This window comes from Pseudoalteromonas sp. MMG006 (assembly GCF_018101025.1).
Classification (GTDB): Bacteria; Pseudomonadota; Gammaproteobacteria; order Enterobacterales; family Alteromonadaceae; genus Pseudoalteromonas.
Genome location: NZ_JAGJEJ010000006.1, coordinates 1 through 57,671 on the forward strand (window position 1 = coordinate 1; position 57,671 = coordinate 57,671).

General features: G+C 39.1%; 42 protein-coding genes (1 of these 42 running past the window's edge). 12 read left to right on the forward strand and 30 right to left on the reverse strand.

Going from position 1 to position 57,671, the window contains the following annotated elements; genetic code table 11:
- Positions 1-5 precede the first annotated feature (5 nt).
- Positions 6-614 carry a hypothetical protein gene (locus J8L73_RS07945; RefSeq protein WP_211016003.1) on the reverse strand — a complete coding sequence of 203 codons (609 nt, stop codon included), beginning with the start codon at positions 612-614 and terminating at the stop codon, positions 6-8.
- A 250-nt stretch (positions 615-864) separates the two neighbouring features.
- Here J8L73_RS07945 and J8L73_RS07950 point away from each other — a divergent pair, with 250 nt between their 5' ends.
- Positions 865-1,827, forward strand: a complete 963-nt coding sequence (locus J8L73_RS07950; RefSeq protein ID WP_211016004.1) for an integron integrase — start codon at positions 865-867, stop codon at positions 1,825-1,827.
- A 184-nt stretch (positions 1,828-2,011) separates the two neighbouring features.
- Here J8L73_RS07950 and J8L73_RS07955 read toward each other — a convergent pair whose 3' ends face one another.
- From J8L73_RS07955 to J8L73_RS07975, 5 genes are all read right to left on the reverse strand, one after another.
- Positions 2,012-4,267 (reverse strand): acyl-CoA dehydrogenase, encoded by a 2,256-nt coding sequence (locus J8L73_RS07955; RefSeq protein ID WP_211016006.1) that lies wholly within the window; start codon positions 4,265-4,267, stop codon positions 2,012-2,014.
- Positions 4,268-4,549: 282 nt separating this feature from the next.
- On the reverse strand, positions 4,550-5,578 hold the full coding sequence (locus J8L73_RS07960; protein WP_210999670.1) for a zinc-binding dehydrogenase: 1,029 nt from the start codon (positions 5,576-5,578) through the stop codon (positions 4,550-4,552).
- A 10-nt stretch (positions 5,579-5,588) separates the two neighbouring features.
- On the reverse strand, positions 5,589-7,001 hold the full coding sequence (locus tag J8L73_RS07965; RefSeq protein WP_211016013.1) for a TolC family protein: 1,413 nt from the start codon (positions 6,999-7,001) through the stop codon (positions 5,589-5,591).
- The gene (locus tag J8L73_RS07970; protein WP_210999672.1) at positions 6,994-10,146 is read right to left on the reverse strand and encodes a multidrug efflux RND transporter permease subunit; all 3,153 of its coding nucleotides are present in this window, start codon (positions 10,144-10,146) and stop codon (positions 6,994-6,996) included. Before J8L73_RS07970 ends, J8L73_RS07965 begins: the two co-directional genes overlap by 8 nt.
- 9 nt (positions 10,147-10,155) lie before the next feature.
- On the reverse strand, positions 10,156-11,325 hold the full coding sequence (locus J8L73_RS07975; RefSeq protein ID WP_210999673.1) for an efflux RND transporter periplasmic adaptor subunit: 1,170 nt from the start codon (positions 11,323-11,325) through the stop codon (positions 10,156-10,158).
- A 119-nt stretch (positions 11,326-11,444) separates the two neighbouring features.
- Between J8L73_RS07975 and J8L73_RS07980 the strand changes: the two genes are divergently transcribed.
- The gene (locus tag J8L73_RS07980) at positions 11,445-12,383 is read left to right on the forward strand and encodes a LysR family transcriptional regulator (RefSeq protein ID WP_211016015.1); all 939 of its coding nucleotides are present in this window, start codon (positions 11,445-11,447) and stop codon (positions 12,381-12,383) included.
- Positions 12,384-12,391: 8 nt separating this feature from the next.
- On the opposite strand, the gene J8L73_RS07985 is transcribed toward J8L73_RS07980, so the two are convergent.
- The 7 genes from J8L73_RS07985 to J8L73_RS08015 form a co-directional block, all read right to left on the reverse strand.
- Positions 12,392-13,429, reverse strand: coding sequence for a GGDEF domain-containing protein (locus tag J8L73_RS07985; RefSeq protein WP_211016016.1), 1,038 nt, complete (start codon positions 13,427-13,429; stop codon positions 12,392-12,394).
- A gap of 156 nt (positions 13,430-13,585) precedes the next feature.
- On the reverse strand, positions 13,586-14,557 hold the full coding sequence (gene moaA, locus J8L73_RS07990; RefSeq protein ID WP_211016018.1) for a GTP 3',8-cyclase MoaA: 972 nt from the start codon (positions 14,555-14,557) through the stop codon (positions 13,586-13,588).
- A gap of 163 nt (positions 14,558-14,720) precedes the next feature.
- Positions 14,721-17,012, reverse strand: a complete 2,292-nt coding sequence (locus J8L73_RS07995; protein ID WP_211016020.1) for a molybdopterin cofactor-binding domain-containing protein — start codon at positions 17,010-17,012, stop codon at positions 14,721-14,723.
- 12 nt (positions 17,013-17,024) lie between these two features.
- Complete coding sequence (locus J8L73_RS08000; RefSeq protein ID WP_210999677.1) at positions 17,025-17,513, reverse strand: (2Fe-2S)-binding protein; 489 nt, start codon at positions 17,511-17,513, stop codon at positions 17,025-17,027.
- A 78-nt stretch (positions 17,514-17,591) separates the two neighbouring features.
- Positions 17,592-18,188, reverse strand: coding sequence for a nucleotidyltransferase family protein (locus tag J8L73_RS08005; protein ID WP_211016022.1), 597 nt, complete (start codon positions 18,186-18,188; stop codon positions 17,592-17,594).
- Positions 18,182-19,210, reverse strand: a complete 1,029-nt coding sequence (locus tag J8L73_RS08010) for an XdhC/CoxI family protein (protein WP_211016024.1) — start codon at positions 19,208-19,210, stop codon at positions 18,182-18,184. Before J8L73_RS08010 ends, J8L73_RS08005 begins: the two co-directional genes overlap by 7 nt.
- A gap of 74 nt (positions 19,211-19,284) precedes the next feature.
- The gene (locus J8L73_RS08015; RefSeq protein ID WP_211016026.1) at positions 19,285-20,148 is read right to left on the reverse strand and encodes a DUF6279 family lipoprotein; all 864 of its coding nucleotides are present in this window, start codon (positions 20,146-20,148) and stop codon (positions 19,285-19,287) included.
- Positions 20,149-21,027: 879 nt separating this feature from the next.
- Between J8L73_RS08015 and J8L73_RS08020 the strand changes: the two genes are divergently transcribed.
- A complete protein-coding gene (locus tag J8L73_RS08020; RefSeq protein WP_058549813.1) occupies positions 21,028-21,753 on the forward strand; it encodes a tetratricopeptide repeat protein in 726 nt (241 codons plus the stop codon).
- Between the two features lie 79 nt (positions 21,754-21,832).
- On the opposite strand, the gene J8L73_RS08025 is transcribed toward J8L73_RS08020, so the two are convergent.
- From J8L73_RS08025 to dnaK, 12 genes are all read right to left on the reverse strand, one after another.
- On the reverse strand, positions 21,833-23,251 hold the full coding sequence (locus J8L73_RS08025) for a coniferyl aldehyde dehydrogenase (RefSeq protein WP_211016028.1): 1,419 nt from the start codon (positions 23,249-23,251) through the stop codon (positions 21,833-21,835).
- 145 nt (positions 23,252-23,396) lie between these two features.
- Complete coding sequence (locus tag J8L73_RS08030; protein ID WP_211016030.1) at positions 23,397-24,872, reverse strand: SLC13 family permease; 1,476 nt, start codon at positions 24,870-24,872, stop codon at positions 23,397-23,399.
- A 9-nt stretch (positions 24,873-24,881) separates the two neighbouring features.
- The gene (locus J8L73_RS08035) at positions 24,882-25,790 is read right to left on the reverse strand and encodes a porin (protein WP_247659606.1); all 909 of its coding nucleotides are present in this window, start codon (positions 25,788-25,790) and stop codon (positions 24,882-24,884) included.
- Between the two features lie 224 nt (positions 25,791-26,014).
- Positions 26,015-27,379, reverse strand: a complete 1,365-nt coding sequence (locus J8L73_RS08040; RefSeq protein ID WP_211016053.1) for a sigma-54 dependent transcriptional regulator — start codon at positions 27,377-27,379, stop codon at positions 26,015-26,017.
- Positions 27,372-29,102, reverse strand: a complete 1,731-nt coding sequence (locus J8L73_RS08045) for an ATP-binding protein (protein WP_211016056.1) — start codon at positions 29,100-29,102, stop codon at positions 27,372-27,374. Before J8L73_RS08045 ends, J8L73_RS08040 begins: the two co-directional genes overlap by 8 nt.
- 189 nt (positions 29,103-29,291) lie before the next feature.
- Entirely contained in the window at positions 29,292-29,555 is a 264-nt protein-coding gene (locus J8L73_RS08050) for a hypothetical protein (protein ID WP_210999687.1), read from the reverse strand.
- A 159-nt stretch (positions 29,556-29,714) separates the two neighbouring features.
- Positions 29,715-29,966 (reverse strand): hypothetical protein, encoded by a 252-nt coding sequence (locus tag J8L73_RS08055; RefSeq protein ID WP_211016058.1) that lies wholly within the window; start codon positions 29,964-29,966, stop codon positions 29,715-29,717.
- A 54-nt stretch (positions 29,967-30,020) separates the two neighbouring features.
- Complete coding sequence (locus J8L73_RS08060) at positions 30,021-30,389, reverse strand: response regulator (RefSeq protein WP_211016342.1); 369 nt, start codon at positions 30,387-30,389, stop codon at positions 30,021-30,023.
- Positions 30,390-30,636: 247 nt separating this feature from the next.
- The gene (locus J8L73_RS08065; protein WP_211016059.1) at positions 30,637-31,041 is read right to left on the reverse strand and encodes a DUF1761 domain-containing protein; all 405 of its coding nucleotides are present in this window, start codon (positions 31,039-31,041) and stop codon (positions 30,637-30,639) included.
- Positions 31,042-31,157: 116 nt separating this feature from the next.
- The gene (gene ybaK / locus J8L73_RS08070) at positions 31,158-31,619 is read right to left on the reverse strand and encodes a Cys-tRNA(Pro) deacylase (RefSeq protein WP_211016061.1); all 462 of its coding nucleotides are present in this window, start codon (positions 31,617-31,619) and stop codon (positions 31,158-31,160) included.
- A 100-nt stretch (positions 31,620-31,719) separates the two neighbouring features.
- Positions 31,720-32,859 (reverse strand): molecular chaperone DnaJ, encoded by a 1,140-nt coding sequence (dnaJ, locus tag J8L73_RS08075; RefSeq protein WP_211016063.1) that lies wholly within the window; start codon positions 32,857-32,859, stop codon positions 31,720-31,722.
- Positions 32,860-33,047: 188 nt separating this feature from the next.
- Positions 33,048-34,967 carry a molecular chaperone DnaK gene (gene dnaK, locus J8L73_RS08080; RefSeq protein WP_210999692.1) on the reverse strand — a complete coding sequence of 640 codons (1,920 nt, stop codon included), beginning with the start codon at positions 34,965-34,967 and terminating at the stop codon, positions 33,048-33,050.
- Between the two features lie 241 nt (positions 34,968-35,208).
- Here dnaK and J8L73_RS08085 point away from each other — a divergent pair, with 241 nt between their 5' ends.
- From J8L73_RS08085 to J8L73_RS08105, 5 genes are all read left to right on the forward strand, one after another.
- The gene (locus J8L73_RS08085; RefSeq protein WP_211016065.1) at positions 35,209-36,021 is read left to right on the forward strand and encodes a thioesterase family protein; all 813 of its coding nucleotides are present in this window, start codon (positions 35,209-35,211) and stop codon (positions 36,019-36,021) included.
- A 117-nt stretch (positions 36,022-36,138) separates the two neighbouring features.
- Positions 36,139-37,368, forward strand: a complete 1,230-nt coding sequence (locus J8L73_RS08090; RefSeq protein WP_211016067.1) for a PqiA/YebS family transporter subunit — start codon at positions 36,139-36,141, stop codon at positions 37,366-37,368.
- Positions 37,365-39,023, forward strand: a complete 1,659-nt coding sequence (gene pqiB / locus J8L73_RS08095; protein WP_210999695.1) for an intermembrane transport protein PqiB — start codon at positions 37,365-37,367, stop codon at positions 39,021-39,023. The genes J8L73_RS08090 and pqiB overlap by 4 nt, the downstream gene beginning before the upstream one ends.
- The gene (locus tag J8L73_RS08100) at positions 39,020-39,628 is read left to right on the forward strand and encodes a PqiC family protein (protein WP_210999696.1); all 609 of its coding nucleotides are present in this window, start codon (positions 39,020-39,022) and stop codon (positions 39,626-39,628) included. The genes pqiB and J8L73_RS08100 overlap by 4 nt, the downstream gene beginning before the upstream one ends.
- A gap of 422 nt (positions 39,629-40,050) precedes the next feature.
- Positions 40,051-44,496 carry a di-heme oxidoredictase family protein gene (locus tag J8L73_RS08105; RefSeq protein ID WP_211016069.1) on the forward strand — a complete coding sequence of 1,482 codons (4,446 nt, stop codon included), beginning with the start codon at positions 40,051-40,053 and terminating at the stop codon, positions 44,494-44,496.
- 1,017 nt (positions 44,497-45,513) lie between these two features.
- On the opposite strand, the gene J8L73_RS08110 is transcribed toward J8L73_RS08105, so the two are convergent.
- Positions 45,514-47,700, reverse strand: coding sequence for a discoidin domain-containing protein (locus tag J8L73_RS08110; RefSeq protein WP_211016071.1), 2,187 nt, complete (start codon positions 47,698-47,700; stop codon positions 45,514-45,516).
- A gap of 540 nt (positions 47,701-48,240) precedes the next feature.
- Positions 48,241-51,123, reverse strand: coding sequence for an insulinase family protein (locus J8L73_RS08115; protein WP_211016073.1), 2,883 nt, complete (start codon positions 51,121-51,123; stop codon positions 48,241-48,243).
- A gap of 168 nt (positions 51,124-51,291) precedes the next feature.
- On the opposite strand from J8L73_RS08115, the gene J8L73_RS08120 reads away from it, so the two are divergent.
- Positions 51,292-51,711, forward strand: coding sequence for an MAPEG family protein (locus tag J8L73_RS08120; RefSeq protein WP_210999700.1), 420 nt, complete (start codon positions 51,292-51,294; stop codon positions 51,709-51,711).
- Positions 51,712-51,820: 109 nt separating this feature from the next.
- Here J8L73_RS08120 and J8L73_RS08125 read toward each other — a convergent pair whose 3' ends face one another.
- Positions 51,821-52,564 (reverse strand): peptidylprolyl isomerase, encoded by a 744-nt coding sequence (locus J8L73_RS08125; protein ID WP_211016074.1) that lies wholly within the window; start codon positions 52,562-52,564, stop codon positions 51,821-51,823.
- 465 nt (positions 52,565-53,029) lie between these two features.
- On the opposite strand from J8L73_RS08125, the gene ushA reads away from it, so the two are divergent.
- A complete protein-coding gene (gene ushA / locus J8L73_RS08130; RefSeq protein WP_211016076.1) occupies positions 53,030-54,661 on the forward strand; it encodes a bifunctional UDP-sugar hydrolase/5'-nucleotidase UshA in 1,632 nt (543 codons plus the stop codon).
- 22 nt (positions 54,662-54,683) lie between these two features.
- Here the strand turns inward: ushA and J8L73_RS08135 are convergent, their stop codons facing one another.
- Entirely contained in the window at positions 54,684-55,628 is a 945-nt protein-coding gene (locus J8L73_RS08135) for a hypothetical protein (RefSeq protein ID WP_211016079.1), read from the reverse strand.
- Entirely contained in the window at positions 55,621-56,517 is an 897-nt protein-coding gene (locus J8L73_RS08140) for a hypothetical protein (RefSeq protein WP_211016081.1), read from the reverse strand. Before J8L73_RS08140 ends, J8L73_RS08135 begins: the two co-directional genes overlap by 8 nt.
- A 220-nt stretch (positions 56,518-56,737) precedes the next feature.
- On the opposite strand from J8L73_RS08140, the gene J8L73_RS08145 reads away from it, so the two are divergent.
- On the forward strand, positions 56,738-57,592 hold the full coding sequence (locus J8L73_RS08145; protein ID WP_211016083.1) for a S1/P1 nuclease: 855 nt from the start codon (positions 56,738-56,740) through the stop codon (positions 57,590-57,592).
- Between the two features lie 45 nt (positions 57,593-57,637).
- Positions 57,638-57,671: the beginning of a TonB-dependent receptor gene (locus J8L73_RS08150; protein ID WP_211016084.1), read on the forward strand. Its footprint extends 3,197 nt past the window's final position; the window shows 34 of its 3,231 coding nt (coding positions 1-34); the start codon lies at positions 57,638-57,640; its stop codon lies off the right edge, out of view.

Below are 57,671 nucleotides of genomic sequence, written 5' to 3' on the forward strand. Positions count from 1 at the left end.
GGCTACTATCTTCCGACTACTATTGAACTAGAGATACCCATACCTCTCATAATATCTACACTTCCGAAATACTTAGGCGATTGTACTAACCATACACGTTCAAGAAATTCGTAACTTAACTTAAATAGCTCACAGTTCTCTATGGATCGAAGCGCCATAAAATCTTTTTCGTGAGTTGGGGCGATTAAATATTTATCACCAAAATTTTCTAACCCGATAAGTTCCCGCTCTTCTGTAAAGTCGATATTTTTTGAATGGGCAACAGCATTTCTAAAAGTAACCATATTACTTATGGTATCCCGATGAGTTGTTAAAATTTCATGTTCCTCAACGTCCATTTTGGATAACAGCCAATCAAACTTACCTAACAATGTTGCACTGGTAAATTTTTTATATAACGACTTATGTTCGCCGAAAACTTCTTTGCCATATGTATTCAGTTTGGATTCCAGAGCAAAGCAATAAAATGTCATAGCTGGAACTAACTTTTTAAATATATAACCATCAGCGGTTACTTTAGCTTCATTAAATAATGTAATAGCGATAGATTCAAGATATCTATCATTAACTATCGAACCTTCAATTTGTGATTTTATTGTTTCTTCAATACTCATAAGTGAGATGGATCCAATTGGTAGCCTAACAATTTTGTCTACGACATTTGTCGTTTTATAAACCGACAAATGTCCATATATTACAATGCATTTATCTTAACCATCAAATAAACACCTGTAAACAATTAGTTAACTGAAAATTATTTTTAATCAGTGCGAAAATGTACCGAAATGGTGGAGATCAGTAATATTGGACAAAACAACAAGCACTGTCTATATATACAGTTAACTTTAGCCAGAGATTCATATCATGAAATCACCTTTTTTAACTATGATAGCCGAACAAATGTATCTAAAGCGTTATGCTAAAAGTACCGTCAAAGCGTATTTATACTGGATAGCTTCGTTTATTCGCTTTAACTCTATGAGGCACCCTACAACGATGGGAGACAATGAGGTCGAACTTTTTTTAAACCACCTTGTCAACCAACAAAATGTTGCTCCTAACACTCAAGCGCAAGCCTTAAATGCGTTGAGCTTTTTATTTAAAGAAGTGATTAAAAAGCCACTCTCATTATCATTAGGTTTTATTAAGAGCAAACGAGCAACTAAACTACCGGTAGTTTTAACGCAGCAAGAAATAAATAATTTTTTTAAAGTGTGCTCTGCAAAGCATTATTTACCCTGTGGATTACTTTATGGTAGCGGTATGCGCTTAATGGAGGTACTGCGTTTACGGATACACGATATTGACTTTGACTATAACTGCATTCGAATTTGGGAAGGCAAAGGAGGCAAAAATCGTGTTGTAACGCTTGCAGTAGAGCTCACACCGCAATTACGTTCTCAAATACAATTAGTTGATAGTTACCTGCAATTAGATTTGAAAAACCCCTTGTATAGCGGCGCTTACATGCCTCATTTATTACGTAAAAAATATCCAAACCACAATAGACAGCTGGGCTGGCAATATTTATTTTCATCACATAAATTAAGTCTTGATCCTGAGAGTAAGCAATTAAGGCGCCATCATATTGATGAAAAGCAATTACAACGCGCTGTTAAAAAAGCCGCTTTTGATGCAAATATTAATAAACACGTTACGCCACATACTTTGCGCCATTCATTTGCTACGCACTTACTGCAAAGCGGCGCTGATATTAGTACAGTACAAACACAGCTAGGTCACAGTGATGTGCGTACTACGCAAATATATACCCATGTATTGCAGCAAGGTGCTAACGGGGTTGTTAGCCCTTTTTCAAGATTATAAACGTCCCTCTTTAATGCTCTACACATACATACTCGCTTAAAAATCAATACAGCCACCTGTTTCTACTTTAAAAAACATATAAAAAAGCCCCGCTTGTTTTTACACAAGCGGGGCTCCACACTAATTTTTTACTCAAAAATAAAAGCGCCGATACCGCGGGCGCTTTGCATTATTGAATTTAATGTTATTGGTTAACTACACTTTTAAGTGGGTTAACTGGTTGTGCGTTGTCATCTAGTAGGTTCATGTCAAAGTCGAACTCATCTACACGAATCGCTTTTTCACGTTTAATGTTGTAATCAATTAACTGGGCATGCTCAGCTTGAGTAATTACGTTTGCAGCTAGTGCGTTATCAAGCGTGATGTTAAAGCGCGCACCTAGCTTAATTGTTCTAGCACGTAATGCTTTTTTAACTTTAGCCAGCTCACCAAGTGATGCCATTTTAGCTTTGTAAGCTTGCTCATTAATATGATGGCCATCGCCTTCTACTGGTTTAACTAAATGCGTAATTTGCGCTTTAAATGCAGTATCAAGCTGGGCTTGCTTAGCTAATTCGCGAATTAAGTCATCGCTAATTTTTGGCATTTTAGTTGAGTAGTTCATAGTTACAAAACGTATAAACTTACGAGTACCACTTGCAGGGAAATTATCTAAAAACTTATGCAGTGCTTCTTCAGCGCTTTGTAGAGCAAAACGCGTTGCGTAATGGAAGTACGGCGCTGCTTGCTCGCGTTCACTGCTTGCTACTTTTTGCTCGTAGTATTTGATTGATGCCATTGCCGCATATAAAAAGCTCATAACATCGCCTAAACGTGCAGAAAGCATTTCTGCTTGTTTTAACTTACCGCCAAGTACAAGTAACGAGAAGTCTGCATAAACCGCTAATTTAGCTGATAACTTGTGCACTGCTTTTTCGTATTCACGTACTTCTGGTAAATCAGAGTTAGCGCTTGCAGTAAATGGTAAAACACCTAAACGGAACGCACGTAAACTGTTTGCTGTGCTGTAACCAATTGTTTTACGTAAAATGCCGTTAAATTCTTTATCTGCGCCTTTGTCTTCACTATAGATAGATTCAACCATAGATTGTAAATATGGGTGACAACGCATAACACCTTGACCAAAGATCATTAGGTTACGAGTAAGAATGTTCGCGCCTTCTACCGTTATTGCAATTGGCTGTGCAACATAACCGCTCGCAAGTGTATTTTGCGGACCATTTTGGATTGCTTTACCTGCTTGAATATCCATAGCTGAATCTAGCACGTCGCGGCCAAGCTCTGTCATGTGGTATTTAGCAATTGCAGTTACTACCGATGGTTTTAAGCCCATGCCTAAACCTTCAGTTGTAAGTACACGCATTGCTTCTTGTAGGTATGTTTTACCTGCAATGTCGGCTAGCTTTTCTTGAATACCTTCAAACTGGCCAATGGCTAAACCAAACTGTTCACGCACTGCTGCGTATTCAGATGCTGATTTAAATGCTACTTGCGAAGTACTCACACCTAGCGCAGGTAGAGAAATACCACGGCCAGCGCCTAAACAGCTAACCAGCATTTGCCAGCCACGGCCGATGTTTTTCTGCCCGCCAATAATAAAGTCCATTGGTACAAATACTTTGTTACCACGTGTAGTACCGTTGTAAAAACGAATACCCATAGGGTCATGGCGGTTACCCAGCTCTACACCTGGGTGCTCTTTTGGAATAAGCGCACAAGTAATGCCTAGGTTTTCTTTACCACCAAGTAGGCCATCTGGATCAACAACCTTAAAAGCTAAGCCAAGTACCGTAGCGATTGGTGCAAGTGTGATGTAACGCTTGTCCCACGTGATTTCAAGGCCAAGAACTTCTTCACCGTTGTATAAGCCTTTAGTAACAGTACCCACATCAGGAATACCACCCGCATCAGAACCCGCTTCTGGGCTTGTAAGCGCGAAACATGGAATGTCTGTACCATTTGCTAGGCGTGGTAAGTAATGTGCTTGTTGTTCTTGCGTACCAAAGTGAAGTAATAACTCACCTGGGCCTAACGAGTTAGGAACCATTACGGTCACCGCAACTGCTGAGCTTTTAGTTGCAATAGTTGCCACGATTGTAGAGTTTGCATAAGGGCTAAACTCTAAACCACCAAACGACTTAGGAATGATAAGCGAGAAAAAACGCTCTTTTTTCAAAAACTCTAAAATGTCATCTGGTAAGTGAATACCATTTTGGATAACTGAATCGTCAATCATACCAAGTAGCTCTTTTACTGGGCCGTCAAGGAATGCTTGCTCATCTGCGCTTAGTGTAGCTGCAGGTACATCGCGTAATGCGCTGAAATCCGGTTTACCTTGGTAGATAGACCCTTCTAGCCACACATCGCCTGCGTCTAACGCTTCTTGTTCAGTGATTGAAATACTTGGTAATACTTTTTTTAGTTTTGTACGTAAACTCATGATTGAACTCATCCGACCAGATAATAATACCTACATTACGTCATAAAAAATCGTTTAGATCAATTACTCTATTCAATTAATTAACAGTTTTTTCAATTTATTTTCTTTACGAAGACGTAAACTGTTGAAACAAAAAGGCTTACACCTGTACTCTGAAATATATAAATTTTGTATGGATAAAGGATAAAACGATGAAATGTTCGCCATTATGCTTGTATTTTTTAAAGGCATAAAAAAACGCAGCCAAATACGGCTGCGTTTGCAATTAACTTTTTAGGTTGTTTATCGAGCAACTTTAACAATTTGCTTGCCAGTAAAGCCGCCTGCAAGTTGTTTGTTAAGCGCTTGCGATACCGACTCAGCACTAAAATCTACAGGCGTTATGTCTGGGTGTTTAATGTCGCCATTAACCGCCCCTTCAAGTAATAAATTGCCCATAAAGCTTAAGCGTTGCTGCGCACACAAACTGTTAGCAAGCCATGCGCCGCCAATTGACACTACGCTTATATTTGGTGCTCGATGGTACATTAAGTCTTGCTCAAAATTTGGCAGCGGATTTAAACAAGCAATTCGTCCACAAAAACGCATAAGCTCAATGTTACGAAGCGTTGTGTTTCCACCTATCGTATCAATAACAGCATCAAAGCCTTGCGGGCCAAGCTCGCGGCGTATTTTTTCACACAACTTTTTGTCGTTGTAATCAAAAACAGCGTCAGCACCTAGTTGTTTAACCAATTTATGATTACGCTTTGATGCAGTTACAAATACATCTGCCCCGCGCTGCTTTGCGTATTGAATCGCAAATTGACCAACGGCACCTGAGCCACCTTCGATCAAAACCGTATCACCCTCAGTAATATCAATTTTATCTAAACTAATAAGTGCAGCCATCCCCGCACACGGTAATGTAGCTGCAATAGCCGGGTTCAGTTCATCAGGTACAACCGACACTGCAAAGTTAGGTACTTTAGTGTATTCGCTTAAAGCCCCTTGCTCACCAATGTTGGCATGCCACATGACGCGCTGGCCAACATTTGGAAAAACCCCTTTATTAGCTTTAACCACAACACCTACGGCATCTAGGCCTAAAATATGTGGATACTGCCATTTACAAAAGCCTGTTTTAGCAAAGTGGCCATCAACTGGATTTAATCCAACATACTCTACTTTTACTAGCAGCTCGTTGTCTGCACATATTGGTACAGGCACTTCAACATCAGCTAAGTTAATTGCTTGATTTGGCTCTGGCAGTACAATAGCGCGCATAATTTGCGGTATATCGTAGTTATGTAAATTATCAGTTTTTGGCATCAATATAACTCTACTTAGTAGTATCGTTTAACGCATAACTCCATTGGCCATTAAATGACTGGTATGCATTTACCTTAGCAAGCAGTGAAGTTATCGTTTTTTCAACAGCATTCTCTTGCGCCATTAAAACATCCTGACGCGCATCTAACAACTCAAGATAAGGAATTTGGCCCTCTTCATACATTGCTTGTGCTTGTAAAAATGCTTTATTAGCAAAGTCATAGCGCTCATTTGCAAAACGCTTTTGCTGTGCTTGATTGACTAACATTTGCAGTGAAAGTTCACTTTCACTTAATGCCTTTAGTACTATTTGTTGATAATCGCTGTAAGCAGCTTCACTTAAAAACTGCTGCGCATCGCGCTGTGCTAATAAAGCGGGGTAACTTAATAATGACCATTGTAACTGTGGCGCTACTTGCCATTGTTGGTCGGTATTTTTTAAGCCTGTGCTGTCTATACTCACAACCCCAGCAAATGCTGATAAGCTAATATCAGGTAATAGTGCTTTACTCGCTGCAACACTTAAACTGTTTGCTTGGCTAAAATCAAACAATGCGCGGCTAATGTCTGGGCGTAAGGCAATGGCATTGTTAGCGTTTTTTAGTGCTACACTAAAATCTCGCTCAAGCACGCTTTGCTCGTTTTCAATAGCAATGTCTTTCGCTAGCTTACCACTGAGTACTGCAAGGGCAGATAAATCGCTGTATTTTGCATACTCAATGGCTGGCATAAGTGCTTGTTGCTGCCTAAGCTGCGCCATAGTACGGTTTAAATCGAGCTCGTTAGCGACACCTTCATCAACTCGTGCCTGTAAAACGTCAATGCTTTGCTCAAGGGCTTCTATTTGAAGCGCTACAATGTGTTGTTTTTCAACATTGCCCTGATAGCTTACAAAACCTTTAACCACCGACGAAACAACTTCAATTTGCAATAAACGTACTTGCTCTGCTTGGCTCATGGCCGATGCATTTGCTGCATCAACCAACGCCGTTATACGACCAAATAAATCTAGTTGCCAATCAAGTGCAACGTTTGCACTTGATTGGCGATCATACACGCTTGGTGCATCGCTTCGAGCTGCGCCAACATTTACGCCACCTTGAGGTAAATATTGGGCTTTTTGCTCGCCTAATCGCGCTAATGCACTTTTAAGTGTTAACTGGCTTGTTTGCAAATTATAGTTATTTGCAAGCGCACCAGTAACAAGTTCATTTAACTGATCAGAATTAAGTTTTCTCCACCAGTTTGTTTCATCAGCAACGCTTACGTTACTAGCAATATTAGCTTGAGCGACAAAGTCGTTAACCGCTTTTTGCTCGCTTATTGTGTCTATTTTACTTGCACACCCTGCTAAAAACGAAGCCACTAAAACCGCACTGACTGTTAGGCTAGTTTTAAACCTTTTTTGCATTAACTTAGTCATGAGTATTCTCCTGCGCGCTCTCTTTTTTCCTCGTTACTAGCATGTAGAACACCGGCGTAAATAACAAACCAAATACGGTTACACCTATCATCCCTGAGAATACCGCGTTACCCATAGCGTGGCGCATCTCAGAACCCGCACCTGTAGCAAGCACCAACGGTACAACACCCGCTGTAAATGCAATAGACGTCATTAATATTGGGCGCAGACGCATACGGCATGCCTCAAGTATTGCCTCTAAGTGCGATAATCCTGAGTCGTGTCTGTCTTTTGCAAATTCAACCATTAATATCGCGTTCTTAGATGCTAGGGCCACCAGCACTATTAGCGCTATTTGGGTAAATATGTTGTTGTCAGAGCCAACAAACCACACACCTAATAAAGCAGAGAAAATAGTCATCGGTACAATTAATATAATTGCCAGTGGTAAACGTAAGCTCTCGTACTGTGCTGCAAGTACCATAAATACAAGTAGTACAACTAACGGGAATACGTAAACCATGGTGTTACCAGCAAGTACTTGCTGGTACGTTACCTCTGTCCACTCGTACTCAATACCCGATGGCAGTGTATCGGCGAGTACTTTTTCAATAGCAATTTGTGCTTGATCAGAGCTGTAACCAGGAGCTGGGCTACCATTAAGCTCGGCACTTGGGTAACCGTTATAGTGCATTACTCGGTCAGGGCCAATGGTTGGTGTAACCGTTAATACAGAACCTAACGGCACCATATGACCTGCTCGATTACGTACTTTTAAATTAAGTATTTGCTCTGGATCTTTACGGTAGTCAGCATCAGCCTGTGCATTTACTTGGTACGTACGGCCAAACATATTAAAGTCGTTTACATACACAGAGCCTAAGTAAATTTGCAGTGCATTAAATACTTCATCAAGTGGAATACCTTGAATAAGCGCTTGCTCACGATCAATATCAATATCCATTTGTGGAACTTGAATTCTAAAGCTTGAGTAAAGCCCCATTAATGCAGGATCTTGCTGCGCTTTACCAATAACAGCTTGTAAGCTATTAAATAATGCTTCAAACCCTTTATTTGCTCTGTCTTCAATTTGCAGTTTAAAACCACCCGTTGTGCCTAAACCTTGAATTGGCGGTGGCGGAAAAACCGCTACAAAAGCTTCATCAATGGCAGCAAAACGCTGGTTTAGCTGTGCAGCAATTGCCATTGCAGATTTACTTGGGTCGGTACGTTCATCAAAGCTTTCAAGTGGCGTAAATACAATGCCGCTGTTAGGGCTATTTGTAAAACCGTTAACCGATAAGCCTGGGAACGCAACAGTATGTGCAACGCCTGGTACTTCTAATGCAATTTGTTGCATTTGCGCTAATACATCTTCAGTACGGTCAAGGCTTGCCGCATCTGGTAACTGTGCTATTGCAACTAAATATTGCTTGTCTTGCTGTGGAATAAAGCCACCTGGTACGGTATCAAATAACTTAATTGTGCCGCCAACCAGTGCAATATATGCAACCATTACAATTACAGTCATTCGAATTAGTTTTTGTACCAGCTTTTCGTACCCTTTAGCACCACGGTTAAATACGCGGTTAAACGGGTCAAACAACCAACGGCCAAACAATTTATTAAGTAAACGCGTGAACGCATCTGGTTTTGCATCGTGCGATTTTAATAACAATGCAGCAAGCGCAGGCGACAACGTGAGTGAGTTAAACGCAGAAATAATGGTCGAAATTGTGATTGTAAGCGCAAATTGCTTATAAAACTGACCAGACAACCCGGTAATAAACGCCGTTGGAATAAATACGGCACTTAGTACTAATGCAATAGCAATAATAGGGCCTGTAACTTCGCTCATTGCAACACGTGTTGCTTCAAGCGGTGATAAGCCATTTTCAATATTACGCTCTACGTTTTCAACAACTACAATCGCATCATCTACAACAATACCTATGGCCAGTACTAAGCCAAACAACGACAAGGTATTAATTGATACGCCTAACCACTGCATTACTGCAAAGGTACCAATCAGTGAAATAGGCACTGCAATTAGCGGGATGATCGATGCACGCCACGTTTGTAAAAATACAATAACAACAATAACTACCAGTACAATTGCTTCAAGCAAAGTGGCAATTACCGCGTCAATTGAACCACGTACAAATACAGTTGGATCGTACACAATGTCGTATTCAACACCGCTTGGGAAATCTTTTGATAAACGCGCCATTGTTTCGCGTACTTGATCAGAAAGCTCAATAGCGTTTGAACCCGGGCGTTGAAATATTGGCATTGCAAGTGCTGGTTGATTATCAAGCTCAGCACGAAGTGAGTAAGTGTCTTGACCTAAATCAACACGTGCTACATCAGATAAACGTGTTAATTGGCCTTCGTCACCTACTTTAATTATTACGTTTTCAAATTCTTCAATACTGTTTAAACGTCCTTTAACGTTTAACAATATTTGAAATTGACTGTCGTTTGAAATTGGCTGTGCACCTAAGCTACCGGCTGCAACCTGCTGGTTTTGCGAGCGAAGCGCTGTTATTACATCTGTTGCTGTTAATTCGCGTGCAGCAAGTGCATCTGGGTTTAGCCATACTCGCATTGAGTACTTGCCCGCACCAAACATACGAATATCACCTACACCCGGTAAACGTGCAATTTCATCTTTAATGTTTAAATCAGCATAGTTTGATAAATACGCGGTGTCGTGCGTTTTTTCAGGTGAATATAAATGCACCACCATGGTTAAATCGGGTGATGATTTTTCAGCAACTACGCCTAAACGTTGTACTTCTTCTGGCAAACGTGGCAACGCACTGTTTACGCGGTTTTGTACTTGAACCTGAGCACGGTCTAAATCGGTACCTAACGCAAAGGTGACCGTTAGTGTCATGCGGCCATCACTCGTACCTTGCGAAAACATATACAACATGTTTTCAGTACCGTTAATTTCTTGCTCAAGTGGTGTTGCCACCGTTTGCGCTATAACAGTAGGGTTTGCACCCGGGTAACTGGCAGTAACTACCACTGTAGGCGGAACCACTTCTGGATATTCACTTACTGGTAGTTGGAATAGTGAAATACCACCCGCAATTAAAATAACCAACGACAGCATTGCCGCAAATATTGGGCGCTGTATAAAGAAATGCGAAAATTTCATCAATAAACCTTATTGCTTAGCCACAAGTTGTGCGTTGTCGTTTGACAATGTAAATGCAACACCGCTTGTATCAATTGTTACTGTTTGTGGAGAGATTGGCATGCCTGGGCCTACGCGCGCAGGGCCATTTACTGCAATTACATCACCTTCACTGAGGCCTGAAGTAACCGCACGTAAAGCACCGTATCGCTCACCTACAGTAATGAGTTTGTATTCAAGTACGTTGTTTTCGCCAACCGTTAACACAAAACGATTTTTTAAATCGGTACCAATAGCGCGCTCAGGAATAATTACTTTTTCACTTATTTCATTAGCCGCTAATTTAATGCGTGCAAATGAACCCGCTCGTAGCTGATTGCTATCTTCATTAAATACCGCACGAACACGTAATGTACCTGTTGATGAGTTAATTTGATTATCAATAAAGTTAATGTAGCCTTTGTATGCAAAATCACTTTGACCTACTTTTTGCATTACAACCGGTTGACGACTCGCAGCTGTTACCTCATTAAACGAGCTATTCCATGTACGTTCGTCAACGTCAAAATAAGCATACATAGCTTGGTTTGACACAATTGACGTTAAAACACTTTGGCCGGCAAGTACGTTATTACCTTTAGTAATATTGGCGCGCGAAATAATGCCATTAATAGGAGAAACAACAGACGTAAACTCTAAATCTAGCTCTGCTGATGTAAGCTGTGCTTTTAATGCCAAAAGCTGAGCTTCGCGTTGGCGTAAAGTTGAGGTACGTGCTTGTGCTTGCTCTGTAGAGATTGCCTTACGGTCTAATAAGCGTACTGCACGTTTGTCTTCACTTTTAGCTTGTTCAAGCGCCGCTTCTGCACTTGTAATTTGCGCCTTTAAGCTTGCTACAACTGCTTTAAATGGACGAGCATCTAATTGAAATAATACATCGCCTTGCTTAACCACATCGCCTTCATTAAATTCAATACTGTCAATAATGCCCGATACTCTTGGCATTAGCGCAACTTCTTGTGGAGACTCTAAACGTGTTGTGTATGTGTGCCAGCTTTGTACTGGTTTAACAAGCACCTGTGCTACATCAATTGGTTGAAGTTGCTGTGCGGGGGCTGACTGAGCTGTGCTCTCATCAGCACAACCTGCAAGTGTTAATGTTGCCGCAGTAAGTGCAGCAGCAATTAGATGTTTGTTCATGAAGACGCTCCATTGTTGATTAGCCTTGCATAATACGGATTAAACGCGTGTACAAACACCGTAGATTTTTAAATTCATTAATGCCAAAATGGCATCAATAACTTATTCAAGGTGTCACAATGGATACAACAAGCCGGCTTTTAATGTTGCTCGAAGTAGTTGAACAAGGCTCTTTTGCTAAAGCGGCAGAAATTCGCAACATAGATCGCTCTGTTATATCTAAACAAATTAGCCGCTTAGAAGATGAGTTAGGGGTTAGGCTATTAAACCGCACCACCCGTTCATTTTCGCTCACAGCGGCAGGCGCCGAAATGATTAAAAAAGCCAGTGAATTAAGAGAGCTGCTTGGCGAAACCTTGCGCATGGCCGAAAATTATCATTTAGAGCCACGTGGGGTGTTAAAAATTACCTCATCCACGCTTATTGGCAGACGTTATTTGCAACCTGTACTTAACGATTTTCAAAAGCGCTTTCCGCAAGTAGAAGTTGAGTTACGTTTAGACGACAAGTTAGTAGACATAGTATCAGAAGGGTTTGACTTAGCATTTAGAGTGGGCGAGCCCAAAGACTCCTCCCTTATTGCTCGTAAGATTGCACGTAACCGCTTACTTATTTTAGCTGCCCCTGAGTTTATAGAAACATACGGTATGCCAAAGACCATGGAAGATTTAGCTCAATTACCCGCTGCAAGTTATGCCAGTAACTCAATTAGGGTAGAAGGGATTGATTACTTTAATAGCAAGGGTGAGCAGTGCGAGCAAAAAATAAAAAGTGTGTTTAGAGCAAACGATGCGGAATCATTATTAATGAAAACGCTCTCTGGCACCACTTACTTTGTAGCGCCTGCATTTATTATTGGTGACGAAATAACGCAAGGAAAGCTAGTGCCCATACTCACTGATGTAAAACTAATGGAATTTAGTGCTATGTATGCGGTTTATCCACATCGTGATTTACCGGTAAGAACCCGTTTATTTTTTGATGCGGTTAGAGAACACTTAGGAAAAGACAAACCAATTTGGGAAAATGGTATTCCAAACTTTGAACAAATGTACTAAAAATAAAGCTAAGCGGTTAACTCATCCAGCGCGGGCTCTTTTTTAAACTTGCAATACACTTTATTGCGCCCGTAGCGCTTAGCTTTATAAAGTTGTTTATCTGCTTGATTAACAAGCTCTTCGAGCGAATTACTACTTCTAAACTTGGCAATACCAATACTGGTGGTAATGTTAATATTTAAACCATCAATATCAAATTGTTTGCTTTCAATATCTGCTCTTATTTTTTCAGCTGCGTTAAGAGCAGCCTCTTTATCTGAGAAAGAGCTAAATAAAGCAAATTCTTCCCCTCCTACTCTAAACACATAACCTCGGCCGAGTGCCACCCTAAGTAAAGTAGCGACTTCTACTAAAACCTGATCGCCTACTGCATGGCCATACTTATCGTTTACTTCCTTAAAAAAATCTAAGTCGAGTAAAAACACATAGAGTTGCGATTTATCTTGAAGTTCAACTTCAAAATAATGGTTCATAGAAAGTCGGTTGCCCGCGCCTGTTAGCGGGTCTAGTAATGCTAAATTTCTTAGGCGCCTAGAAAATTGTGCCCTGCTCCCTTCAAATACATGGGAGATAGCCCAAATACTTAAATAAACACACATTAAATTTAAAGATAAATTGAAAGTGGTAAACGGGCTAAGACTCGATTTAGTCCCTAAAATATAAGATTGTATAACGAGCAAGCTAGCAGATAAGAAAACCCCGTATTGCTTGCCTAACAATAAGTAAAACAAAATAGGTAATGCAAACGACCATACAAATACCCCATTATGTGGTGTAGCAAGCGCAGTCGCTAAAATAACAATGAGCGTTATAAGTGCGCACATTACTATAGACTGCCAAAACCTTAATGGGCGACGTAAGAGTGATATATAGGTGAAAAGACAATAAATTGAAAAGAAGACTTCGATATAACCCAATAGCGCAAAATTGTTTACTGTTAAGTTAAAGACCGCAAATGCAAACGACAAAAAACCAAAGCAAAGACACATCCAACTAAGAACGTTCCTTCTTAATGATTTAGTACTATTAAGAGCTGCGATATCCATTCAATTAACTTAATAACAAACAAAAAATAATTGTAACCTGAAAAAACAAATTAACAAGCTTTGATGAAATAAACCCTATTGATACAAGAAGTTACTCACATTATCGGGACAAACTTGCTTTTTTAGGTACGCTGAATGTAGCTTTTAGCTAAAATACTAGCCACCTAACATAGACAAGTTTGTGGTTATACCTGTGTTGCCTTGGTGTAGCAGGTGGGTGGGCTTTTTAGTTTTAATATACCGTGAAAGTAAATCCATTAGCGCGGCGTTTGCGTTATCGCTCATATACTCTCTTAATGAAATACCTTCTTCAGAGAACAAACATAGATGCAAATTGCCTTTAGCGGTTACCCTTAATCTGTTACACGTACTACAAAAATCGTTACTGTATGGCATGATCAACCCAATTTTACCTTGGTAATCGGGGTGAGCAAATTCTTGAGCTGGCCCTGCAGAAGCGCTTCGCGCAATTTGCTGCCAACCGCTTTGCAATAGCTTCACTTTTAAAGACTGACCCGAGACATGATTAGCATCAAAAAATGTTTTATTATCGCTTGTTTGCATAAGCTCGATAAAGCGAATGGTTACCGGACGATGTTTAATCCAATTTAAAAATGTTTCAAATTCTTGGCCATTGTATTGCTTCATAAGCACACTATTTATTTTTACTGACTCAATACCGGTTTCAAGTGCGGTATCTATACCCTTCATAACAGATGCAAATTTATCGTGGCCAGTAATTGTATTAAACATACGCGAATCTAGCGTATCAATACTGACATTAATTGCATTTAAGCCCGCATCAACCCAGTTATGAATATTTTTATGAAGTGAAAAACCATTTGTTGTGGCTGCTATTTTTTTTATACCGCTGGTATCTTTTGCAGCACGAATAACATCTATGAAGTCTTTACGAAGTGTGGGTTCCCCCCCGGTGATACGCACTTTCTCAATACCGTGATGTGCAAAAGCGTTAAGCGTATTACTAATTTCATTAACGCTTAAAAATCCGCGGTCATTACCGCCTTGGTAACCATCGGGTAAACAATAAACACATTTAAAATTACACACGTCTGTAATAGATAAACGTAAATAACTAAATTCTCGCCCTGTAGGGTCGATTAGCATAAACAAACCTTAACTTATACCAACAGGTAAAACAGTTGCCGTACCTATTGATACATAATAATTGCATAACAATATGATGTATTACCAATCCGTAGTAAATCTTAACAATACGGATTGGTATAATAACTAAAGGGCAACAAACTAGCCCCTTAGTTATATTTACTTAGGCTTTCAAACCTTTCATAACTTCGCTAGGCTTCATAGGTAAATCACGTAAACGCACGCCTACAGCGTTAAATATTGCATTCCCTATTGCAGGCGCAACACCTATCACCCCAGGCTCACCTAAACCAACTGGAAACTCATCACTTTGTAAAAACTCGATGTCCATATCTGGCACATCTTGCATTCTAAGTGGTAAATAAGTATTGAAGTTAGTTGCCGATACTTGCCCATCTTTATACGTATTTGACTCATGTAATGCAAGGCTACTGCCCCACAATAACGAACCTTCCACTTGTGCTAATGCACCATCTGGATGAACAATTAGTCCCGCATCCACCACAACGTACAGTTTTTTAAGGGTTATTTTGCCGCTTTCACGATTAACATGAACATGCGCTGCGGTTGCAAGCCATGCTGGCATTGTACGTTCCTGACCAGAACTGACAGAAAAACCGATACCTTCATCTTGACCAAGCTTAACAGCGGCGACTTTGGCTGATACTTTTTGAAGCACATTTCGTAAGCGTAGCGCGCCGCCTACACTTTCGGGCGCTTTACCTGCTTGTTTACCTTTACCATCTAGCATGTCAATTCTAAATTGAACCGGATCTTTGCCCTGCTTATGCGCTATTTCATCAATAAACGACTCAAGACTCCACGCAATCCAACCAGGTCCAACTGAGCGCAGCCAACCCGGTGTAAATGTACTTTGTGCTATCTCGTTATTAATGGCACGTGCGCGGTGGCTACTCATGCTATACCAATGATCCGAGCCCGATGCTGAAAATGCATCAAACTTACCATTACCATCAACCCCTGGAGATAAAAACCCAGGTGCCATTGCTTTAGTAGGCCAGCCTGCAGCGAATGCATGTTCTAAACCAGTAAAGTTACCATTTTTATCAAATGATGCCGTCATTTTTGCAGCTGACGCAGAGCGAGACTGATCGAACAAGCTATCGTCTGCTCGGGTAAATACAAGCTTTACGGGTTTTCGAACGGCTTTTGCAGTGAGTGCAGCAGGGACGGTCCAATCACCAAATAAACGACGGCCAAAACCACCACCTAAGTAATAAGGACGTATGATGACTTTCTCTTGGGCTACTTCGAGCGCTTTTGCAATTGCAGGTAACGTGAGTGATTGCCATTGGTTACCGGTATGAATAATCCATTGCCCGTCTTTGTATTCAGCCAGCGCATTAAGCGGCTCTAGCTGGTAATGACTTGCCGTAGCCGTGGTGTACATCGACTCTAATGATTCATTGGCATCGGCTTGTGTTTTTTTAATATCGCCTTCATCTACAAATAATGTGCCTGAGTCAGGTTGCTCACACAATCGTTTACTTTCGTTTTGAATATCGGCTTCAGTTATATTGGCTGTTTTGCCTTTTTTATAGCTTACTTTTATTGCATCAACAGCTTTAATAGCGCTTGGGTAATTATCAGCTAATACAACAACCCAGCCTTGAATGGTTTCGCTTGGATCGTTCAAAACTTCGAAACCTTTATAACCCTTAATTGCTTTTGCTGCACTATCGTCAACGTTAGTCACTGTGCTGCCATAACGCGTTGGTGGTATAACTGGGCGCGCGTACAGCATGCCTTCTACTTCTACGTCAATGCCGTAAACGGCTGACCCATTTGTTTTAGCGGGTATATCAAGCGCTTTAAAGTCTTGTTTTAGCCCAGTTAAATGACGCTTATTAGCCGATTTTAATGGCAGCTTTGCTACTTCTTCACTACTAAAAGTACGGTTAAATTCACCTTTTTTAACTATGTCAGCGTAACTTACCGATTTATCACCTGCTATAATATGACCTTTTTTGGCGTGGCATTTACTCGCCGGCACTCCAAGCATGGCAGCCCCTGCATCTATTAATGCAATTCTGCCCGCTGCGCCTGCTTGTGATAGCGGCTTAAAGCTTTGAAATACTGACCACGAACCACCGGTTACCATGTAACCCCATTTTTCGTGAGTATCTACATAAGTAATAGATACTTTATCCCAGTCACACTCAAGCTCATCGGCTACTATACGCGCAAGTGCAGTACCAATATGTTGGCCCATTTCAGCTTTAGCAATGCTCACTTCAACAGCACCTTCAGTGCTCATAGTCCACCAAATAGTAGGTGAAAAAGCTTGCTGTGTGATTGACTCTTTAGCACTCAACGAGCCTGAAAACAGAGCCGGTGCAAATGCCATCACCAAACCTGCGCTCGCAGTACCAATCATAAACGAGCGACGATTTAAATTAACGGTTTCGCTATTTTTTTGAAATAATTTTTTCATTACAGGCTCCAGTTAAGCGTCTTGGGCATTTGGATCAAAAATGTTTACAACACTTTGAGATTCATCAGCAGCGCGTTGAATCGCCGTTTTTATTCGCTTATACGCCATACAACGGCAGTAGTTACCATTCATGTGGCTAACTATTTCTTCATCTGTTGGATTTGGGTTAGCAGCGAGTAATGTTGCTGCTTGCATTATTTGCCCTGACTGACAGTACCCGCATTGTGGCACTTGCTCTTCAACCCATGCCTTTTGAAGTGGGTGTTCGTTATTTAGCCCTTCGATTGTAGTAATAGCTTTACCCGCAATAGCACCTATTGGCAGTACACAAGAGCGCGTAGCTTGCCCATCTAAATGCACCGTACATGCACCACACATTGCAATACCGCACCCAAACTTAGTACCTTTTAGCCCAATTTCATCGCGTATAACCCATAACAGTGGTGTATCTTCACTTGCGTGAGATTCAACCACTTTGCCGTTAATTGTAAATGTCACCATAACTTGCCCCTTGATTAATACCTTAAGTTTTAAGCTAACTTCTATTAAAACTTATATAATTTAATTTCTATTGCGTGCTTATAATTCATGCTTAGATAAAAAATCACTTAACTGCTCTTGCGTATCTATGTCTAATTTTGCATGGCTTATATTAATTGTATTTACTATTTCGTTTTTACTGCGCAGTAAATGCTGTGCTCCCTTGTCTGAAGTTAAGCTTGCAAGCTTGGATAAATCAACAGCTGGGAATATAGCAGGAACACCTAAGCGCTCCCCATAATCTGCACACCAGCGTGAAGGTGTTTGCGTAAACCCCTTAACTAGCTCACTTAAATGCTGCGTTTGTAATTGCACCTGATCGCACAACATAAACAAAAAACCATCGTAGTTATTTATCTTAGAAACAACCTCAGACGCAGTTGCAATACTGCCGCCTAACCCTTTATCCCACTGTTTGTTTTCAATAAGCTGAATATTTGTATAACCACAAAGTGCTTGTTCAATTTCTTTATGCCAAGCACCTGTAACAACATACACAGGTGAGTCATCAAGTGCCTGAAGCGTTTTAACAGCTCGCTCAATCATGGTTTGTCCAAAGCCCACATTAGCGATTAATTTACAGCCTTTAAAACGTGATGATTGCCCAGCGGCTAAAATTACTTTTGCAATTAGCACGCTTCTTGCCCCCAATGACTTAATGATTGCGCATTTTTATTACTAAGCACTGCATGTATTTCACTTATTAGCGAAAGCGCAATACTTTCGGGAGAGTCCCCCCCTAAATTTAACCCTACAGGCCCAAATACTGGCGCGTATATACTCTTAATTGAGGTATTAGCGTGTTGTAAAACTTGCTCTCGCCTATGTGCAGGGCCTAATAAACCTATGTATTTAAATGGTAAGTTTGCAATCTGTTTAAGTACACTGGCATCTAGTTCTACGCTATGAGCCATTAATATGGCCGCATCAACTTTGTGCTTTTCACAATATGCTTTTAATTCGCTTGGTGGGCTGCGTAAAATAGCATCAGCATTTTTAAAGTATTCCCTTTTTGCATTAGCTGCGCGTGTATCCCACACACTCACACTCCAGCCAAGCTGTTTTGCTAACGCATAAACAGGAACTGCATCAGCCCCTCCTCCCACAATTAATAAATGAGGGGGTGGATAAATAGAGGTTTGAAGCCATGTTGCGTTATTGATTTCAACGAGTTTAGCTTTTCGGTTCATCGATAAGTCGTGTTGCTCATCATTTTGTGTAAACGCACCACTACCTTGGGGTAAAACTGGAGTAACTTGTTGGGAGTATTGACCGGGCTTGTTGTCACTCAATGCTGTAAAAACATGACCTAATTGCAAGTATTCATTATTTTTATGAACAGGCTGCAACAATATATGCACAATGCCACCACAACCAATGCCAAGTTGAAATGTTAAATCGTCCTCATCGGTTGCATCATAACTAATTGTTTTGCTTATTAACGTGCTCATTACTTGCTTAGCATGGCGCTGAATATCTGCCTCTAAACATCCACCTGAGAGCATACCTAATCGTTGCCCTAGACTCGATATAAGCATCATAGCGCCTAGTTTTCTGTAACTAGAGCCTTCTATTTTGTATAAGGTTGCTAACACCCACTCCTGGGTATCTTTTTGTACATGCCAAGTATTTAAAATACTTTTTAAATCGGTAACCATATATTGCCTTTACTAAAACGTTCTCTGTGGCTAAAAAAATAACAAAACAGTTAATAAATAAGCTATTCAGTAATTTAGCCTTGTATTATATCGTCTAAGGTCTCAATTAACTCATCAAATTGATCATTTACGCTTTGTCGTTGCTTATCACTTAGCGTTGTATTTAATTGGTACAGTAAATCAATGTATAAATTGAGGTTTTGCTCATTGGTCTTAAGTAGCGTGTCGCTCATATAGCGCTCACGTTCTTTTATTACTGTACTTAACTGAGCAATTAGTTCGTTTTGGGTTAAGTCTGTGTTTTCAAATATCTCAATAGCCACGTTTAAACGATTTTGCTTGTACGCTAACCATAATGCTTTTGAGTCTTTGTGCTGCTCGTTGGCTTTAGTTATTAATGTTTTTTGCTGTGTAGTTAATTCATCAACCCATTTTTCATAATATTCAAATTGCGCCTCTAGTCGCTCATTTTTTCGCTCAAGCAGAGACTTTTCGTTAAACTCCTCTCGCTCTTCGTTTATTTGATTTTGAATATTACTTAGTAGCTCACCCCGCTGATCATTTGACAGGGTTGCCCCAAGTTCAGCTAAAGGCATGTGCGCGTATTCAAGTAGGTTTTGCCAATGTTTTTTGGCAAAAATCACCTGTTTTTTTAATTGCTTGGTGCTTAGCGTGCTGTTAAAAAGCGACTTAATGTTTTGAATATCTTGTTTGTAAGCAGGCAGCTGGGTACTTCTGTGCCACGCTTGGGTTGTAGTAATAATCTCTTTGAGCTGCTTATTTTGTGTTTTATTTAAATCGATATAATCATCGACCCAAAATGACGAAAGCCAGCTCAAGTTGTTGTATGTGAATGAAGCTGAACAGCTACACAAAAACACCATGCTAATAGCAAAACACGAACGCATTATTTTTTTAGTTATAAAGTTATTAAACATCCCAGTCCTTATTTTGAATTTTATGGTCATGGCAATACTAATTAACCTGAACGCTGAATAATAAGCCAATCTCTAGCAGCTATTTTCAGCGCTAACTGTGTTGAATATAGCTGCTAGAGAAAATAAATTTAAATACCACCATAGCTCAATACATTAGATAATCTCTTAACAAAAAAACAGGTTAATCAGTAATAGTTATCATTTATATATTGACTTACGTTTTAATCTAACTAATAATCATTATCAATAAAGCGTACCGACCTCAGTGCCTATGGAAGCGTATACAGCAAGGATGCTGACACATTAAACACAAAATCGCTGCGCTTTGTACTATTACTCGGTTCTAGTAATAGCATAAGAATCACATTTACTTGCTACATTGCTCATATTAGTGACGGTTAATATGACTCTAAAAAGCCCTAACGGGCTTTTTTATTTTATTAAATTTTCTGTAATATCTGTGCCTTACACATCGTAAGCCTATATACTTAGCTTAATATTGAGTTGTATACAAAGGTACGACTAATACACTTTTTCTTACAAGTGTTCGCCTTGTGTTTTTATTAAAGCAGGCGTAAAACATACCTGTATGCACTCATTTTTGCATTTAATCAAAGTAACCGATTTAGTCATTGTGTATTAAACGTTTATAATCTTAAAAAAGTGCAAAAATTTATAAATTAGTATTTAAACCAATTCGCTCAATTAAAAAATCTACTTTGAGGCAAAAATTTCGTGCTTTAGTTGTTCTATATAAGAACGATTAACGGCATTAGCGTCAAATTTAACTCCTTAAGTTAATTGAGTATTATGGCGAATTGGTATTTCTCAACCCGAACTCTGGTTACTAAATAACCGTTACTGATTGGAGGCATGAATATGTCGCAGTTTAATTTAAAAGCACTCGTTCTTGCAGGCGTATTACTCGCTAGCCCTTTTGCTAATGCAACGTTGGAAGATGGTATAAGAGCCGCTAACGAAGGTGAATTTGCAGTCGCCCTAAAAGAATTTGAATACCTTGCAGATAAAGGCTTTGCCCCGGGAATTTATGAGCTAGGCAAACTGTACGAAGGTGGATACGGTGTAACACGCGATTACTACAAAGCCGCATCGCTTTATCAACAAGGTGTTAAAAAGAATCACCCTGATTCTATGTTTGCCCTTGCCGTTTTATACGACGAAGGTAAAGGCGTAAAGCTTGATCATCAAATGGCTGTGAGTTTATTTGAAAAAGCCGCTAAAAAGAATTTGCCTGCTGCACAGTTTAACTTAGGCGTAATGTACTCAAACGGCGTAGGCGTTACACGTGATTATAAGCAAGCGCGCACTTGGTACGAAAAAGCCGCCGCGAATAATTACTCATTAGCACAGTTTAATTTAGCGCTTATGTATTTTGAAGGTTTAGGTATGCCAAAAGATTTAGAAAAATCGTATATTTGGAACACAATTGCAGAATATAACGGCAACATGGAAGCAAGCCATAGCCGTAAGCTCGATGAGCGTAAAATGCTACCTAAAGAAATTGAAGAAGCAAAAGAAAAAGCTGATGCAATTTATGCCAAGATACAAGCAGGTACCTACGCGGGTGAAGGTCGCTTATTCTAAATTAATAAGCATTGCAGATAGTAAAAAGGCTGAATTACTTGTGTAGTTCGGCCTTTTTAATTTAATACCTTATTGTTTATTATTTAATATAAAGCCACTTTAATAATTTAATAATAAGTTTACTTTGCTTAAGTAACAAACCAATACGCGGGTTAAATGAGCCCGAAACCAACGTATTCTTTGCATGACTAAACGTCAAAAAACCTTCAACACCATGATAATGCCCCATGCCTGAATGCCCTACTCCACCAAAAGGTACATCGTCAGCGGTTACTTGTACTAAAGTATCGTTAACGGCAACGGTGCCGCTAAGCGTTTGCTTCATAATATAGTCTTGGGCTTCTTTGTCTTGACCCAAAATATAAAGCGCTAACGGATGATGATTTGCCTTAATATAATCAATGGCGCTATCAAGCGTCTCGTAGCTCATTATTGGTAGTATTGGACCAAATAACTCATCTTGCATTAAATTCATTTCATCAGTCACTTGAGTCACTAAATGCAGCCCCATTCGATGCTTTTCTGCATCTTGCTGATTTTGATCAAGGGGTTTAATGATGTTTGCGCCAAGCGCTTGTGCTTGCTCTAAATAACTTGATAACCGTTTGTAGTGTGCATCGCTAATAATTGAGGTTAAATTTTTACCTTCTACACCGTCTTTAAAGTGCTTTTTGTAGAGTTCGCACAGTTGTTGAATCAACTGATGTTCAAGCGCTTTTGGTACAAATACGTAATCCGGAGCTACACATATTTGTCCAGCGTTAGCCATTTTTCCAAATAATAAAGCTTGGGCTGCTTTTTTGATATCTGCATTTTGGGTAATTATAACGGGTGATTTTCCACCAAGTTCAAGTGTTACTGGCGTTAAATTACGACTGGCAGAGGCCATAACTAACTTGCCAACACTTGTTGAGCCTGTGAATAAAATATGAGCAAAAGGGAGCGACGAAAATTGCGTTGCAACATCACTGCCGCCTTGTATTATTTTACAGTGCGCTTGCATGTCATCTTTAAATATTTGTTCAATTACAGCATTAGTGTGAGGCGTAAATTCACTGAGCTTTAGCATCACTTTATTACCTGCGGCTATGGCTGTAAGTACAGGTACTAGCGCTAACTGAATTGGGTAGTTCCATGGCGCAATAATCCCCACGACCCCTTTAGGCTGGTAATTAACACTTACCTTGGAAGGCCATAAACTTAAACCCACTGAACGATTGCTTGGCTTGGCCCATTTAGGTAACTTTTTTATAATGTGGGCAAGTGTTTGTACTGTAGGCAGTATGTCGCCAAGTAAAGTATCGAATGCGGTCCGATAACCAAAATCTTTTGAAACGGCATCCACCAGCTGTTGCTCTCGTTCAACAATACGGGCGCGTAATGTTTTTAACACAGCAATGCGTTTATTGACTGCTAAATAGGGCGTCTTGTTAAAGCTCTGTTGTAATTCATCAAACTGGGAAGTTAAAGGCTGTGCGTCGGATGTGTCAGTGCTCAAAATAGGTTACTCAGTATTTAAAGTTATGCAGAACTATAACCTTGTTCTGTTTTTCGAGCAATAACACTAACTAATGTGAATAAATAGCAGCCTAAATTAAATTTTAGGCTGCTCATATGGTTGGTTGGAAGCAGAAATTTAGCGTTTAAAAGCTGAAAACGTTGGCTGCTATGGTCATTGTTACTATAGTGATCAGTACAATTGCCACAATATTAAGCACAAAACCCGCACGTATCATGTCTCGCATTTGTAGTTGACCTGAACCAAAAACAATAGCGTTAGGTGGTGTAGCTACAGGCATCATGAATGCACAGCTACATGCAATAGCTGCGGGAATTACCCATACTAACGGTGAACCTGTTATAGACTCAGCTACGGGGCCTAATAATGGTAAAAAACCTGCGGCTGTTGCGGTATTACTTGTGATCTCAGTTAAAAAAGTAATTAAGGCAACAACAACCAGAACACTCATAACCAGTGGAATTGCGCTTGCACCTTCAATCATGTGAGCAATAAACTCTGCCAGCCCAGACGATTTGATTTGCGATGCAAGAGTAAGCCCACCGCCAAATAATAACAAAACGCCCCAAGGTACTTCAGATGCATGTTGCCAATCAAGAATTCGCTCATCACTGCCTTTATTTGCAGGCATAACAAATAAAAGTAACGCCGCTGCAATGGCAATTGCAGTATCCGAAATTTTAAGCCCTGTAACTTCACCTAATAAAGGTCTAAAAATCCAACAAAGGGCAGCTAAAACAAATACAAACAATACGCCTTTTTCTGCACGTTGCATTATTCCTAGATTTTTTAACTGCTCTGAAAATACCGCTTTGGTATCAATCTTTTCATTGTTGTCTACTGTTTTATCCACTTTATAAGCAAACTTAGTAAGCCAAACCCAGCTTATAATTAGCATGCTTAAAGACAGCGGTACACCGATGATCATCCACTGTGCAAAACCAATCTCTATTTGATAGCTATCAGACAAATAAGCGGCCATTAATGCATTAGGCGGTGTACCAATTAAGGTTGCAATACCGCCTATGCTTGCACCGTATGCTATCGATAATAATAATGCCTTACCAAATCCTTCATTACTTGGATCTGATTGTGTTACTAAATGCGTAATAGACAGTGCAATCGGTAACATCATAACGGCCGTAGCAGTGTTTGACATCCACATAGATAAAAATGCGGTGACAAGCATCATCGCTAAAATTTGTAAACTTGGTTTTTTACCTGCATACAACATGGTACTTAGCGCAATGCGCTTGTGTAGCCCCCAGCGCTCCATAGCAATAGAAATTAAAAAGCCACCTAAAAACAAAAAGATCAAAGGATGTGCGTACGGCGCAGCGACACTTTTTATTGCAGCTATGTCCGCCAAGGGGGATACAACCAAAGGGAGCAATGCAGTTGCCGGAATTGGCACTACTTCGCTCACCCACCACGATGCCATCCAAAATGCTAAACCTGCCGTTTTAAATGCAGCAACCGACATACCCGTCGGTGGGTCGAGTAAACATGTTAATAGCATTACTAAAGGGCCCAGTACTAAAAAAAGCCATTGCACATGTTTGTTTTTATCTGGTTCTTGAGTCAGTATATTGTCTGTCATTGTCAGCCTCTAAAACTTGTACTTAAGACCAAGCGCAACACTGTTGTCGTCTTGCTCTTCTAAATTAAGGTCAGTATATAAAAGGTAAGCCGTAGTTTGCTTATCAAACACATAATCAAGGCCAGTAGTCCATTGTTTTGCCTCTGAGTCTTGGCGAAGTGTTGAGTCATCTTTGGCAAATTGAATTTTAGGTACCCATTTATCAAAAATGTAACTAGCACTTAGTACATAACCATTTCCCGATTTTGACCCATCCACAGATTCTGAATGTTGGTATAGTGCACCTAGCTGTAATTGTTCAAACTTATAAACGCCCGCCACTCTGCTTGCTGTAATATTATTTAGTGAATCAACATGACTGAGTGATAAGTAGTATGAGGTATTTTTTAAGCTACGATCACCATAAATAAGGGTTGCAGCAAATCCGGCTTCATTATCTTTGTTATCGTCTTTAGGAGCATAAGTAAACGAAAACTGGGTATTGTGCCAATACTTAGACGTGTATGTTAGCGTATCACCGAGCCTGTCTTGACCTGCAATAACTTGAGCCATGTCGCCTTGTGTTTCGTTAAAGTTATCAACTTTACCCTCTGAGTATTTAAACCGAGTATCGTTTCTTCCCACAACGAGCTCGCCAAACTGCCCTTTTAAGCCAAGGTATGTATTTCTTGCACTAAAGGGCTCTTCGGTATCGTCTTGCTCAAAGCCTTTAACTTGCACCTCGTATTTATAAACAACGTTAAAATATTCATTTAATGTGTGTTGGCCTTTAATACCAATACGTGAGAATGGTGCTTCAATCTGCGTGCCTTCATCTGCATAACGCATAATGCCGGTGTCGGTATTAGCAATTTGAACCTCAGCTTTACCATAAATTGAATATTCAGCGGCGTTAGCTGAATATGCGCAAAGTGCCATACTAGTAAGTGAACTGAGAAAAATAGTAGAGTGTGTAAGCTTTTTCATTATGTGTCCTAATTATTATAATCTACTTGTTGTCAGGCCCAATAACGCAACTTTACTGCCAATAGTTAAATATCAAATAATTACAACAGCTTACTATGATATAAAGATTATAAAGAGGAGAAATGTGTGGTTTTCCACACATCAAAATACACACACTGTCACATAAACCACACAATTTAATCTATAAACATATCGCGGTTTAAATTATATTTACTCATTTTGTCGTAAAGAGTTTTACGGGCGATTTGTAGTGTATCCATGGTGTTTTTAATACTTCCATGATTACGCTCCAGCGCCTCTTCTATTAATGATTGCTCATAAAACGCTACTTTTTCAGATAAATTTAAATCGGGTGAAAGCTCACCTTTAGGCTGTGTGTGGCTAACACTAAATGCAAGGTCTACCCCTAATAAAACAGCGCGCTCAGCTTGGTTTCTAAGCTCTCTTACATTGCCTGGCCAATCGTATGCTAATAATCGCTGCTGTATTTCACTATTGAGGGGGGCTGGCGGCTTATGGTAGCGTGTTGCGGCAATAGAGCTAAAATGCTTAAACAGTAATACTATGTCGGCTTTTCGAGCTCTAAGTGGCGGTATGTCTACTTTTACTAAGCTTAATCGATAATACAAATCAGCTCTAAATTCACCTTTTTCAACCAGCGAGAGTAAATCAACCTTTGTTGCCGCTACAATACGTATGTCTAAATTAATGGGGGTGTTTTCACCTACAGGGGTGACTTTACGCTCCTCTAATACACGCAGTAACTTTACCTGTAATGACAAGGGTGTACTTTCAATTTCATCTAAAAATACGGTGCCGCCTTGTGCGTATTCAAACTTACCTTTTCTTGCATGCGTAGCGCCCGTATATGCACCACTGGCCGCACCAAATAACTCACTCTCGATTAGTTGCTCGGGTACCGCACCGCAATTTATAGCAACAAAGTTACTTTCGCATCGAATGCTTTGATCGTGTAAATAACGTGCCACAAGCTCTTTGCCTGTTCCCGTTTCTCCTTCAATCATTACATCTGCCGGGGTGTCAATTACGGTATTAAGCAAATGCATCATGTCTTGCATTTTAGGCGTTTCGCCTAAAATTCGAACCCCAGGCGCTGACGTTTTTTTAACAGCAAGTTTGAGTGCTCGATTTTGTATCACTAAACTGCGTTTGTCACAAGCTCTTGCTATGCAATCAAGTAGCGTTTCGTTTACTGGCTTTTCAAATAAATCATAAGCACCTAACTGCATGGCTTTTACAGCAATAGTTACATCAGCATACCCTGTTAAAAATATGATAGGCAGTTCGCTGTCGAACGCCGTTACTTGCTCAAGCAGTGTCAGGCCGTCCATAGTAGGCATGTTTATATCGCTAAGTACAACGCCCATAAAACGTCGATTTAGCTTTGTCAGCGCTGTGCTTGCATCACTAAAACACTCAACAGTATAGCCTTCAAGAGTAAGTAACTGCTTTAATGAGTCTCTGATCATTGCTTCATCATCAATGACAACGATGTGCTTACACTGTGAGTTTTCAATCATCTGCTTCTTCCTGCGTGCTTGATAAACTAATTATAAACTCAGCCCCGCCTTGTAGTCGATTGTGGGCACTTAAAGAGCCGTTAAACGAATCAATAATTTGTTTTGAAATAGATAAACCAAGGCCTAATCCATTCCCTTCTTTAGTGCTATAAAAAGGTTCGAAAATATTGCCAAAGGCATGTTGCTCAATCCCAGGACCGGTGTCTAAAATTGAGAGTTTTACTCGATTTTCAAAGCATTCAACTTTAAAACTTAACTTACGTATTAGTGCACCATTCATCGCTTGGCTAGCATTGGTTATTAGGTTAACTAACACTTGCTCAAATTTAAGTGAGTCAACCCACACGATTAAGCTTCCCTCTAAATTAGGCTGCTCTACGTTTACGTTATCTTGCTTTAGTTGTGAGCTCGCAATCATTAAAGCGTTATTTAATAAACCAGATAAAGGGTATGGCCTTAGTTGAGTTTGTGATGGCTTACTAAAGTGCTTTAACTGACCAACTATTTTATGTACCCGTCCTACTAGCCCCTCAACTACCGTTATACTTTCAGCTAAAGCGGTATAATTTTGCTTAGCCAGCAACCGTTTGGCACTGGCAAGGTAAGTATTGATTGCGCTAAGTGGTTGGTTTATTTCATGATTAATGCCCGCGCTTAGTTGCCCAATGGTTGCAAGCTTTGCTGATTGAACAAGCGCTACTTGTGCCCTTTCAAGCTCTTGCGTTCGCTCAATAACCTTTTGCTCAAGGCTATGGCGTGAGTAAACTAGCTTTTTATAACCTGCAAAGCGCGCGAGTAAGCTATAACCTACAACAATAATTAAAGCGTAAATACTAGTGGCCCAAAAAAGTCGTGTTGATTGGGCCGCATTCACTTTTGTTATATCAACAAGCATATGCATACTTGCATTAAAATAACGCAATGGTTTTGTGGCACTTACATAACGTTTTTTATTAATTTTAAAATGTGAAATACCCTGGCTTATATACTGAGACTGTTTGATATATATTGGTTGGTGATCTAAATAAGCACGGCGTAATTTTATTTTTCTTCGCTTTGCTATATCAAACTCATTAAAGCTATTTAAGCGCCATGTTTGCATATCTGATATTGCTATCACATTATCGGGCAGCTCCAAGTAAAAATGACTCCCCTTAGATGTATTTAAAAGCTCTCTATCATTTTCGAATTTGCTTACATTCACTTTTAATACGACAACCCCAACAGCTTTATTATTATGATAAACCGCTTGTGAAAAATATATACCTCGCTCTTTTGAGCGCATACCCAGCGCAAAATAAGCAACTTTCTCACCAGCAAAGGCACGTTTAAAATAAGGCCTAAAAGCAAAATTACTCCCTAAAAATGTATAATCAGCCTGCCAGTTACTACTTGCTGTTACCTCACCTTGAGGGTTAAGCACAAATATATCGGATGCGCCACTTGCTTGCTGTATATCTGCTAAGTAGTTATTTATAGCGTTATAATGAGCGTGGTCCCCGTTTGCAAATTCAATCATTAATTGATTATAAGTTAACAGTTGAGGAATAGCTGAAAAGCGAGCAAGTTCGGTGTCTATATAATCATTTAATAAAGTAACTTGACGCTGTGCTTGAGCAGTTGCTTTCTCTAAATCGTGGGCACGTCCAGCCCAAAATGTAACAACTAAAATTAACACCAATAATAAACAAATTGTTATTATTTTTTTTGAATACGAAAACATGGCTGACCCGTAGAAATAGCCTTAATAATTTAAGGGCGCTAGTGTAACCACTTATATGAGGCAGGGATATAAACTTTTTGTTAACAAATGCATTTTATTAAGCACTTAGCGCTAATTTATACTAAAAAACAAAAAACGCCGTAAACAGTCATGCTTACAGCGTTTATCAAGCTAAAAAATAATAGTTTATTAATTTGTAGCGAGTGCCGGTCTATTCTTAATATATTTGTATAAGCCAATTAATGATGCGGCTATCCAAAATATTTCAATCACAAAACTAGCTAAATTAAAGTTATAACAAAGGCTAATTAACAACAATATTGCCCCTGTTAAGTTCATCATATTATACACTAAGCTGGTTGGGGATGTTTTACCAAGCTGTAGTAAAAAAAATGAGCCAACTACTAAAAAAGTACCTGTCATACCTATGATGTCAAATAAGAGTGCTATCACGCAACGATCCTTTATCCGTTTAAAAAACCCAAAAAACTGGCCCGATCCATGGGGAGGGTATTTTTTCATTCATTGAAACAGCAAAACCGGGCGATTCTATCAATATTGCGCAATCTCACAAGGGCATATGTCCGTATGCTCAACACTTAAGGTGGATGCTTATTTAAAGGTCACTTTTCCGCCAATAATTTTATATGCGGGTGTACCTCGAATAATCGTTTCTCGAGCAAACGGGCGGCTACAATTTGGGCAAATACACGCTTGGGATGTAAAATCTTGACTAATACGCTCTTTAAAACATTTAACCAGTGCGCCTTTGCCCCCTTTGCGATATTTAAATAGCGCAGCTTTACAGGCAGAGCAAAAAATATCGACCGTTTTAGTCGGTCCTTTTTTATTTGGTTTTGCCATTATTACCTTTCATGAGATGGGTGATTTAATTGTGGGTAGAGTAACAAATATATGTCAATCTCTAAAAAAGAATCGTCCGAGTTGCGATGAAAGAACATTCATATTGAATGGCTTAACAATAAACCCAGATACTTTTGCCTTTATTACTTGTTTAACAGTCTCAGCACTATCTTCACAGGTAACCATAAGTACAGGGGTATTGGCTAGTTGCTCGTTTTTTCGAATATTATCGAGCAAGTTTACGCCATTCATTTTTGGCATATGTAAGTCTGTTATAACTAAATCAAAATGCTGCTCATGTAGTAAGGCTAAGGCTTGAAGACCATCTGTTGCCTCTACTACATTACTATACTCGAGTTTTCTTAACATATTAATTAATACGTGGCGCATGAGTGGCATATCGTCAACAACTAGTATTCTCATCAATATGTTTACCATACCATTGTGGCTTATTGGCCCTTGAAGATTAAAATGGTCCTACCAGAAGGCGAGTTAATAGAGGCGCGAGGTTTATAACTTAATAACTAATTAAAAGCCCAATAACAAAAAGTAATCGCCTTTAGGGCACTCCCATAACGCTTGACCTATTTAGATAAAATAATAACTATGCTTTGATTAATTAACGTTACTTTAATAATAAACAACTACAAATATAACGCTCAAAAGCTTTTTATGGCCAAAGCCCCAATATAAGTCCCATTAAAGAAAACTGCATTACATAGTAGCTGCCATTGATCAAAAACAGTTTTAAGGGTCGTTGTTCAAAGATATAACTTAGCCCTAAAGAGCTACACACCCAAAATAATCCAATAGCAAAACCAGTGCCTAAGCTTTCTCCAATACCGGCTTCTTGTCCTAAAAATAAAGCGAGTACGAGTGAAGCTATAAATGTTAATAAGAAGCTCCCAGCAAAAATAAGCCTAGGATCTGCTAATTGTAAATCTTGTTCCGTTAACCCACTATTTTCAAGCCATGCATTTTTAAAAAGTATCTTTGAATACCATACTGCACCAAGCATAAAAGATGACAGCGAAGCCACCAAAATAGCAAAGTAATTCACATCCGTAAAATTCATACATAGCCATAAAACTTAACGCTTAAGGTAGTTTGAATGTAGTTAACAATAGCTAATGCAGCAAATTCACAACACAAAATTTATGTTGTTTACTCAAAGAAGTGTATTAATAGGGATTAAAAATCTGCAAACTTTGCGTTAATAGTGGATGCTAAATCCTGTGGCGAAAGCGCAATTTCTAGCCCTCGCTTACCCGCACTAACATAAATTTTGTGCATACTTAACGCACTTGAATGTATAAACGTGGTTAAGCGTTTTTTTTGCCCAAGTGGACTAACGCCCCCTAAAATGTAACCCGTTGCAGCTTGCACCTTGGAAGCCGCTGCCATTGCAACTTTTTTAGTACCACACACCTTTGCAAGTTGCTTTAGTTGTACTTGCTGTGTAACAGGCGTTATTGCCACTATGAGTTGCCTTTCGCTTGTTTCAAGTACTAAGGTTTTAAAAACGTGTGCACTATTAAGGCTTAACTTTTCGACGGCCTCTTGCCCATAGTTACTATTATTAGCATCATGCTCATAACTAAGTACTTCAAATGTGATGCGCTTTTTTTTTAGAAGCTCTATTGCAGGTGTCATTTACTAAACCATTTAGTGTTAAAGAAACAAAATAACATTAATTTTGAACAAAAAAAACGGCGCTATCAAGCACCGTTTTTTATAATTTTTCAATTACTAATTACTTAGTTAAATCATCAAAAAACTTTTTAACGCCATCAAAAAAGCCTTGCTCTTTAGGGCGGTTTTTTGAGCTGTCTTTGCCCATGCTTTCTTCTAATTCTTTAAGCAGTTCACGTTGACGCTCGTTTAAATTAACTGGCGTCTCGATCACAACTTTACAAATTAAATCACCTTGAGCGCCACTGCGCACAGACTTAACACCTTTTCCACGCATACGGAACATTTTACCCGTTTGTGTTTCTGAAGGTATTTTAAGTTTTGCACGGCCATCAAGTGTAGGCACTTCAATTTCGCCACCAAGGCCTGCTGTAGTAAAGCTAATAGGTACTTCGCAGTACAGGTTGTTAGCTTCACGCACAAATATTTTATGTTCACGTACAGATACTTGAACATACAAGTCACCTGCAGGCGCACCATGCATACCCGCTTCGCCTTCGCCAGTTAGACGAATACGGTCGCCAGTATCTACGCCAGCTGGAATTTTAACTGAAAGCGTTTTAGTTTTCTCAACTCGCCCTTGACCATGACATTTATTACAAGGGTCTGAAATAATTTGACCTTGGCCCTGACACGTAGGACATGTTTGCTGAACCGCAAAAAAGCCTTGGCGCATTTGAACCTGACCAGCACCATGACATGTAGGACATGTTTTTGGTTTAGAACCTGCTTTTGCACCACTGCCATCACATGGGTCACAACTTACCCATGTAGGCACTTTAATTTCTACTTCTTTACCACGAACAGCCTCTTCAAGGCTTAAATCCATGTTGTAACGTAAGTCAGATCCACGTTGTTGACGAGATTGACGTCGGCCACCGCCGCCACCAAATATATCACCAAACACATCACCAAAAATATCACCAAAATCACCTTGACCACCGCCAAAGCCACCATGACCGCCGCCACCGCCTTGTTCAAAAGCAGCATGGCCGTATTGGTCATACATTTGACGTTTTTGATCGTCAGTTAAAATCTCGTACGCTTCTTTAACTTCTTTAAACTTAGTTTCAAGTTCTTTATCGCCTGCGGTACGATCTGGATGATATTTCATCGCTAAGCGTTTATACGCTTTTTTTATGTCTCGCTCACTCGCATCTTTGCTTACGCCGAGGACTTCGTAATAATCGCGTTTTGACATATCTATCACACTACTCTTTTCTGTTTGCAGCTAGGCTGCTTGATAAACCGATAAATCGTATCGATTTACCATCTAATTTACATGCAAAAGGCGCGTCAAGCTTTAGCCTGCGCGCCTCAATTGTTCATCCTAACTTAAACACTTAACTGAGTCATTGTATTTAAGTTAGCTAGAAGCTCAGCAAACAATTACTTGTCGTCTTTTACTTCTTCGAACTCTGCATCAACTACGTCGTCATCTTGCTTCGTAGATTGCTGCTGTTGCTCGCCAGCGTCTGCGCCGCCTTGTTGAGCTTTAGCTTGTGCAATTTCCATAAGCTTTTGAGACTTTTCAGCAAGCGCTTGCGTTTTAGCTTCAATTTCAGCTTTATCATCGCTCTTAATTGCAGCTTCTAGGTCAACAACAGCCGCTTCAATCGCTTCTTTGTCTTCACTTGGAAGTGCATCACCCGCTTCTTCAACTTGCTTACGAGTGCCGTGAACCATTGCATCAGCTTGGTTACGAGCAGCTACTAGCTCTTCAAATTTCTTATCGTCTTCGGCATGCGCTTCTGCATCACGAACCATTTTTTCAACTTCTTCATCGCTTAAGCCTGAAGATGCTTGAATCGTGATTTTTTGCTCTTTACCTGTATCTTTATCTTTAGCAGATACATGTAAGATACCATCGGCATCAACATCGAATGTTACTTCAATTTGTGGAGTACCACGTTGTGCAGGACGAATACCTTCTAGGTTAAATTGACCTAGAGATTTGTTATCGCTTGAACGTTTACGCTCACCTTGTAACACATGAATTGTTACCGCAGACTGGTTATCTTCTGCTGTTGAGAACGTTTGCGATTTCTTAGTAGGAATCGTTGTGTTTTTCTCAATTAGCGCAGTCATTACTGAGCCCATTGTCTCGATACCTAGAGATAATGGAGAAACATCAAGTAATAGTACGTCTTTAACGTCACCCGCTAAAACACCACCTTGAATTGCTGCGCCTACTGCAACTGCTTCATCAGGGTTAACGTCTTTACGTGGCTCTTTACCGAAGAACTCAGATACTGTTTTTTGTACTAGTGGCATACGTGTTTGACCACCCACTAGAATGATATCGTTGATATCGTTTACTGATAAATCAGCATCAGCTAGTGCACGTTTAAGCGGCTCAATTGACTTAAGAACTAAGTCTTCTACAAGTGACTCTAGCTTAGCACGTGTCAATTTCACGTTCATGTGCTTAGGACCAGTTGCATCAGCAGTTACGTACGGAAGGTTAACTTCTGTAGATTGTGCAGATGAAAGTTCAATTTTTGCTTTTTCAGCAGCTTCTTTAACACGTTGCATTGCAAGTGGATCAGTTTTTAAGTCTAAACCTTGATCTTTCTTGAATTCAGCTACTAAGTAGTTGATTACACGGTTATCGAAATCTTCACCACCTAAGTGAGTGTCGCCGTTTGTAGCAAGTACTTCAAATGTGTGCTCGCCTTCAACTTCATCAATTTCAATGATTGATAAATCGAAAGTACCGCCACCTAAGTCGTATACTGCAACAATGTTCTCGCCTTTGTTTTTGTCCATGCCGTAAGCAAGGGCAGCAGCAGTTGGCTCATTGATGATACGTTTAACTTCAAGGCCCGCAATACGACCAGCATCTTTAGTTGCTTGACGTTGTGAATCGTTAAAGTATGCAGGTACTGTGATTACCGCTTCAGTTACTTCTTCACCTAAGAAGTCTTCTGCAGTTTTTTTCATTTTTTTCAGTACTTCAGCAGAAATTTGTGGTGCAGCGCGTTTTTCGCCGCCCGCTTCTACCCATGCATCGCCGTTGTCAGCTTTAAGGATTTTAAAAGGCATGATGCCGATATCGCGCTGAACTTCTTCGTCTTCAAAACGACGACCAATTAAGCGTTTAATTGCAAACAGTGTATTTGTTGGGTTAGTAACCGCTTGACGTTTAGCTGGTTGACCTACTAAAGTTTCACCGTCTTGCGTGTAAGCGATAATAGACGGGGTTGTGCGATCGCCTTCCGCATTTTCAATTACGCGTGCTTTGTCACCATCAAGTACTGCAACACAAGAGTTTGTAGTACCTAAATCGATTCCAATAATTTTACCCATGAAATTTCTCCAACTTCTATATTCATTAATACGTTCGATGACATAGTAAATAGGGATGCGCCAAACTTAATTCAACTGTAAAAATGAAAATAATTTCATTTTTTATGATTTATTTAACAAATAACCCTATTTTTTATAAGGAATGGTGATTTTTGCGCCGCTGATGGTGGTTTTAAATACTGGTCTGACAAGTTTAGGTGTGTTATAAATTTATTAAATTGCACTATTTAAGGACTTCTTCATGCATTTTGAGCAATTACTTAGCCAAGCAACACACCTTGGTAAATCACAATCCGATAAAAATCACCAAACAATGCTGTTTCCTGCAAATTGGTGCCAAGGTCGTACGGCTTTTGGTGGACTTTCTGCAGCGCTGTTGTACCAAGCAATTAGAGGACAAGTAAACAAAGATCGCCGTTTACTTTCATTAAGCACTAATTTTGTTGGCCCGTTACTAGCCGATACCCCCTTTTCTTTATCTGTTGAAATACTCCGAGAAGGTAAAAGCAGCACGCAAGTACTCGCAAAAGCTATTCAAAACGAACAAGTGTGTGTAGTAGTACAAGCATGTTTTGCAAAAAACAGAGAATCGGGTGTTAATGTACCTGTATCAAAGTCTTTAGGTTTAAAGCCTGTGGATGAGCGTCATACACTACCTTTTATAAAAGGTCAGATGCCTGAGTTTTTTCAACATGTTGATTTATGCCCGCAACAAGGTGGTATGCCTTTTAGTAGTTCACACACATCGCATTTAGGTGGTTGGATGCGCTTTAAAAAAACGCCAGAACACATAACAGAAGCGCACGTAATTGCCCTTACAGATGCATGGCCACCCACATTATTACAAATGTTTAAACAACCCGCACCAGCAAGCAGTATGTCGTGGTATTTAGAATTTGTTCAATCACCGCATTTAGAACCTGGTGAATGGCTGGGTTTTGAGGCTATTACTCATCACTCAAAAGGTGGTTACGGATTAGAAGATGGCTGTATTTGGTCGCAATCAGGAGAGTTAATAGCCCTTACACGCCAAACTGTTGCTTTATTTGATTAACAGCAGGCCAAACACGTTTTGCTGTTTGGCCATTAGCAAGCTTATTAATAGAACGCGTTGTATTAATGTATTAAATATAGCAAAATTGAAGAAATGTTTTTTTAGCTTGGTATTAAATTGCAAACTGTATGCCCCTGTTGCGACCTAATCATCGATATACCTCGCATAGTCGCAAAACAAATGGCTATTTGCCCTCATTGCCAACACAAACTTTGCGAAGCTGACGTTAATCACGACAATCGTATCGTTGCACTGAGCTTTAGCGCTTTGCTTATGCTGCTTAGCAGCATGTTTTATCCTTTTATTTCATTTAGCAGTAGCGGCATTACCCAAACGATCACTTTACCTGACGCTGCACGCATTTTATTTAATTACGACAGTGAGCTGCTGGGTTTATTTATTGATTTAAGCATTATTGCGCTACCAATGAGTTTACTTGTTGTCTTGATCCCTCTGCATTTAGGCGTTTTAAAAACGCTCCCTGAAGGCATTGCTAGGCGGTTACTAAAAGTCACTCTTTCACTTGAGCCTTGGATTATGAGTGAAATATTTTTAATTGGCGTACTTGTCAGTATGGTTAAAATTATGTCGCTGGCAGATATTAGTTTTGGAACAAGCTTTTGGGCATATGTAGGGTTTGTAATTTTATATATTGCAGCGCTCGCTCATTTAAATAGACCCAGACTTTGGGCTCAAATAAAACCGGCGAAAGAGCTCAAAGGCGCTGAGCATGCTAAACGTGCAATAGACGAAAATATAAAGGCGTGTCATGTGTGCCATCAACTATGTACTGGCGATATATGCCAGCGCTGCCATACAAAAACACACGTAAGAAACCCCTATAGTGTACAAAAAGCCACGGCTTGGCTAATAACATCAGTAGTTTGTTATATTCCAGCCAACGTATTACCTATTATGCATACTACCAGCCTGGGTGATGAATCACCTTCAACCTTAATTGGTGGTGTTATTACGCTTTGGGGAAGTGGTTCATACCCTATTGCTGCTATTATCTTTTTAGCCAGTGTAGTTGTCCCACTTGCAAAAGCATTTGTGCTTAGCTTTTTATGCTTTATGGTTGCAAGGCCCGCAAATTGCCATACAAAACGCTATACGAAAATTTACCAACTAACTGAATTTATTGGTAAATGGTCAATGATAGATGTATTTGTTGTTGCTATACTGGTTGCATTAGTGCAATTAGGTAACTTAATGTCGGTCACTCCTGGGCTTGGCATCGTATTTTTTACCGTTATGGTAATATGCCAAATGATGGCAGCTCACGCATTTGACCCTCGTTTATTGTGGGATTCACCTAAAAATAAAACTTCAGAGAAAAAAGTATGACAGAGACGGCAAACGTTACAAAAGAACCGAAGATTTCCGCCATCTGGATTATTCCGGTTATTGCGCTGCTTGTTGGTATGTGGATGCTTTATCAATATCAGGCAAATAAAGGCTCTACTATTTATATAAAGATGCCTCAAGCAGAAGGTATTATTGCAGGTAAAACTGAAATAAAAGTACGCAGTGTAAAAATAGGTCAAATAGATCACATTCGACTTTCTGATACACAAGACAGCGTTATTGCCCGCGCCCAAATAGATAAAAACTATGATTCATTACTCACTGAAGATGCTAAAATATGGGTAGTAAAACCCCGCATTGATGAAACAGGAATAAGCGGTATGAGTACACTACTTTCGGGTGTGTATTTAGAGTTTTCGCCTGGTGAAAGTGAAGAATTAAAGGAACGATTTGAACTGCAAGATGAACCCGCTTTAATTGGTAAAGATGTTAAAGGTGGGCGGTTTAAGTTAATGAGTTACAACGCTGAAGTACTTGAAGTAGGCACTGGTATATTTTTCAAAAACTATAAAATAGGACAAGTAGAAACTGCCACATTTGATTGGAAAAACCAAGCAATGAAGTACGGTATTTTTATTAAAGAACCCTATCAAAACTTGATAACTATGAACTCTATTTTTTGGGTTAACGCCGGCATAGAAATCGATCTTTCTGCTGATGGTATTAACATAAACACAGGTTCATTAAGTAAGTTATTAAAAGGGGGTATCTCTGTCGGTTTGCCTGAGCAACAAACCCCAGGTGAAATAGCCCAAGACGGGCATAGCTATTCACTTAGCCAAAGTTATAAAGAGGCGCTTGAAGAACGCTTTTACGATTTTGACTACTACATTATTGATTTTGAACAATCAATTCGAGGCCTTCGAACAGGTGCACCTGTAGAGTACAGAGGGACACGCATTGGTACCGTAGTCGAAGCACCTGCTAATGTAATAGTAAATGGTAAGCCTGCTCATTTTAAAAACCACAACACAGCGGTTCCAGTACTTATTAAAATTGAATACGGTCGTTTATATTACGATAGCGCTGCAGCTAAAGAGTTTTGGCAAAGCAGCCTAAGCGGATGGATAGAAAGTGGTATGCGTGCCTCTTTAAAACCAGGTAATTTATTGACCGGTGCTGTGTATGTTGATTTTGATATTTACCCCGATGCACCTAAAGCTAACCTAGATAAGCTTGCACAATATGATGTATTTCCGAGTATATCTAGCGGTATTACTGTACTTGCAGACCAAGTGTCTGATGTATTGAATAAGGTAAATAGCTTAAAAATTGAAGATAGCTTAGCGCAAATGCAAGCAACATTTAGTGACTACCAATCGCTTGCCAATGAAATGCGCGAACTGTTGAGCCAAAAAGACACACAAAACTTACCAGGCGATTTTAACCGTAACTTTGAAAAAATGACAAAGAGCATGGAGCAGTTTGAAGTGACCATGCGTCAATTTGATAAAACGATGGCCAGTTACCAAGCAGGCTCAGAACTTCATCATCAAATTCAACAAACACTCAAAGAGTTTAAACGTTTAAGTGAAGGTCTGCAGCCACTCACCCGTGGTTTAAACGAGCAACCTAACATGCTTATTTTTGACAAGTCGCTACCCGCTGATCCAAAACCAAGGAAGCAACAATGAAATCTATACTTTTAACTGCTAGTTTTTTATTACTCTTGGCCGGGTGTAGCGCATCAATACAAACTGCAACGCAGTACTATCAATTTGAACAGCCTATTGGCGCATCATCTCGAAATGTAGCGTCTACTGATGCACAGCTTAGAGTGCAAACCGTTGTACTTAGAGGTGCGCTCAACAATTTGGGTATTGCGATGAAAATTGACAGTAACCAAATTCATGCTGCTAATTACAACTTATGGGGTGAATCTCCAGACTCTATGCTAACGGCAAGCGCACAACAAACCTTGTTTAATGCCATGCCAAATTGGATGGTAATAAAAGGGTTGCCCGTAATTACTGAACTTGATCAGCAAACATTTTATGAACTTGAATACGAAGTTCATCATTTTAATGGTGATTTAGAGGGCAATGCGGATATCTCGGGCCTGTGGCGCTTATATTACACTCACCCAGAAACCGGACGACGTTTAATTAGTATTCATAACTTTTCAAATGTAGTTCCTTTAGAAGATGACGGTTATGATGGCCTTGTATCGACACTTGAAAGAATATGGCAAGAGATAAATTCAAACGTCGCAATTAAAATAGAACAATCGCGACTTTAATCCCCCCTCTACTTATGTGTTTTATCAGGTACGAAATTTATTTCTGGCCTGATAAAACATAGCCTCAACAAACCTACTAACTTTTTGCATAAGCCATATTAAAACACTAAACGTTGATTCTTGTTACAATTTCGTTAAATTTATAATGACAAAACTGTACCTATTTTATATTATCTCCACTTACAACCAAAATAAGCATTAAGAATGTATAACCTCACTAATTAAAATACTAAATCATTAGAAATAATTTCCTAAACAATCACTAATTGTTCAAAAACAAAGTGTCTTGCTTTAAATAGAAAGTGATATATCCGCAACGATATGTCGGTAAATATTTAAGTAACCCACATACGTCTTTTTCAATTTGATGGATTTTATCTTTTATATAGTTTTAATTAGTGATAGTTATTAGGAAATAATAGATGAAGAAACGTATATTACTCACAGGGCTAACGTTATCCCTGCTGTCAACCACAATGCACGCTAATGCTGCAGTCGGACCCATTATTTGGGAAGAAAATTTTAACACATTAAATGATCAAACATGGACAGTAGATACTGGCGATGGGTGTGACCAAGGGTTATGCGGTTGGGGGAATCAAGAGCTCCAATGGTATGCGAATGAAAATGCATACATAGATGATATTCCAAATGAAATTGGCAATAGAGCACTTGTTTTAGAGGCTAAAGACGAGACAAGCAACGGGTATGCTTTTACCTCTGGCAAAGTGCAAACAAAAAATAAAATAGCTGTTAAATATGGCATGATAGAAGTACGTATGATGGTACCCGATGTGGGTGTCGGATTATGGCCTGCAGCGTGGTTACTTGGTACTACAAATCAATCTTGGCCTGCTAAAGGCGAAATTGACATGATGGAAATGGGCCACAAAGAACAAGCTCGTGCTGATGCAGGCTTCCCTGGAGCCGATATCAATCATTATGTTGGATCTAACTTAATATTTTACACTGAAGATGCATGTAGCGATGGAAACCCAACATGTGCCGCAAGTATCGCGTGGCAAAACGATAATGCTCACGTATCAAATACGCCATTAACAAACCGCTTTGTAACATACCGAACCTATTGGACTGATTCACACATTCGTTTCACAGTTGAAGACGAAGGTGTTGAAATTGACTTATTTGATACGCCTTTTACTATCACAGAGGAATCAAGCGAATTCCAAGCTCCGTTTTACTTACTACTAAATTTAGCTGTCGGCGGCAACTTCACCGATGCAATTACGAACAGCCAAGTTTCAGCCGTAAAACCGGCTAAAATGTATGTAGATTACGTACGAGTATATGAATTAGATGGCCAAGGTGAGGTTTTTATTGGTGACCAAACAGTGCCTGAAAATGGCAGCTTAGGCATATATACAGACACAACAGCCACTAACAACCAGCTTGAAATAGGGACAAGTGCTGATATTTTTATCTGGAATACACAATCGTTCACCGAAGGCAATGAACTACCATTTGAAGGCAGTAATGTTATTTCGTGGGATTACACGTCTAAAAATGAATGGTTTGGTGCAGGTATTCAAGCTCGCGAAATTAGAGACCTAAGCAATTTTTCAGAAGATGGTGTATTAAGTTTTAAAATTAAAATACCAGCAGACGTGTCGTTTAAAATAGGCATTGAAGATACATATACGAACATAAATTGGATTGAATTTCCAGCTGATGAAGAATATTACGGATTAGTTCGTGATGGTCAATGGTCTACTGTAACTATTCCTGTTAACGAGTTACGTGGTGAATTAATAGCACTGCAATCATTAAAGGGCCTTTTTTATATCGCAAGCCTTGATAATGATTTACCAACAGCCCCATTTGAAATGGCAATTGACGACATTGTATGGTTAGGTGGCGCAACCACCTCAACGCCAGATGATACAGATAACGACGGTGTATTAGATATTGATGATATCTGTCCAGATACTCAAGTTGGCAACAGTGTTGATAATAACGGCTGCCAAATACTAACTGCACAGAGTGTGCGCATAGAAGCTGAGGATTACACTAGCTACTATGATAAAACACCGATAAATATTGGTGGCGAATACCGTAATGATGCCGTTGATGTTCAAAAAACAACAGATCAAGGCGGCGGTTACAATGTTGGCTGGATTGAGCCTGGTGAATCTCTGAGTTACACATTAGATTTAGGTGCAGGTACATACAACATTAGCGCACGAATTGCCTCTGCAGTAACGGGTAGTTTTACGTTATCTATTGATGATGAAGTGATTACAAACAATACGGCTGCGACAGAAGGTTGGCATGAATATGAAACATTGCTTTTAAGCACAGTAGAACTAGAAGCATCGCAACATACATTAACTATTACTGCTCAAAGCGGAAGTTTTAATTTTAATTGGCTAGAGTTGACACTTATAGAACCAGAAGTAATTAATACGGTTATTGATAGTGATAATGATGGAGTACTTGATGCTCAAGATCAATGCACTAATACTCTACCAGAGACGGTTGTCGATGAAGCTGGTTGCAAAATTACACAAACTAATACTTTAGATATTGAAATCACTTCACAAAGTTCACTAGATTTTGTTGTTAATTTACCTGATTGGGCTGATGTACATTATATTGTTAATGAAGGTACGCAGCGTAATTTCAGAATGACTAACAACGGAGACAACAATACAAAAACCCTTACAGGACTGAGTGATGGCGATCAAATCGTTTACTCTTTCACCTATTTAGACAGTGATAACAGAGTAAAAACGTCACCTTGGTTTAACCTAGTTTTTAGCAGCACAGTGTTCGACAATAGCGATAATAGCGATAATGGCGATAATGGCGATAATGGCGATAATGGCGATAATGGCGATAATGGCGACAATAACAATGCTGACAACCCATCTGATATTGATTTAACAAGTATTGTTCCTTTATTTGACGCCAATACACAACTTGAGCAAGCCATCACATTTGACAGAGGTGACGCATTAGTTACTCGCTTCGCTGATCGCGGTCGTGACCGTCATGCAAAAGAAGATCAATTTCAAGCCTATGATCATTACCTATCTCACTATTGGATACACCGTACGGCACAGTTTGAGTTTGTTGACTATGTAGCTAAAGGCGGAACAACGTTAGAAATAACATTTATAACCGAATGGAAATTAGGTCCAAAAGAACTTAGAGCTTGGTATCGTGGTTTAAACACAGTTGCTGAGTATCATGGTAATTTAGGTGGTAACGTTGTTGAGCTAGACAATGGTAGCTACGATAATAACTTTAACAAAATTAGTGACGATGGCGACCAATATCGCTATCAGTTAGTGATTGATCGATACCGCCCTTTAAATTGGTCAGCATCTGATAATATTCCTTTAGCCGTAGGCCAACGTATGGAATTTGAAGTAAGCCAATTTTTAGACGATGTGCCTGAAGGGCGTGAAAACTATTACGGTACAACCTACTTATATATTGTAGGTGAAGGCCTGGTGCCATGGAAAACAGTCGGTGACTTTGAAGATAAAGAATCCGAACGTGAAGATTCTTACCCAATAGCAGAAAATGGTCGTCTTGGTGGCGGCACTACTTTACCTTACAATTACACTGCAGAGTCTGACAACCACTTCATGCAGATGGCGACTAATTTGTCTAATATCAATGGGCAAACATTTGTAAAAGGGCGTCGTGTCCATCATACGAACTTTAACACTGGTGGACATGATGAAAGTGTTGAAAATGGTATATTTTCAGAACTTGTTGGTAAAGCAGGCCCTAACTATGTCAACGCAACTTGCGCAGGCTGCCATGAAAGAAACGGACGCGCATCTGTAGCAGATGTTGGTTTGCCACTTGATAAATGGGTCTTTGCGATTGCAGATGAAAATGGGAACCCAGACCCGCTACGCGGCTACATCCTACAACCAAATAATATAGGTATTAATACAGATTTAGGTGAAGGCACAGTAAAAATTGCCTCATGGACTGAAAATAACGGATTACGTTCACCAAACTATGAGTTTTCAAAAGGTCGCCCAGCCCGTTTTTCTGCTCGCTTAGCACCACAACTCGTTGGTCTTGGCTTACTAGAAGCAATAAGTGAGGAGACAATATTAGAACGTGAAGATGAAGCAGACCTCAATGGAGATGGCATTTCTGGTAAAGCACGTTTATCTACTGACCCTATTACCGGCGAAACTCGCCTAGGACGATTTGGTTATAAAGGTAATGCAACAAGTATTATGCATCAAGTTGCTGGCGCATTAAATACAGATATGGGTGTAATGACATCAGTAATACCAACACCAGATTGTGGACCGCAACAAACCACATGCGGTAATAATACTGGCTCAGAACTGTCTGATGAACACCTAAATGATTTAGTTAAATATGTTTCTTTACTAGGTGTTCGTGCACAGCGCGACCTTGACGATCCAGACGTAATTTTAGGTGAAACAGTCTTCAACGAAACGGGTTGTGAGAGCTGTCATAGAAGCACAATGAAAACTAGCGAGTTTGCTGTGCACGCAGAGCTTCGAAACCAAACTGTTCGTCCATTCACTGACTTATTGCTTCATGATATGGGGGAAGGCCTTGCTGACAACTTAGGTGGCGGAAATGCAACTGGAGCAGAATGGCGCACAGCGCCGCTTTGGGGCCTTGGTTTATCAGCATGTGTCACGGGTGGAGTAACTAATCCAACAGGTTACCAAGGAGATGATGTGTGTGCACCTGATGCAAACTATCTTCATGATGGCCGCGCACGTACTATTAATGAAGCAATCATGTGGCATAGTGGGGAAGCAGAGCAATCTCGTATTGCCTATGAATCTCTTAGCAACACAGAGCGTTCAGCCCTACTAACATTTTTAAATTCTTTATAGACCATAATAAGTGCAATATTCACATTAGTGTAAATGACTAATGTGAATATTTTACGATTTAACTAGCTGCTATAACAAACAACTACGTGTAATAATTTTTACTACACAAAATCCCACACTACCCTATTGCACCATGCTTTTATACAGTTGGACTTCCCATAGCTTGCTAAACACAGTGAGGTACATTGTAAATTACAATAAGAGGTGTTTTATGAGCAAAGTCACACTGTACTAGCTTAGTTAATTTGGGTAAAAATAACGAAGTCAAAACGCGACACCTACTCCTCGGTAATCAAATTAGAAACTACTCACATTGTAGTCATCCAAGGTTACACATAAAAAAGATCCTGCCAAGGCGGTGGTAGTCAATAAAACAACAGTAAATAAATAAGTTATTCAATTAAAATAAGAACTAAATGGCCAGACAACCACAACGTCGCCAATATCGCCAATATCGCCAATATCGCCAATATCGCCTGAACAGTTTAAAATTCATGTACTTAAAAAACAATCCAACGCATTGAATTAAAGAAGGTATATTAAAAAGGCTACCACCCTTTTAATGTCCGATCCCCTTAACAATTCTTGATAATTGAGAAGTTTGGAAGTCCAGTTAAACCAACGAGAGCATTACCCAATTAGCATGTCGTGCAGCGTATTCAATGTGCATCGCAGCTGCTATAGATATTAAAAACTGTCTAGTGAAAGCTGGGAAGTCCAATCACCGGGATCAATTGAAGTTAGAAGCTATAAAACGAAGCTGGTAAAAGGTTGGATATGATAACTTTAAAGATGATACATACAATGTAAGCGAGTATATCAACGACTATTGCAACAACCCTAAATCACACCATTATAATGCTGGTTTATAACCAAATGAATCTGAGGTTAGATACAAAGACTGTGGCTAAAATTAGTTGACTGGACTTTTAATAGTTTATAAAACATAAGTAATATTAAAAATAAAAAACCCGTATAGCAAGCGCTATACGGGTTTAAATATGTTATTCGCAAAGGCTATTTTGTTTTACGAACATATGTTACGTCTGTCATTGTAATTTTAGACGTTGTAATACCAATTTTCTCAAAACACTTCTTGAAGCTAGAAGAATCACCATGTTCACCACAGTTATCATTACCTTCAGGGTATTGTGATTGTAAGTAGTTACCAAATTTAAAGTATGACTCTGAATCATCTTCAACTTCAGTTTCTAAGTCCTTACCGAAAGCAGATACTTTAACTACACCGTAATCATTTAACACGTGAAAAGTAAATGAGTCGCCGGTCTTAATAGTACCTAGGGCTTTTTTCTCTTCTTTACCGCTCTTGTTAAGAATACGAACGTACACATCAAAAATACCATTTGCAGCTTTACTATCATAGAAACCTGATTCATCAGTATCAGACACATAAAGTTTCATTATTGTACCAGTATCACCTGCGTGATGCTGTGCAACGATAGTTTTACCGCCAGTTGAAAGATCAACTTTGATAGTTGCTTGGAACTCTTCGTACGTATCAGTCATCGCGATACGTTTACTTTCTTTAATTTTGTACTCATGACGCCAGCCGTTACCGTTAGGCGTAGTCACTTGTTCTTCAAGTGCAAGGAACACTAAAGTAGATTCGTTAATTCTTGGATCACTACCTTCCAGTTCAAAAATTGAACCATTGGTGATATTTTCAGGAATCTTCAAGTCTGGAATTGATTCACCTGGATCAGTTGGATCTGTAGGCTCTGTCGGATCCGTAGGGTCAGTTGGCACTTCAATTGGACTATCCACTAACTCACCACAACCGTAAAGCTGTGCTTCTAGTAAGCTGTTCCACTCATAATCTTCAGAAGAGCTATTACCTTGGCCAATTACTCGGATAAAACGCGCATACACATCGCCTAAATTATTCGCATTTAGATCCTCGTCACCTTGTGATTCTGCTCCCGTAAGAATTGAATCCCAGTTAACACCATCTAATGACGCAGCAATATCAAAATAAGCAGTACGCTTATCTGCTGAATACCAAGCTGTTTGAATTGAATCAACAGTTGTCTCGCCACCTAAGTCTAACTGTAGCCATTTGCCATCACCTTTAGAAGACCAACGAGAAGCATCTTTCAAAGAACCATCTACCGCAAGGCTTGGTCCGTAATTGCCGCTTGATGAACCATCATCACTCGCTGAAGCGCTTAAGCGAGTAATTGGACACGAAGCAGGTGGTTCTGTCGGTTCAGTTGGTTCAGTTGGTTCAGTTGGAGTTTCTATTGGGCTTTCTTTAAGTTCACCACAACCATACACTTCTACATCTAGTAAACTATTCCACTCAGAATCTTCAGATGAGCTGTTTCCGTAACCAACAATACGGATGAAACGTGCATAAACATCGCCTAAATCATCTTTATTAAGCGAGTCATCACCTTGAGATTCAGCATCTGTAACTACAGGAACCCAGTTTTCACCGTCTAGTGATGTTTCAATATCAAAGTAAGCAGTACGCTTATCGCCTGATAACCATGCTGTTTTTATACTATCAATCGTCGTTTCACCGCCAAGGTCAAATTGGATCCATTTTCCGTCACCTTTAGAAGACCAACGAGATGAATTAGTTAAGAATCCATCGATCGCTTTTTCTGGTGAGTAGTTGTTGTTATACGAACCATCATCGCTAGCTTCGATAACTTCTAACTTAGTCACGCCACACTGTTCTGGTACAGGAGTCGGTTCTGTTGGCTCTGTTGGATCTGTTGGGTCTGTTGGTATAGAGTCCGCTCTAACTAATTGTATATCATCAAAATAGCCATGCTGGAATTCGTCATTAAATTTAGTGTAAACCTGAATTCTTGAGCGAGATTTAGAATTAAACGGAACAACAGCTTTACTCCATTTGCTCACATCAAACACTACTTTTTTTACTACATCATAGCCATTATTAACACCAAACTTACCTGAACCATTTACATAGCCGGTAAGGATGTAATCTGTATTTTTTTCAACGTCAACCCACTGGTGTACACGCGCTGGTGAACCCATTAGTTGTAGAGATTGCGTACCAGATTTACTTATAATTGATGCACGAGCGTCATCAATTATCGTCCAATAAGTTAGGCCACTTTCAAAGCCTGGGTTTTTAATTACTACTGCATCTGCATAAACCGAACCTGTTAACATTATCGCAGCAAGCGGTAACATTTTGAATTTTCCAAACATTATCATTTCTCATTAATTTATTTAAAATAGTTACTATCAATTAAAAACCAATACTTTAAGCCTAACAAAAGCAAAAAATATGGGTGCATAGGTTGACAGGGACGAGAATTTACCCTCTCGAGGTACGAAATGCAAGCGATAATTTTAATTTAAAAAACTAAACAATGAGACCCCGCATGTTAACACTTGTTAATTTATTAATTAAGAAAAAATCTACTTTCTTTATAAAAGCCAGTATTTACTGGTTGCGCAGAGGGTAAAACATTCTAAAAAAGGGAAAGAAAAGATAGCATAATTAGTTATCATTTATATTTATAAAAAATATGCAATAAACTTTTTAATTTATAACTTTTGCTTTTATTTCTGCTATCAATCTTTCATTTACTATTTTTAGCAACAATAAATATTAACTTTTTACATAACTAAAATTGCTATTTTTAGCTAACAGAAGAAGATTTAATTAAACATTAGAATTTGTGAAAGGGAGTCGCAGATAAAGCTAGTGTTTCTACTAGCCTTATCTGATTTTGAGGTGGCCGATTATTTTTGAAGCTTGATGCCTTTGTAGTAAGTATCGAATGTTGTAATTTTGGATTGATTAGGTAAATCTGCAAACTCACTTTCAATAAACTTAGTACCACGCAGCTGCACATTTAAACGCGCTGCTTGTGGGTTTAACATAGTTTGCTTGTAGTACTGTCTTATATCTGCAAGGGTTACTTTTTCTACTTCATCAATCAGTTTTTGCTTTGAATTAAATTTAAAGTTTTCGCGGTACCAGTCATTAATAAGCGGGCTCATTTCGTCGCTTAAATTTTTAGGCTGCTCTTTAAGTGACACTAATGTGGCCTTTTTAAGCTGCTCAAAAGTGTCATTACTCATATTATCAAGCTCTACCGCATACTCTTTTTTAAATTGATCAAAGCGTGCTTGTATCTCTTTAGGGCCTTTAACCGGTGTCTGAATAAACAAACCAATAGCTGAGTATTCTTCTATTGGGCGAGCCAATGCACCTACTGCGTAGGCTAGCTGCTCTTCGGTACGCATTTTATCAAACGCAACGGTTCTAAAATGACCTTGTAATACGGCAGCTTGTGCCTTTTGCTTGTAACCTGCAACTGGGTGTACAGTCATATCAACAACAGCTACATCTGCCACATCAATGTCTTTTTGCAGTACCAACGTTTCACCAGGTTGAGGCAACCATGCTTTGCTGCGGGCAAATTCGCTGTGCGTGTGATTACTTGCAAGTGTCGCGCTTAATTCGCCAGCTATTGCGTCAATATCTTGTTGGTTATAATTACCATAACTAAATACACGTAAATCGTTTTTAGCAAACGTTGCTGTTTTTAATTGGTTTAAATCAGCCACAGATAAAGAATCAGCTGCTTTTATAAGTGCATCAGTATCAAAGCTACCTGTGCGAACGAGTTTTGAATATTCACCAAAGGCTTGTGCATAAGGGAACTGCTTTTGCTGGTTTAATAAATCACGTTTATAACGATCAATTGCTTGATTAAATGCTTGTGCAGTAACATCCGCTTTCAAACCATTAAGCGCTTGTTTAAGTAGTACATCTTGTTTATCGGTAAAGCCGCTCATTGATAATACAAGACCATTACTTGGCGCAAGACTCACACTCATACCCGCTATTGCAGCCTCTGTGCTTAGCTGGCTTTGTTGAATATTATATAAATCAGCCCATACCGAATAAAGCACTTCGGCATTAATATCGTTTAAACCAGGTTGCGTGTTTATATATACCTCAACAAGTCCTTTAGGTTGCTCTGCAAACTTTTGACTTGCTTGGCGCCATACCTTTACACCGTTTTTATCATAGGCTAGTACTGGGTGTTTTTGCTCTTTAAACGCTTTAGTTTTAATTGCAAAGCTCTCCGGCAGTAAGTTATTTACACTTGGAAGCGCTAATTTAAATTCACTTGGTTTTTTCCAGCTGGCAATTTCATCATCGCTGATATCGTCTATGCGATACTTACCATCATAAAAATGCAGTTGTGAATCCGTTTTTTCTTGTTTAGAGATGTACCAAACACGTAGCGTTTTAGCGTTTAGTTGGTCAAGTACGTTATTGACTGCATCAGCATCAAATTTTGCATAGTAGTAAGGAGCATTAATCGCATGATTAAGCGGATAAACCTGCATACTACCGGTAAGCGAGCTTACATAGTTAAACTCATCGCCTTTTTCTAAAAATTTAAACTGGTTGCTAAGCGATGTTTTAATTTCATTAAAGTACTTACTATCTACACCCTCTTTTTTAATTAAATCGATGTATTGCATAATCGTCGCAACGATTGTTTCGCGATTTTTCATACCCTCATCGGTCAATTCAATATTTACATTAAGTGTGCCGTAATTACCGTATTGAGTTGGTGATGGTGATGCTGATAACTGCGATACCCACCCTTTATCACGTAAAATTTGCGCTGGGCTGCCCGGCATTTCGTTACTTAATAAATAGGCAACAAAACGATTTGGCTTAACGGCAAATTCATTAGCGTTATTGGCAATCGTGAAATCTAACTGCAGCTGTTTTACATCTTCATTCGGAGAGTAAAATACACGTTTACCGCCCGCTTTATCAAAATCTACTTTTGCGGTTACAGCAGGCTTTTCTATGTGCTTATTTTGTATATCAGCAAAATATTTTTGCGCTTTTTGCTCCATCTCAGCAATTGGCAAGTTAGAAATAAGTGCAACTTTCATAATATTTGAAGAATAATATTTATTATAAAAATCGACGGTTTCCTTATGCAATGAGCTATCTTCTTTATCGCCTAGCGTTTCAAGGTTACCGATTAAAAAACGGTTAGCGGGATGATCGCCCATCATTTTACGCGCAAGTTTAAACTGACCAAAAAAGTCCATTTCTCTGCGCATCGACCACTCTGCATTTACTGCATTTTTTTCTTTTTCTGCGTACTCAGGGTATAGTTTTGGTGCTTTAAAAAAATCAGCAAAACGATCTAGGCCTTCATCAAAGGCATCGTTATTAATCTTAAACATGTAGTTGGTAATATCGAGCCAAGTGTAGGCGTTATTAACTCCACCATTTTTGGTCATGAAATCAGAATACCCTTTTGTGTCTGGGTAACGCTCAGTGCCTAAAAACAACATATGCTCTAAATAATGCGCCATACCTTGTTGTGATATAGGATCATGTAGCAAACCAACGCCAACACTTAATGAAGCCGCTGATTTTTCGGCGCTCGGATCTGAAACCAAAATAACTTCTATTTCGTTTGCTAGTTTTAACGTTTTATATTCTCGGTTATCATTTGGGCTAACAACTAATGAATCAGCTAATAAACTCGCTTTAGGAGGCGTTGAAACCGACGAAGTATTTGAACAACCACTTAATACAGCAAGTGCTATGGCGCTAAAGCCAATAATTTTTTTCATTTTATTTTTCCAATAAAGTATTGCGCTAGGTATGCGCTCAAACATCGTAATAGTCCTAAATTAACATTAACAATTAAGGCTTTGCCACAATTTAACGCTAAAATATGTAACACATTGTGAAAAAGCACTTCATACTTAAGGTTTATAAAACAATAACAAAGGTACATTATGGAAAGAATTATTATCTTAGCTATGTTCGCTCAAGTAACATTGTCGTTAGTTGTGATGATTGTTATGGGGAAAAGGCGTATTACAGCGGCTAAAAATAAGCAGCTAAATTTAACTGATTTTAAAACAATGCAATTAGATAAAGCCGGCGACACGGTGCGCGTAGCGGATAGAAATTTTTCTAACCAATTTGAAATTCCTGTATTATTTTATGCCGGATGCTTACTGGCTTTACAGCTAAATAGTGCTAGTTATTTAGTGGCCGCTTTAGCCTGCTTATTTGTAGTATCTCGCATTGTGCATACTATAATTCACTTAGGAAGCAATAACGTAAGGGCTCGCTTTAACGTCTTTTTATTCGGTTGCGGCTGTGTATTTATAATTTGGCTTACCATGATTTGGCGAATCATGGCTTTTTAGGTCAATTAAACAAATCACGCTCTAAATTTTAAACCTCTTAATTAGAGCATCGGTTAAATATTATCAGCGGTATAAAGTTATGCCGCTGATAATAAATAATTTTACGCTACTATTTAAATCGCTTCAAACGTGTAAACGCTAATAAAACCCCACCTAATAACCATGCCAATGAACCGCCTGAGCTGCTATCTGAGTCGGTAGATGTATCGCCACTATCAATTGATGTGTTTGTTGTAACGGTTAAACCCGCTGCAGAATTAGGATCGTCATCCATTACAACTACGCTGTGAATAGTCACTAAATTTGCACCGCTAATGCTTACATCACTGCTTGAGCATTGTTGCTCAGTAATACCTACTACCGGTATTTCACCGCAATGAACGAGCGCTGCAATTTTATCGAGTGTAGACTGGCTCGCGGCTGTAATTTGGCCAAACACAGTAAAACCACCATTTTGAGTGTCAAGCGAGGCACTATTATCTGAAATATTAAAAAACCATTGGCTTGTTGCACTGTCTTCATCGCCAGAAAGCTTAGCCATAGCAATGGTGCCTTTAACATTGGAAAATACAGGCTCATTCTCTACAGCAGGCTTAGTATCAATCGCATCTAACGAATCAGAATACGTAAAGCCCCCACCCTGAATCACAAAATCTGCAACAGAGCGATGAATCACCGTTTCGTTATATGACTCATCTTGAACATAACTCAAAAAGTTTTCGACCGTTTTGGGAGTTTGCTGATCAAATAAATTTATTTCTATTGTGCCTTGGCTCGTGTTCATTTCGACAATAGTTGCGGTGCTTGTGAAGCTTGCGAACGCGAGTGCTGAGCCAAGTAAAAGCTTTTTCATGTTTTATTCCTGTTGTTATAATTTTTAACGATTAATTAACCTGCTTGCAGATTAAAACGTCACGTTATTAAAATCGATTATTAAATTTATGAAGATACAAATTAGACCGCACTGATAACACTTTAATTACATATTAAGCTAATTATATTCTTTTCGGTTATACAAAGCTGATTTAGTAAAACTAAATCAGCTTAAGCAAAATACTTACATTTGTTACCTCAAAAATTAAATACAGCGGAGCTGACAATGCTAAATACTGCACACACAATTTGTGATTTTGGTTTACATAAAGGTGAAGCTTACACGAAGTTGCCTGCCAGCTTTTTAATTTGGATGATAAGTACTAAAAACCGACAATCTAATTTCGCCAAAGCAGAAATATAAATAAGTCCGTTTTTTTAGCGCAAAACTAGTTTAAACTACCGGCTTGATAAATTAAGTAGAGCTTAATCAAAAAGGTATTTTATGCGCATAATCATTTTATTCTCGGTTTTTCTTAGTCTCATTGGGTGTACCTCCTCTACCCCAGACTCTATTTCTAGCAGTCCGCCTACTCAATATTTAACGGTTCTTCATACAAATGATAATCACGGTCGTTTTTGGCACAACGAAAAAGGCGAATACGGTATGGCCGCTCGCAAAACGCTCATCGACTCTTTACGCGCAGAAGCAAAAAGCAAAGGCCATGCAGTAATATTACTCTCTGGTGGTGACATAAATACAGGTATTCCTGAGTCTGATCTTCAGCACGCCGAGCCTGACTTTAAGGGCATGTCTTTATTAGGTTACGATGCAATGGCGCTTGGTAATCATGAGTTTGACAACCCGATTAAGATTTTAAACAAGCAACAGCAGTGGGCTACTTTTCCACTTTTATCCGCTAATATTTTTGATAAAAGCACAGGCGAACACGCCTTTGAAAGCTATAAAATACTAGAAAAAAATGGATTGAAAATAGCTGTTATTGGCTTAACGACTACCGATACAGCAAAAATAGGTAACCCTCAATATATTGGCCATTTAGAATTTAAAGACCCTACAGAGGTGACAGCAAAGTTAGCTAAAAAAATAAAAGCTAAATATAACCCAGACGTTACTATCGCACTCACACATATGGGCCATTATGTTGATGCAAACTTTGGTATTAATGCACCGGGTGATGTAACACTTGCCCGCTCATTGCCTGCTAATACTCTTGATATGATCATAGGCGGTCACTCTCAAGAACCTGTGTGTATGAGCGATACAAACGTTAATGATGCAAACTTCAAACCTGGCCTAGCATGTACACCTGATCAGCAAAATGGCACGTGGATTATGCAAGCCCACGAATGGGGTAAATACGTAGGTAAAGCTGAATTTAAACTTGAAGGCGAAAAGTTAACGCTTATTGACTACACATTAATGCCGGTAAATTTATACGTAGACAAAATACAAGCCGATGGCTCAACTAAAGAAGTGTTAGCAAACGAATACATAAAACCAGACCCAACACTTGAAGCTTTTTTAGCGACTTATCAAGCTAAAGGTGCAAAACAAATAGCAGGTAAAATTGGCAGTGTTGATGCGCGTTTAGAAGGCGATAGAAATAAAGTTCGTTACCAACAAACAAACCTTGCGCGAGTCATTATTCAAGCGCAAATGAACGCAGTCGGTGCTGATTTTGGTTTAATTAGTGGCGGCGGAATAAGAAGCGGTATTGAAGCTGGCGAAATCAGTTATAAAGATATTTTAAAAGTACATCCTTTTAAAAACAGAATTACTTACATGGATTGGAAAGGTAGCGACTTATGGAATTACCTAGCTACGGTTACAAGCTTTCCGCCAGATGCCGGTGCTTATTTGCAATACCATAAAATATCATTTGAGCATAAAGAGGGGAATTTAACTAATGTCTACATCAATGGTGAAGCCCTTGATAAAAATAAAACATACCGCATGAGCTTAAATAGCTATAACGCATCAGGTGGCGACGGTTATCCTGTTATTAATAACTTAGAAGGTTTTGTAAGCTCTGATGTAACAGATGCTCAAGCTCTTAAAACTTTTATATCTGACAACAGCCCGATTTTAGCCTCTGAATTTGCCCCTAAATAACTACGATATTAGGAAAGTAATTTTACTTTCCTAATATTTCTACATTACCGTTTACAATATGTGTTAATGCGTAACTATGCAATCGTGAACGCGACCCTTCCCCATAAGCCTTAGGCGGATAATAAAGCTCTTTTTGATCAGGGTACTCAATGAGTACTTCATCAAGAGCTGCACGAATTTCGCTCAATGTTTTTTCAAGACTATTATTGAAGTTAGGTCTTTTTCTTACCGTGTGGCCTAGCTCAACTAATCTATAAAAATACTTATTGGCTAGCTCTATGAGCTCATCTGGCACATTTTTACTATGATAGAGTAATATATCTGAATGATGACTACAGTATTCAACCAGAGCTAAATAAAAACACAGTGGCTTGTTTGCTAAAGATACTTGCAAGTCACTTTTATAATTAATTGAAATTGTTTTATTATTTAAATCAATAATAAGAGTTAATGGCAGTTGCGCTGCAGTGTGTTGATCTTCGCTCTTTAGTAAGTCTTGAGTAAGCTTGTAAGTAAACACGTGCTTTAACCAAAAGCTTATAAGTACACTCATAACAAAGAATAAGAAATGAAACGATAAAGTTTGAGTTGTTAAATAAGCCTCATCTATTTCAAAAACGACTAATACAGCACCGCTATTACTTTTCAACGTTCGGCTAACCTGGTTAGGTTCTAAAGGGGACTCAAATTCATGTTTAGCAGAAATAGCGAACACTGTTAATTCATCGCTATTAATATGCGTGTTTAACTTTTTAATATAATTTAATACTGCACCTTTATCACCCGAGTGCCTTAATAACTCATTTGATAAATCGAGTAATGGCAGATCCAGCGCTATTTGCTTTTCTATCTGCATAATTTTTTGCTTATTAGCTTGCTGCTTTTTTTCTATAACAGATACATAGAACAACAGCGATAAAACGAAGAACAAACCAGCAACCATACTTGAAAGTTGAACCTTACTCATCGCTATGGCCTTTTATATAACTAACTGACCTAGTGTTGCAATTCCAATAAGGATGTACATTTTGATAGTAATGCAACGTTTGATCTTTTGACATATTAAGTAAATGAGACTGAATAGCACATAAAAGGTCAGTATTATTTTGCTGCATTTTTAAATACCAATGTGTTCCTACAATATTATTGCTTAAAGGTGTTCTGTAATTTTTCGAAAAACGCACCGTATCACTTTCTTTCCAAAATGAAGCAATAATATCTACTTTACCGTCGGCAAGAAGGTCGCGTAATTCGTTATGAGAACTTGCATACGTAATTTTTAAATTAGCTAAGTTAATATCAAGCTTTTTGAACGTTTGCTTTGGTAAAATATGCCCAGATCGACTCGTTGGGTAATCAAGTAAGCCTATACGTTTATCTAAAAAATACTGTTTTGTAAGTCGAGGTTTTTCTTTAGAAGATATAAAAAAAGCAGTGTAATTAGAAAAGCCGACTACAGGTTGATAGTTGTAAGTTGATTCGGCTTTAAAAGCAGCCATAATATTATTTTTTGCTAAGATTAAATCTGCAATTCCTTTACCTATAAACTCTAAGCTATCAGCGGTTCTGTCCCCCCAATAACCAATTACAGAGCCATACTGTTTGGTAACAACGTTATCGGCACACAAACTTCTTGTTAATAATTTGGCTATTTTTTTAGATTGGGTAAACACAATCAGCTCATTAGTGTTATTTATAGCTGTTGTTTGACAAGAAGTGGACGTTTGAATCATTACAGGAAAGTGCAAATCATTGTCATCAACTATTAGCTGTCCACATACCCAAGCAGCCAACATTAAAAGAAACAAAAAAATAACAACTGTGGTTTTATGCAACACCGTGTTTTCAAAATTCAAAATAAAGCCACTCAAAAATAAGCTATAGGTGTATTGGAACAATTTTAATTACTTATTACAATAGGTAATTTTACCTATCCTCACTAAGTCACTGATTAAAAAGAATATTCAATAGGAAATTATGAATCACATTAACGCCTTCCTATTGCATCAAAAAATGCGGACAATTGACCGTATTACCTTACTGTAACAATACGAAACATACTTCTAGGAAATTTAAATGCACAGCAAAATAAAATATTCGATTTCTTCTGCGCTTTTGATTAGTGCAATTTTCACGAGCAGTGATTCGTATGCATGGGGCCAAAATGGGCACCGTATTGTAGGGAAAGTTGCTGAGTCACATATTACCGACACTACAAAGCAAGCTATTACACCTTTTTTAGATGGCGAATCACTGGCGCAAATTTCAACATGGCCAGATGAAATGCGCTCTGCCCCTGGAAAGTTTTGGCAAAAACAATCTTCTCGCTGGCATTATATAAATGCAGCTCCTGGTAAATCTTTTAGTTTTGACCATGAGCATACAAAAAACAAAGAATCTGTCAGTAATATTCTTGAGGGAATTCATTATTCAATGCAAACACTCACGGATGCTAATAGCAGCTTAGATGCAAAGCAATTTAGCCTACGTTTTTTAGTGCATTTAGTAGGAGATAGTCATCAACCATTTCATGCTGGCAGAGGTGAAGACAGAGGTGGCAACCGCATTAAGGTTTCATTTTTTAATGAAGAAACGAACCTTCACAGCCTTTGGGATACAAAACTAGTTGAAAATGAGAACTTATCATTTACTGAGTACGCACTGTTTATTGACACAAATAACAGTGAGCTCATTGCACAGTACTTAGAAAGCTCACCTAAAACGTGGGTTGAAGAGTCACACAACTTAGCTATGAAAATTTACAAATATACTAATGATGAAATTGGTTATAGCTACATATATAACAACACTCCAATCGTTAAAACGCGCTTACAACAAGCGGGTATTCGATTAGCTGGATTACTAAATGCCTTATTCGACCCTTCTGCAAAAGAGTTAAAAACGGCATTAAAAATGACGACTGACAAATAAACAGTATTAAATTTATATATAACCTACACACGGGAAATCAATATTATGACTAAGCTTCGCCTTTCGAAATTAACTGGCG

Excerpts from the sequence above, each read along its gene's own strand:
- J8L73_RS07975 (WP_210999673.1), bottom strand. The coding sequence starts at position 11,325 with ATGAACAAACATCTAATTGCTGCTGCACTTACTGCGGCAACATTAACA.
- ushA (WP_211016076.1), top strand. The coding sequence starts at position 53,030 with ATGCGCATAATCATTTTATTCTCGGTTTTTCTTAGTCTCATTGGGTGT.
- J8L73_RS08135 (WP_211016079.1), bottom strand. The coding sequence starts at position 55,628 with ATGAGTAAGGTTCAACTTTCAAGTATGGTTGCTGGTTTGTTCTTCGTT.
- dnaK (WP_210999692.1), bottom strand. The coding sequence starts at position 34,967 with ATGGGTAAAATTATTGGAATCGATTTAGGTACTACAAACTCTTGTGTT.
- J8L73_RS08105 (WP_211016069.1), top strand. The coding sequence starts at position 40,051 with ATGAAGAAACGTATATTACTCACAGGGCTAACGTTATCCCTGCTGTCA.
- J8L73_RS08145 (WP_211016083.1), top strand. The coding sequence starts at position 56,738 with ATGCACAGCAAAATAAAATATTCGATTTCTTCTGCGCTTTTGATTAGT.
- J8L73_RS08115 (WP_211016073.1), bottom strand. The coding sequence starts at position 51,123 with ATGAAAAAAATTATTGGCTTTAGCGCCATAGCACTTGCTGTATTAAGT.
- J8L73_RS08120 (WP_210999700.1), top strand. The coding sequence starts at position 51,292 with ATGGAAAGAATTATTATCTTAGCTATGTTCGCTCAAGTAACATTGTCG.
- pqiB (WP_210999695.1), top strand. The coding sequence starts at position 37,365 with ATGACAGAGACGGCAAACGTTACAAAAGAACCGAAGATTTCCGCCATC.
- J8L73_RS07960 (WP_210999670.1), bottom strand. The coding sequence starts at position 5,578 with ATGCCAAAAACTGATAATTTACATAACTACGATATACCGCAAATTATG.
- J8L73_RS08125 (WP_211016074.1), bottom strand. The coding sequence starts at position 52,564 with ATGAAAAAGCTTTTACTTGGCTCAGCACTCGCGTTCGCAAGCTTCACA.
- J8L73_RS08030 (WP_211016030.1), bottom strand. The coding sequence starts at position 24,872 with ATGACAGACAATATACTGACTCAAGAACCAGATAAAAACAAACATGTG.
- J8L73_RS08010 (WP_211016024.1), bottom strand. The coding sequence starts at position 19,210 with ATGGTTACCGATTTAAAAAGTATTTTAAATACTTGGCATGTACAAAAA.
- J8L73_RS08100 (WP_210999696.1), top strand. The coding sequence starts at position 39,020 with ATGAAATCTATACTTTTAACTGCTAGTTTTTTATTACTCTTGGCCGGG.
- J8L73_RS07945 (WP_211016003.1), bottom strand. The coding sequence starts at position 614 with ATGAGTATTGAAGAAACAATAAAATCACAAATTGAAGGTTCGATAGTT.
- J8L73_RS07980 (WP_211016015.1), top strand. The coding sequence starts at position 11,445 with ATGGATACAACAAGCCGGCTTTTAATGTTGCTCGAAGTAGTTGAACAA.
- J8L73_RS08000 (WP_210999677.1), bottom strand. The coding sequence starts at position 17,513 with ATGGTGACATTTACAATTAACGGCAAAGTGGTTGAATCTCACGCAAGT.
- J8L73_RS08110 (WP_211016071.1), bottom strand. The coding sequence starts at position 47,700 with ATGTTTGGAAAATTCAAAATGTTACCGCTTGCTGCGATAATGTTAACA.
- J8L73_RS08020 (WP_058549813.1), top strand. The coding sequence starts at position 21,028 with ATGTCGCAGTTTAATTTAAAAGCACTCGTTCTTGCAGGCGTATTACTC.
- dnaJ (WP_211016063.1), bottom strand. The coding sequence starts at position 32,859 with ATGTCAAAACGCGATTATTACGAAGTCCTCGGCGTAAGCAAAGATGCG.
- ybaK (WP_211016061.1), bottom strand. The coding sequence starts at position 31,619 with ATGACACCTGCAATAGAGCTTCTAAAAAAAAAGCGCATCACATTTGAA.
- J8L73_RS08045 (WP_211016056.1), bottom strand. The coding sequence starts at position 29,102 with ATGTTTTCGTATTCAAAAAAAATAATAACAATTTGTTTATTATTGGTG.
- J8L73_RS08065 (WP_211016059.1), bottom strand. The coding sequence starts at position 31,041 with ATGAATTTTACGGATGTGAATTACTTTGCTATTTTGGTGGCTTCGCTG.
- J8L73_RS07950 (WP_211016004.1), top strand. The coding sequence starts at position 865 with ATGAAATCACCTTTTTTAACTATGATAGCCGAACAAATGTATCTAAAG.
- J8L73_RS08085 (WP_211016065.1), top strand. The coding sequence starts at position 35,209 with ATGCATTTTGAGCAATTACTTAGCCAAGCAACACACCTTGGTAAATCA.
- J8L73_RS07955 (WP_211016006.1), bottom strand. The coding sequence starts at position 4,267 with ATGAGTTTACGTACAAAACTAAAAAAAGTATTACCAAGTATTTCAATC.
- J8L73_RS07985 (WP_211016016.1), bottom strand. The coding sequence starts at position 13,429 with ATGGATATCGCAGCTCTTAATAGTACTAAATCATTAAGAAGGAACGTT.
- J8L73_RS08055 (WP_211016058.1), bottom strand. The coding sequence starts at position 29,966 with ATGGCAAAACCAAATAAAAAAGGACCGACTAAAACGGTCGATATTTTT.
- J8L73_RS08060 (WP_211016342.1), bottom strand. The coding sequence starts at position 30,389 with ATGAGAATACTAGTTGTTGACGATATGCCACTCATGCGCCACGTATTA.
- J8L73_RS07995 (WP_211016020.1), bottom strand. The coding sequence starts at position 17,012 with ATGAAAAAATTATTTCAAAAAAATAGCGAAACCGTTAATTTAAATCGT.
- J8L73_RS07965 (WP_211016013.1), bottom strand. The coding sequence starts at position 7,001 with ATGACTAAGTTAATGCAAAAAAGGTTTAAAACTAGCCTAACAGTCAGT.
- J8L73_RS08035 (WP_247659606.1), bottom strand. The coding sequence starts at position 25,790 with ATGGCACTTTGCGCATATTCAGCTAACGCCGCTGAATATTCAATTTAT.
- moaA (WP_211016018.1), bottom strand. The coding sequence starts at position 14,557 with ATGCTAATCGACCCTACAGGGCGAGAATTTAGTTATTTACGTTTATCT.
- J8L73_RS08015 (WP_211016026.1), bottom strand. The coding sequence starts at position 20,148 with ATGTTTAATAACTTTATAACTAAAAAAATAATGCGTTCGTGTTTTGCT.
- J8L73_RS08040 (WP_211016053.1), bottom strand. The coding sequence starts at position 27,379 with ATGATTGAAAACTCACAGTGTAAGCACATCGTTGTCATTGATGATGAA.
- J8L73_RS07970 (WP_210999672.1), bottom strand. The coding sequence starts at position 10,146 with ATGAAATTTTCGCATTTCTTTATACAGCGCCCAATATTTGCGGCAATG.